The organism is Vineibacter terrae (assembly GCF_008039615.1).
In the GTDB taxonomy this organism is placed as follows: domain Bacteria; phylum Pseudomonadota; class Alphaproteobacteria; order Reyranellales; family Reyranellaceae; genus Vineibacter; species Vineibacter terrae.
In genome coordinates this window covers 1-52,742 of sequence record NZ_VDUZ01000061.1, presented here as the reverse complement: position 1 = coordinate 52,742, position 52,742 = coordinate 1, and the positions used below count along the sequence as shown (strand labels likewise).

The following is a 52,742-nucleotide window of genomic DNA, read 5'->3' as shown; positions in this document are numbered from 1 at the left end:
AGCGGATGTTCACCCTCGCACACGCCTGACGGGGAAAGTACCACCAAAAATCGCGACCCATGACCTCGGTGCTTTCAAAATCACTCAATCAACTACCCAATAACCTCAGTCCGACAGGCTGCTAGCCTGCCGGGAATCCACGCCTTCACGCCAGCACCACGCTGCGGCTGGCGTGGATGGGATCCCGCATGAGCTCGTCCAGGGGGACGCCGATGCCGTAGGCGGCCACCCGGCGTCCGGGGGTGATCCGCAGGAAGCAGATGCCCGGTTCTGCCAGCGCGTCGTGGCCGATGATCGCGTCGAGCCGTCCCGCCTGCATCAGCGCGGCCAGTCGCGGATCCTGGACCGAACAGATTTCCGCCGTGCCCTGGAACTGCACGCATAGCGGCGGCAGTCCAGGGTGCTGGGCCACGGGGATGCAGACAGCCACACGCCGGTTCTGTGCGATGTTGCGCGCCTTCGTGCTCTGCCGGGTGGTGCCGACATACAGGATGCCATCCACGGCCACGTAGAGCACGCCGACCACATGCGGCCGGTTCTCGGCCGACGACGTCGCCAGCGTGCAGAACGAGCCCTCCGCGATCGCTCTCTGCACCGCGTGGCGAAGCTGTTCCGGTTCCGTCATGTCGCCTCTCCATGCTTGGCATGCTATTATGCAGGCTGCCTGCCCATATAGGCAGGAAACCTGCGCAAATCAAGGCCGCCGATGACACCGCCGCAACGGATCGTGACGCTGATTTCATTGCTGCGACGCACATCGCAGCTGATGGTCGATGAGATCACCGAGCGCCTGGAGGCGGCCGGCTTCGCGGATCTTCCTCCGGCCTACCATCCCATCTTCGAGAACATCGACCCGGAGGGCACGCGGCTGACGGTGCTGGCAGCCCGGGCTCGCCTCACTCACCAGTCGATGGGTGAGATCGTGGCCGAGCTGCAGCGGCGCGGCTATGTCGAGCGTGTCGCCGACCCGACCGACGGCAGGGCACGCCTGGTGTGTCTGACGGCGGCAGGGCGTGACGTTGTCCGCACCGCCATCCGCGAGATCGCCGCGATCGAGGCGAAATGGCAGCAGCGCTGGCGGCGCGCGGGCCTGAAAGGCGAGCTGCGCGGCCCGTTCGAGGCGGCGCTGCGGCAGGAGGATGTCGGCGATCCCGCTACTGCACAGCCGTCGCCGGCCACAGCGCGCGCCAAGCGCTGATGCCCGCGCCTTGTTCATCTGCCCCGCCGGCCGGCCCGATGTCGGTGGACCCGACGGCGCGGCAAGGCCGTCGGCCCGCCCGTCAGGGCACGGCAACCATGCGATAGATGGCGCCCAGCAACAGGAAGCCGGCCGTGGCGATGACCATCAGGGCGGCAGCGATCGTCGTCAGGCGGCCGATGGTGTCTGACGCACGTTCCCCGATCAGCAGGCGGTGCGCGGCCATCGACGCGAGCCCGACCACCGCCAAGGTACCAGCCATGCCCACGGCGATGGCAAGCACGCCCAGCAGCCCGGCCCACAGGACGCCGAAGATCGAGGCGATCAGCACCATGACGACGGCACCGGCGCAGGGCGCCACGCCGGCCGCCGTCAGCAGCCCCAGCCCGGCGTCGAGCCGGAAGAACCGGCGCCAGCTCGATACCGGCGCCGCCTTGTGCGCATCAGCATGGTCGCCGTGATGATGGTGGTGGTCGTGACCGCAGGAGGCATGGCCATGATCGTGCCTATGACCATGGTCGTGGTCGTGCCCATGGTCGTGATCGTGCAGGCGGCCCGTCAGCCCGGCATGAAGCCGCCACAGGCCGATGGCCACGATCAGGCCGTACGACACCAGCTCGACCACGCGCACCTGGCCCTGCGCCGTCAGCGGGCGCACGCGGCCCATTGCGGCCAGCACGCCGGCCAGCACCAGGGCGGCAGCGGTATGGGTGACGGCGATCCAAGTGCCGGCGAGGATCCCGTCGATCCAGCCGCGCTTGCGGGTGCCGTCGAGGAAATAAGCGACCACGACGGCCTTGCCATGCCCTGGCCCCAGGGTATGCACGATGCCGTAGAGGAAGCCGGTCACCAGCAATGCCCACAAAGCCGTGGTGGTGCTCTCGTCGCCGAGCGAGCGCAGCTGCTGGGTCACCTCGCGGTTCAGGCGGGCCTGCCATTCGGCCGCGATGCGGCCGACATGGGCGCTGAGATCGCCAAACGCCAGGGCGAGCAGGCTCAGCACGACGAGGGTGGCACCAATCCAGAGCCATGCGGCACGGCCGGACAGGCGTTTGGACATGACTGTCATCATGGACGACCCCAGCTGCTACTCAACGCCCAATGTATCGCGGCAAGCGCACGCCTCATGGCAGCTTGCACGTCACCCGGTCGGCAAAGAACGGATTGCCCGGCCAATATTCGGATTTCGCCGCGTTGTTCTTGTCGACGGCGCAGGTGGCATCGCCGCCGATGATCTCCCACGGTGCCTTCTTGTCCAGCTCGATGCGGACGAAATCCTCGGGGTCGATCACGCTCACGGCCACAGTCTTGGCCGGTTGGGGCAAGGCGTAGCGCAGCGTATAGACCAGGTTGCGCGGTCCCTGGCGCGGCTTGGCGTGCTTGTCCTTGGGCGCTGCCCCCTTCGCCCCGGCACCGGACGGCATGGGGCCGCCGGGCATGTCGGCCGTCGGCGCCCAGTCCTCGGGCATGAAGATGGCGGGATTGGCGATGCGCGCATTGAATACCGGCGCCTTGGGGCGGAAATCCTTGTCGCCGGTATTGATCCAGGTCAGGTAGCCCAGCTCCTTCAGCTCGCCCACCGCCAGCTCGGCCAAAGCCTTGACCTCCTTGGGTGAGAGCTGGCCGTCGCGGTTGTCATCAGCGGCCGCGATCTCCAGCTCGCTCGCCATCGGATCGAAGCGCCATTCGACCTCGACGTGGGTAAAGGCGCCGTCGCTCGCCACGAAGCGCACGACCTGCGAAATGAGGACATGCGGATGCGCCAGCGCCGGTGCCGAGAGCAAGGCCGCCGCCAATCCGCCCAGCAGCGCCGCAGCCCTCATTTCGGCACCGGACGCGGCTTGCCGGCGTCGTCGATGGCGACGTAGACGAAGGTCCCTTCGGTGACCCGGATCGGGGTCGGATCGAGCCGGCGCTGCACGACCGTCTCCATCTTCACCGTGATCGAGGTGGTGCCGACCCGCGTGACCTCGCCATACACGCTCACCAGGTCACCAACCTTGATCGGCTGCACGAACGCCATCGCCGTGATCGCCACCGTCGCGGTGCGCCCCTGGGCGGTGCGGGAGGCCAGCACGCCGCCGGCGATATCCATCTGGGCCAGCACCCAGCCGCCGAAGATATCGCCGTTGCCGTTCATGTCGGCCGGCTGCGGGGCCGTACGCAGGATGGGCTCGCGGGTGAAATCCGGCGAGCGGAAGGGTGCGGATGGGACCTTTTCGGTGTCTGCCATGGAGGGGAAGCCTGACCCGATGTGGTTGCTTTTATCGGGGTTTCCTACCATACCAATGACGACGCGGCCACCCGGGTCCCCTCCTCGGCGGCCGCGCGGCGATGAATCGGACAAGAACATGGCAAAGAACGACGATCTGTTCGACCGGGCGGGCAATCGCAACGGCAAGAGCAACGGGTATTCGGCCAAGGACATCGAGATCCTGGAAGGCCTTGAGCCCGTCCGCAAGCGCCCCGGCATGTATATCGGCGGCACCGACGAGCGGGCGATGCACCATCTGGTGGCCGAGGTGCTGGACAATGCCATGGACGAAGCCGTGGACGGCCATGCCGACACCATCACCATCGAGCTGATGGCCGGCAACCGCATCCTGATCCGCGACAACGGGCGCGGCATTCCCGTCGATCCGCATCCCCGGTTTCCCAAGCTGTCGGCGCTGGAGGTTATCCTCACGACGTTGCATTCGGGTGGCAAGTTCAGCGGCAAGAACTACGCCACGTCGGGTGGCCTGCACGGGGTCGGCGCCTCGGTCGTGAACGCGCTGTCGGACGAGTTGATCGTCGAGGTCGCACGCGACCGCGAAGCCTGGAGCCAGAGCTATTCGCGCGGCAAGCCGACCAGCAAGCTGAAGTCGCTGGGCGCAGCGCCCAACCGCCGCGGCACCACCATCACCTTCCACCCCGACCCGCAGATCTTCGGCAACGCCAGGTTCTCGGCCGAGCGGCTGTACCGGGCGGCGCGCTCGAAGTCGTACCTGTATGGCGGCGTCGAGATCCGGTGGAAGTGCGACCCCACGATCCTGCCCAAGGACGGCTCGGTGCCGGCCGAGGACACGTTCCATTTCGCCGGCGGCCTGCGCGAGTACCTGGAGTCGGAGATCGGCCAGCGCGCGACCCTGACGCCGGCGCCGTTTGCCGGCTCGGCCAAAACCGACCTCAACGGCAGGGAATCGCGCGTCGAGTGGGCGATGTGGTGGCCGCAGGACGAGGACGGCTTCCTGCGATCCTACTGCAACACCGTGCCTACGCCGGAGGGCGGCACCCACGAGAACGGCTTCCGCACCGCCCTGGTGCGCTCGCTCAAGCGCTATGGCGAGCTGGTGAGCAACCGCAAGGCGGCACAGATCACGGCAGATGACGTCATGGACGGGTCCGCCGGCCTGGTGTCGATCTTCATCCCCGAGCCGCAGTTCCAGGGCCAGACCAAGGAGAAGCTGGTCAGCGTCGAGGCGACACGCTTCGTCGAGTCGCTGGTCGGTGACAACTTCGACCACTGGCTGACCGGCGACAAGGAGTCGGCCAACGTCCTGCTCGAGCATTTCATCACACGCGCCGAGGAGCGCGCCCGCCGCAAGCAGGACAAGGAGCAGCAGCGCAAGACAGCCACCCGCAAGCTGCGCCTGCCCGGCAAGCTGGCGGACTGCGCCTCGGCCAAGCGCGACGACACCGAGATATTCCTCGTCGAGGGCGATTCGGCCGGCGGCTCGGCCAAGTCGGCGCGCAACCGCGAGACACAGGCGATCCTGCCGCTGCGCGGCAAGATCCTGAACGTCGCCAGCGCCTCAGCCGCCCAGATGCGCGAGAATCAGGAGATCTCCGATCTGATCCAGGCGCTGGGCTGCGGCACCAACAGCCACTACAACGAGGAACGGCTACGCTACGACCGGGTCATCATCATGACCGACGCCGACGTCGACGGCGCCCATATCGCGTCCTTGCTGATGACCTTCTTCTACAAGGAGATGCCGCAGCTCATCGAGAACGGCCACCTCTTCCTGGCGCAGCCGCCGCTGTACCGCCTGGCTCGCGGCGGCCGCATCGAGTACGCGCGCGACGACGCCCATCGCGACGAGCTCATGAAGACCGCATTCGCCGGCAACGCGAAGGTCGAGATCAGCCGCTTCAAGGGCCTGGGCGAGATGCCGGCCACGCAGCTGCGCGACACCACCATGGACCCCAGGCGGCGCACCCTCATGCGCGTGACGGTGCCCATGGCCGCCAGCGAAGAGGAGCGCCGGGAGGCCATGCGCACGTCGACCCTGGTCGACGACCTGATGGGGCGCAAGCCGGAGAAGCGCTTTGCCTTCATCCAGGAGAACGCCAAGTTCGCTCACGACCTGGATGTGTAGGACATCGTCGGGCCACCACTGCCTCTGACTGCGCGCTGACCGCGGACACACAGAACTGTGTCCGCTACGGTCAGTGCGGCATCAGCGTCCGGGCACTTTGTAGCGGTTGCCGACGCAGCAGGCGTCGCTCTGTCCCGCATCGAGCTCAGGAGGCCCCCATGAGGCCCGCCACCATCGTCGCCTTGTCCGCGATCGCGCTTGCTGCCGGCTTCACGCCGGTCCGCGCCGCCATCATTGTGGGTGATACCGTGGAGAGCGGCTATGACCACAGCGACTTTGTCGCCGCGGCCGACGGCAAGCAATTCAAGGTTGTCGTCATGATCCCCGACCCGAACCTCAGGCACGGCCGCGAAACCGAGCAGCTCATCCTATCGAGCCTGCAAGCTGCCGACCCTGCCGACGTGCGGACGACGTTCGTCGCCGGTCAGGCAAGCTTTGTTCCCAACGTCACCGATTATCACTTCGTCGTCGCCATCAATCTCGGCGGCAATGTCACCGGCGAGGACCTGTGCGCCCCCAACCCGAAGATGACGCCGGCGGCGACCGGCCCAGGGAGATTGCGCATCACGTTGTCGTTCTGCCGCACCGACGAGCTGCTCAGCACGGCGACGGCGATCACCAACGCCTCCCTGGATGACCCGGTCGCGCTGCGGTCAGCCATGTCGGAGCTGATGACAGTGATGCTGCCGGCTCACACGAATCATCGGACCACGAATGCTACCGGCAATGTGAAGTGATCGGTCACTCAATTATTGACTTGCGGCGAGAGACCCATCAGGATAAGGCGGAACTTGTCATGCGCTGTCCGCTCGTTGGCAGCGCTGCAAAAGGAGGTCCGCCGCCATGCGTCGTGTCATCGCCGCGTTGGCCATTGGCTTGGCCATTGGCGCTGTCACGGGGTGCGGCCCGCAGACCACCGTCATCACGTCCGAGGGAGCCGAGTCACCGTACAGCTACCAGGAGTACCTCGCCGCCGCCGACGGCCGCGACTTCCTGGTCGAGGTGCGCGGCATGCCCTTCCCCGGCATGACCCAGGACGCCTTCAACCAGGCGCTGATGGGCGTCCTGCAGGCCGCGCGGCCGGCCCGGCCGGCGGCCACCTTCACGACGCGCCCCGGTGGTCCCACCATGGTGCCCGCCTATCGGCTGGTGCTGGTGTTCAACCCGGCGGTCAACCTCGCGCACGAGACTCAGTGCCGCGCGCTCGACTCGATACGGCCTGGCCAACCAACGGCAGGACAGGTTCGCGTGTCGGTGGCGTTCTGCCGCAAGGACGACCTGATGAGCAAGGCCGTCGCCCACAATGGTGCCACCGGCGTCGATGACCCGGTGTTCCGGCAGATGTTCACGGAGTTGTTCCCCGTGATGTTCCCGCCCCGCAACCCCTTCATCGAAAGCCCAACGCCCAACTTCGAGTAACGCCATGCTTTGGCCTTCGATTTGTGGTCAAGCTACGCAGTCCATGAGCGCCGGTGCGGAATATCACTGGCAGTAGCGTGTACGTGCCGTTGATGCCGCCTCCGGTAAGGAGAGAAGGATGAAACGCACCACAATTGCCCTCGCGCTGGCTCTGTCCGCCGTGTCGGCGGCACCTGCCGCAGCCGCCGTGATCACGTCGGAAGGTGTCGAGGGGCCCTACTACCGCAGCGAATACATGACCGCCGCTGACGGGCGGGAGTTCCTGATCGAGGTGCGCGGCGTGCCGTTCGCCGGCATGAGCCAGGAGGCCTTCGACCAGGCGCTCATCAGGGTGATGATGTCGGCCCGGCCATCGAGCCCGGCGACGCAATTCACGACCCGGCCGATCAGCGGCAATGCCGATCCTGCCTATCGCCTAGTGCTGGTCTTCGGCCCGGCCCGAAACCTGGCCTTCGAGACCCAGTGCCGCGCTCTGGACCGGGCGCGCTTCGAGCCGGTGGCCGCGGGCGAGGTCAAGGTATCGGCCGCGTTCTGCCGTGGGGACGACCTGATGAGCCGCGCCGTCGCACGCACCGGCGCGACGGACATCAACGACCCTGCCTTCCGCCAGATGTTCGTCGAGCTGTTCCCGGTGCTGTTCCCGCCGCGCAATCCGTTCCAGGACGGCGACGACCACAGGCGCTTCATGCGCCGCCGGCATTGATCCGCCGCCCAGCCGCGCCGCAGGCCGGGGCGCGACTCTGGGGGTGACGCGTGCACAACCTGTCTGCTAACCAGCCGTGATGACCGGCTGGTATCGTCTCGTCGCCCCTCTACTTGCGCGCATCGATGCGGAAACCGCACATCGGATGGCGATCAATGCCCTGCGCGCGGGATTGGTGCCGGCCGACCGTGGCGGCGACGACCCGATCCTGGCGACCACAGCCTGGGGCCGGCCGTTCCCCAACCCGATCGGACTGGCCGCCGGCTTCGACAAGAATGCCGAGGTGCCCGATGCCATGCTGCGCAGCGGCTTCGGTTTTGTCGAGATCGGCACGGTCACCCCTCGCCCGCAGATCGGCAATGATCGGCCGCGCCTGTTCCGGCTGGCCGAGGACCATGGCGTGGTGAACCGCATGGGCTTCCCCGGTGAAGGGCTGGAAGCCGTGGTGCGGCGGCTGAAGGCGCGGCCGCGGGTCGGCCTGGTCGGGGTCAATGTCGGCGCCAACAAGGACAGCGCCGACCGCGCCGCGGACTATGCCGCCTGCGTCGCGGCCGCGGCACCGTGGGCTGACTATCTGGTATGCAATGTCTCCTCGCCCAACACGCCGGGACTGCGCGATCTGCAGGGCCGTGGCGATCTGCTGCGGCTGCTGACCGGCGCACGAGCGGCGCGGGGCCAGCATGACGACGTGCCGCTGCTGGTGAAGATCGCACCCGACCTCTCCGAGGGTGACGTCGAGGATGTCGCCGGCGCGGCGGTGGAGGCCGGCATCGACGGCATGATCGTGGGCAACACCACGGTGTCCCGTCCTGCCAGCCTGCGCAGCCCGCGCCGCACGGAAAGCGGTGGGCTGAGCGGCGCCCCTCTGCTCGACCTCTCGACCGCTGTCCTGAAGCGCGCCGCCCGCGCCGTTCAGGGCCGCCTGAAGCTGGTCGGCTGCGGCGGTGTCGCGACCGGCGCTGACGCCTATGCCAAGATCCGCGCCGGCGCGACGCTGGTGCAGCTCTACACGGCGCTCGTGTTCGAGGGACCAGGTCTGGTCCGGACGATCAAGGCTGAGCTTGCCGCCCTCTTGAAACAGGACGGGTTTTCGTCGCTTTCGCAAGCCGTCGGAGCGGATCTCTAGCCTCTGGCGCCGGCTCGATCCGTTTCATCATGAACCATCGGGCATGCCCCGTCGGGTAGTCGGGCAGGCTGCCGAACACGCTGTAGCCCTGCTTCTCGTAGAACGGGCGCGCCTGCCAGGCGAAGGTGTCCAGCCAGACGCCGTGGCATCCCAGGCTTTGGGCATGGCGCTCGGCTTCGGCAATCAGCTGCGCCCCGACGCCGCCGCGGCGGATCTTCTCCGACAGGAAGAAGTTCGCGATGAAGAGCCATTGGTAGTAGATGACGCCCTGCAGGCCGCCGATCAGCGCCCCACGCGGCGAGCGCGCCTCGACGAGGAAGTGTGCGTTGGGCAGGTCGCCCACCACGCGGCGGTTGAAGCTGCGCAATCCCCGCCAGACGAACTGCAGGTCCTTGCGTGCCGGCTTGCGCCGGATGCAGACCGACACAGCGGGCGCTTGGGCCCTGGGCTTGGGCATTGTCCTCCCCCTCCCCATTGTCATCCCGAGCGCAGCGCGGAATTTTCGCGGCGGCGCACACTGCGCCCGGCGGAAGATCCCGCGCTGCGCTCGGGATGACAATGGGGCCGCGGCGCCCCCCGGCGCTACATCCGGAAGACACCGAAGCGGGTCGGGCCGATCGGTTGGTTCAGGGTGGCGGACATCGCCAGCGCCAGCGTGGCACGGGTGTCTAGGGGGTCGATGATGCCATCGTCCCACAGCCGCGCCGTCGCGAAATAAGGGCGGCTCTGGTCGTCGAACTGATCGCGGATCGGCTTCTTGAAAGCCTCCTCCTCCTCGGCCGGCCAGGTGCCGCCCTTGGCCTCGATGTTGTCGCGGCGCACCGTGGCCAGCACGCTGGCCGCCTGCTCGCTGCCCATTAGCGCCACCTTGCCGGTCGGCCACATCCACAGGAACCGCGGGCTGTAGGCGCGGCCGCACATGCCATAGTTGCCGGCGCCGTAGCTGCCGCCGATCACCACCGTGAATTTCGGCACCTGCACCGTGGCCACGGCCGTGACCATCTTGGCGCCGTCCTTGGCGATGCCACCGGCCTCGTATTTGCGCCCGACCATGAACCCGGTGATGTTCTGCAGGAACAGCAAAGGGATGCCGCGCTGGCCGCAAAGCTCGATGAAGTGCGCCGCCTTCATCGCCGATTCGCTGAACAGGATGCCGTTGTTGGCCACGATCCCGACGGGGTAGCCGTGGATATGGGCGAAGCCGGTCACCAGCGTGGTGCCATAGAGCTGCTTGAACTCGTCCAGCTCGCTGCCGTCGACCAAGCGGGCGATGACCTCACGCACGTCGTAAGGAGTGCGCGGGTCGGTCGGAATGATGCCGTAGAGCTCGTCCGCCGCATACAGCGGGTCGCGTGGCGCCTGCATCAGCAGGGTCGGCTGCTTGCGCCAGTTGAGGTTGGCAACGATGCGCCGCGCAGTGCCCAACGCGTGGGTGTCGTTCAGCGCGTAGTGGTCGGCCACCCCCGAGGTGCGGGCATGAACATCGGCGCCGCCCAGGTCCTCGGCGCTCACCACCTCGCCCGTGGCAGCCTTCACGAGCGGCGGGCCGCCGAGGAAGATCGTGCCCTGGCGCCGGACGATCACGGTCTCGTCGCTCATGGCCGGCACATAGGCGCCGCCGGCGGTGCAGCTGCCCATCACCACCGCGATCTGCGGGATGCCCTGGGCGCTGAGATTGGCTTGGTTGTAGAAGATGCGGCCGAAATGATCCCGGTCCGGAAACACGTCGGGCCATTCCGGCAGATTGGCGCCGCCCGAGTCGACGAGATAGATGCAGGGCAAGCGGTTCTGAAGGGCGATCTCCTGCGCCCTCAGATGCTTCTTGACCGTCATCGCGTAGTAGGTGCCGCCCTTCACCGTGGCGTCGTTGCACACGATGACGCATTCGACACCCGATACCCGCCCGACGCCGGTGATCACGCCGGCCGAGGGCGCGGCGTTGTCGTACATGTCGTAGGCAGCAAGCTGCGACAGCTCGAGGAAGGGCGAACCCGGGTCGAGCAGGGTGCGGACCCGTTCGCGCGGCAACAGCTTGCCGCGCTTGATGTGCCGTTCGCGGGCCTCCGGGCCGCCGCCCAGCCGGACCTGCTCGACCTTGTCGCGCAGCTCATCGACGCGCGCCTGCATGGCGGCGACGTTTTCCTTGAAGGCGGAGGAACGGGTGTCGAGGGCAGACCGGAGGACGGACATGGTGACTACGGCAGTTGAAACTGCTGCACCGTACCCATCTGGGGTCTCAAGGCAAGGGGCTTGCTGAGCTACGCTCCACACCGGCGCTGAGGCCGACTACAAACGCAGACATCACCTTCCCAAGCAGACTGTTCTGAGCCGGGGAGCCACGCCTCGCGCAAGGTGCCCCCCGACGCCCTGGCACCCTACTGCTTCTTCTTGGCCGCCTTCTTCTTGGCCGCCTTCTTCTTGGCAACCTTCTCCTTGCCAGCCTTCTTGGCCGCATTCTTCACGGCCTTCTTGGCGGCCTTCTTCGGTGCCTTCTTGGCTACCTTCTTCGGTGCCTTCTTCGCAGCCTTCTTGACCGCTTTCTTTGGTGCCTTCTCGGCTACCTTCTTCGCGGCTTTCCTGATCGCCTTCTTCGCTGCCTTCCTGGCGGCCTTCTTCACCGCAGGCTTCCTGGCCGCCGCCCGCTTGGCACGGGGCGCGGCTGGCGCTGCGGCAGCGCCTGGCAGCTCCATCGGTGCATCGGCGATTCCGCCAACGGTCGGTGTATAGGGGTTGGGACCACCACTGCTGTCATGGCTGCCGATTTCCACGATCATCCACTCCTCCCTTATAGGAGAGCTGAAGCCGTCACCGTTGCGCCGAGAGTCGGGCCGGCGCCCTGCCCGATCCGGTCACGGCACCGATGCCAACCATCGCGTAAGCCGGTCCGGGGTCCAGCCACACCGGTGACATCGCTGACCACCGGCGCCCTGGCACGAGAAACCTAAGCAAGTCCAGGCCGCCGTGCCGTACGACGACCACTGCCATCACCGGGAAAGCGCGCGGTGCCGGGCACGTTCTGGCGGCTGGATGGCCGGGCTTGCCGATGCCGGCATCCGGACAACAGCCACGTGCTTCATCACCGAACTCCCCGCTCGCATTTCGTTCTCGTTTGAACGGAGAGTATCGTGCCTTGTCGGGAAGTCAACTCGCGCGCGCATTCGATGACGCGGATGAATCAAAAATGCTGCGTACAACTTCCAATGCCGCGCAGTGCGATGACGCGGTTGGCGCGCGCATGATGCACCGCTGTCTCGAGACGCACCCCACAAAGAGATCGTTGTTGCTCGCAGAGCTGCACCAAGGACTGGCGCCGTCATGCCGCGCATTGCGCCTTCAGCGCCTGCGCCACCTTGGAGGCCGGCTCACGCCCCAGGGCAGCGCAGATGAAGCGGCCGGTCTCGGCGATGGCGTCGAGGTCGACGCCGTGGGCGATGCCCAGACCGTTGAGCATGTAGATCACGTCCTCGGTCCCGACATTGCCCGAAGCGCCCTTGGCATACGGGCAACCGCCCAACCCGGCCACGGCAGTGTCGAAAACCGTGATGCCGCGCCCCATCACCGCCAGGATGTTGGCGAGGGACTGGCCGTAGGTATCGTGGAAATGCGCCGCCAGCTTCTCGCGCGGCACGTGCTGGGCTACGGCATCGACCATGGCGACGCACTTGGCCGGCGTGCCGACACCGATGGTGTCGCCCAGGGAGATCTCGTAGCAGCCCATGCGGAACAAGCGGTCGGCGAGGATCGCAACAGCCTCGGGCGCCACATCGCCGCTATAGGGGCAGGCGACCACGGTCGAGATATAGCCGCGCACCCGCATGCCGTGCTTCTGCGCCGCCTCGATCACCGGCGCGAACCGCTCGAAGCTTTCATCGATCGAGCAATTGGTGTTCTTGCGGCAGAACGCCTCCGAGGCGGCGGTGAACACCGCCACCTCCTCGCATCGGGCCTCGACGGCGCCGTTCATGCCCTGCTTGTTGGGCACCAGCACCGGGTAGGACACGCCCGGCTTGCGGTTGATGCGGGCCATCACCTCGTCCGTGCTGGCCATCTGCGGCACCCATCTGGGCGAGACGAAGCTGCCTGATTCGACGGTGGTGTGGCCAGCCGCCGTCAGCCGGTCGATCAGCTCGACCTTGACGTCGACGGGTACCGGCTTGGCCTCGTTCTGCAGGCCGTCGCGCGGCCCGACCTCGACCAGGCGCACGCGCTTGGGCAGATCCATGATCCTTGCACTCCACAATGGCTGGGCTAGCTTGGCGCAGGAAACGCCGACTGTCATCCCGGAGCCCAGCATGAGCGCCCTGTCGAATACCCGCGTCGCCTGGTTCAACGGCCAGTTCATGCCCGAGGGGCAGGTGATGATCCCGTTCCGCGACCGGAGCTGGAAGTATGGCGACGGCGCCTTCGACATGACCCGCACGTTCGAGGGCCAGCCTTTCCGGCTGAAGGAGCATATCGACCGCTTCTACCGCTCGCTGCGCTATCTGCGCATCGATCCCGGCGTGTCGCCGAAGGAGATGGTCGCGATCAGCGAGGAGATCGTCGCGCGCAACGAGCACCTGCGGGCGGCGCATGGCGACTGGTGGGTCGGGCAGCGGGTCAGCCGCGGCGTCGATGCCGTAGGCGACGAAGGCTGGGAGCACACCGGTCCCAACGTCGTGGTCGAGGTGCTGCCCCTGCCGCTCAAGGCCCGGGCCCGCCATTTCCGGGACGGTGCCGATGTGGTCGTGCCGCCGCAGCGCCGCACGGCGCCCGACATGCTCAGCCCGCGCGCCAAGACCCACAACTACCTGAACATGATCGTGGCCGAGCAGCCCGTCAAGGCGGCCGATCCCGAGGCCTGGGCCGTGCTGCTCGACGTCAACGGCAATCTGGCCGAGGGCCTGGGCAGCAACATCTTCATCGTGCGCGATGGCGCGCTGCAGACGCCGCGCGAGAAGTTCGTGCTGCCCGGCGTCAGCCGGCAGATGACCATGGACCTTGCCGGGCAGCTGGGCATCGCCTGCGCCGAGCGCGACATCGACCTGTTCGATGCCGCCAACGCCGAAGAGATGTTCCTGACCTCGACCAGCCTGTGCATCCTGCCGGTGCGCAGCTTCAACGGACAGGCGGTCGGCAACGGCAAGGTTCCCGGACCGATCACCAAGCGCCTGACGGACGCCTACATCGCGACGGTCGGCTGCGATTTCGTGAAGCAGTACCTGGACCGCCTGTAGCTCCAGCGTGGGACCGGGCTAGACGACCCGCCGGAACAGGTCCGGGTAGGTCACGACCAAGCCGTCCGCATCGACCTCGACCTCACGGACGAAATCGCTGTCGAGCGATTCGTAGCGATAGCGCCGCATCGGCTCGAGGCAGGTGTAGCGCTGCGGGTCGACGCTGACCGTGAACGCCGGCAGGATGACGTAGACCACACGCAGGTCCGCGGACTGTCCGGCGCGCAGGTCCAGCCGCCGTATCGGCAGCGTGTTGGTGAAGGGCGTCAGCGGCAGATCGACATCGATGGCGCCGGCCAGGCCAGACAGCGTCCTGCCGTCCGCGTCATGCCAGGTGCCCTCGCCGTCGCCAACCAGGTCGATGCGGCGCTCGTCGCCCAGGACGCTGGCCTGCAGCCGCCGGGTGCGCCAGGCACCGTCGCATTGGATGCGAAAGCTCGCAGCGACGCGCTCGCCCTCCTCGGCCCCTATCACGCTGACCTCCGCGACGATCTGCGCCGGCGCCTCCGTCAGGACGAGCTGCTGCAGCCCCTCGCCGGCCCAGTCCTGCCAGCGCGCCACGATAGTCCTGATCATGCCGCGATCCTCCACTGACGCCGTGCCCCAACGTCCGGATCCTGCCGCCGCCGCAGGCGCCTGCGAAGAGGTAAATCGCGACTTTCGGACCTGATGGTCGACCGTTCTATGCCAGCTCGTGGCTGCCGCTGGCGATGATCGCAAAACGGTCCGCCAGCTCCGCCAGCGCCACCTCATGCAGGGTCTGGGCGGTCACGACGCTGCCGCCGAGGCCCGGCAGGTCGCGGGTCGCGCAAGCGCTGGCATCGATCGTCACGCGATAGCCGAGGTCGGTGGCGGCCCGCGCCGTCGAGCTGACGCACATATGGGTCATGAAGCCCGCGAGGATCAGGTTCTTGCGGCCCGTCGCGGCCAGCAGCTCATGCAGGTTGGTGCCGGCGAAGCTGTTGGGCAGCGGCTTCTCGACGACCGCCTCGCCTATCGCCGGGGCGAGGACGCTGACGATCTGCCCACGCTCGGCGTCGCGGTCGAACAGGCCGCCGGCCCGCCCGCGATGGGCGATGTGGAAGATCGGCGCCTGCGCTCGCCGGGCGGCGTCCAGCAGACGCTGCGCCGCCGCTACCGCCGGCTTCGCGTCGGGCAACGCGATCGGTCCCGCGAGGTACTCGTTCTGGATATCGATCAGCACAAGCGCTGCCTCGCTCACCTTGGCGGGGGCGAGGTCGGCATTGGCGAGCTGCAAAAGCGTCTTGGGCATGGGTGGCTCCTGGTCCCTCATCAGCGACCCGGCCAGCCATGCGCGACGCCGGGCCTGCAATCACGCCGAGACTTCGCGGCCCCGGGCTGCATTCTTGCAGGTCGGACGGCGGCCCGCCTACGATCGCGCCATGAACTGGGACGACCTGCGGATCATCCTGGCGGTTCGCGACGGCGGCACCTATGCCGCTGCCGCAGCGAGCCTGCGCGTCGACGAGACCACCGTGGCGCGGCGCATCGCGCGAGTGCAGAAGGCGCTGGGCGTGACGCTGTTCGATGCCGTCGACGGAAGGCGCCGGCCGACATCGGCCGGTGTCGAGGTCGTGAGCCGCATCGAGGCCGTCGCGCGGCAGGTGGGTGCGATCCGCCACGTCGGCCAGACCCGGGACACGCTGACCGGCAGCTTCCGAATCGCTTCCACGGCGTCGCTGGCCGAGGAGATCCTCGCGCCGCAGGCCGTCGCGTTCCTGCAGCAGAATGCCGGCATCAGCCTCCGCCTCGTGACGGCGAGCGAGAACGTGAACTTCTCGCGGTGGGAAGCCGACTTCGCGCTGCGGCTGCGGCGCCCCGAGCGCGGCGACTTCACCATCTCCAAGCTGGGCGACTACAGCCTGTGGCTGCTCATGCCGCGCCACCATGCCGGTGACGACCGCCCCGTCATCTGCAGCTACCCGGAAGATCTCGCCTTCACGCCCGAAAGCCGGCATCTCAAGGCAGCGGGACTGCAGGCAGCCTCCCGTCTGGTGACCGACCAGGCACGCATCATCCGCGAAGCGGTGGCCTCGGGCGGCGCTGCGGGCATCCTGCCCGAGTACCTGTGCCGGGACCTGCGCGAGCACCCCGGCCTGATCGCGACGCGGCTGCGGGACACGCGCCCGATCTGGCTGCTGATGCAGAGCCACCTGAAGCGCGATGCGGCGGCGCAGGCGGTGCTTGCCTGGCTGCGCCGCTGCTTTGCACCATTCCGTTGAGCTGTGACAGGGTGAGGGCCATGAGCGATCCATCGGCAGACCGGGAGATCATGTGGCGGCGGGTCATGGATGACCTCAGCTTCGAGCTGGCGCGCCTCTCGCGACCAGCTGCCGGCCCGGCGCTGTCGGGCGTCGTGCTGGTCGCCGAGGGCGGCGCGCCGCTGCGGATGGACTACCGCGTGCACTGCGATGAGGCCTGGCGCACCCGCTCGGTGGACGTGGCGCAGACCTACCAGGGCCGTCGCCGGGCGCTGGGGCTGACGCACGACGGCGACGGCACATGGCTGGTGGATGGCAAGCCGGTGCCGACGCTGGCAGGCTGCACCGATGTGGATCTCGGCATCAGCCCCTCCACCAATGCCCTGCCCGTGAACCGGCTGCGGCTCGGAGTCGGCGAGTCGCAGGTCATTCGCGCCGCCTGGGTGCGCTTCCCCTGCCTCGAGATCGTGGCGGCAGAGCAATCCTACGAGCGGGTGGCGGCGATGCAGTACCGCTACCGCAGCCTGACCAGCGGCTTCGAGGCCCTGATCGATGTCGATGATGACGGACTGCCGACCGACTACGCCGGCATCTGGCGGCGCCTGGCGGAGGGCATGGCCAGCGGCTGACCGATGGCCGGCTCAGTCGATGGCCAGCACCGTCTTGGCGACACCCTCGCCGCTATAGGCAAAGGCCAAGGCGGCGCGGAACTCGTCGAAGGGAAAGACCCGCCCCACCGGCGGCTCGAGCTTGCCCTGCCCGACCCAGCCGAGCAGCTCGTCGAGCTGCGCCTGGGCCTTGTCGGCCTCGAAGACCTGGGCGAACTGGCGGACATCGACGCCGACCAGCGCCGCGCCCTTCATCAGCGGCAGGTTGGCGGGCAGCGCCGGGATGGCGCCGCCGGCGAAGCCGATCACGAGGTGGCGCCCGCCCCAGTTCAGGGACCGGAACGCCGGCTGGAACAACGGACCACAGACCGGATCGAACACCACGTCGATGCCGCAGCCGACCGCCGCCTTCAGGCGGTCGCGCCAGCCGTCGACCTCGCGATCGAGCGTGATCTCGGCGCCGTGCCGGGCGGCCAGCGCCCGCTTCTCGGCGGTTGAGGCGACGGCGATCACCTTGGCGCCCAGCAGCCGGCCGATCTGGACAGCCGCCAGGCCGACACCGCCGGCCGCGCCGATCACCAGCAGGCGCTCGCCCGGCGCCAGATGGGCACGGTCGCGCAGCCCATGCAATGCGGTGAGGTAGTTGGTGCGGAACCCGGCCGCCTGCTCGAAGCGCATGACGTCGGGGATGCGCGCCACGGCCACGGCCGGCACGACGGCGTATTCCGCGAAGCCGCCGCGCGCCTGGCCGATCACACGATCGCCGACCGACAGGCCGCTGACGGACGCGCCGAGCGCGTCGACCACGCCTGCAACCTCGCTGCCCGGGATGTGCGGCAGCGGCGGCTTGACCTGATAGCGGCCCAGCGCCACGAGGGCATCGACGAAGCCGATACCGCAGGCGGCCACCTTGATGCGCACCTCGGTCGCGGCCGGCGCCGGCTTCGGCAGCTCGACGGCGGCATAGGCGTCCAGCGAGTCCAGCGTATCCGATTGAACTGCGCGCATCGTCACATCACCCCGTCCCAGGCCAGGCTCGGACTCCTGTATACGCAGCCATGACACGGCCGGGACAGGGTTGGTTCAGGCGACGTCGCGCTGTGCGAGATGGTCCGGCTGCTTCGGAAAGAAGCGGTTCTCGGGCCGTGGCAGGCCGAGATTCTCGCGCAAGGTCCGGCCTTCGTACTCGCGCCGCAGCAGGCCGCGACGCTGCAGCTCGGGCACGACGCGGTCCACGAAATCGTCAAGCCCCTCGGGCAGGTAGGGGAACATCACGTTGAAGCCGTCGCTGCCGTTGGAGAACAGCCATTCCTCCATCTGGTCGGCGATCATCGCCGGCGTGCCGACCATCGCGGTGCCGGAGAAGCCGCCCAGGCGCTGCGCCAGCTGGCGCACGGTCAGGTTCTCGCGCCGGGCGAGCGCGATCGCCCGCTCGCGGCCGCTCTTGCTGGCATTGGTCTCGGGGATCTCGGGCAGCGGCCCATCCGGATCGAACTTCGACGCATCGGTGCCCAGCGCGATCGACAGCGAGGCGATGGCGCTGTCGTAGTGCACGAGGCTGTCGAGATGCAGCCGCTTGCGGCGCGCCTCCTCGGCGCTGTCGCCGACCACCACGAAGCAGCCGGGCAGGATCTTCAGATGGTCGGGATCGCGCCCCAGCTTGCGCATGCGCCCCTTGATGTCGGCATAGAGGCGCTGTCCGTCGGCCAGGCTGCCGGTGCCGGCGAAGACCACCTCGGCGGTCTCGGCCGCGAGCTGCTTGCCGGCCTCCGATGCCCCGGCCTGCACGATCACGGGCCAGCCCTGGACCGGGCGGGCAACGTTGAGCGGGCCGCGCACCGAGTAGTTCGGCCCCTTGTGGTTCAGCACATGCATCTTCTCGGGGTCGAAATAGATGCCGCTCTCGACATCACGGATGAAGGCATCGTCGGCCCAGCTGTCCCACAGGCCGGTGACGACATCGAAGAACTCGCGCGCCCGCGTGTAGCGCTCGTCGTGCTCGACATGCTCCTCGAGGCCGAAATTCAAGGCCGCGTCGGGGTTCGACGTGGTCACGATGTTCCAGCCGGCACGGCCGCCGCTCAGGTGATCGAGCGACGCGAAGCGGCGCGCCAGATGATAGGGCACGTCGAAGGTGGTGGAGCCGGTGGCGATCAGCCCGAGATGCTCGGTCACCACCGCCAGGGCCGGCAGCAGGGTCGCGGGATCGAACGACGTCACGGTCGCGCTGCGCTTGAGCGCGTCCATGGGCATGTTCAGCACGGCCAGGTGGTCGGCCATGAAGAAGGCGTCGAAGCGGCCGCGCTCCAGGGTCTGCGCGAACCGCTTGAGGTGGGCGAAATTGAAGTTGGCATCGGGGAAAGCGCCGGGGTAGCGCCAGGCCGCGGTATGGATGCTGACGGGCCGCATGAAGGCACCCAGACGCAATTGACGAGAGCTGGCCATGGTCACCTCGTGCCTCTCTGCCGCAAGTCGTCCCCCTGATGTCGGCCCTGGCCGCGCGCCGCGCCACCGAGAATAACTTAAGCGGCAATAAGATTTTGTTTAGCGCGCCGGGCTACTTGCGCCGCTCGCGGTAGTCGCCGAAGGCGGCGTCGCGCTCGCTCAGCAGCTTGGACACGCTCTCGCCGTCGCGCCGGAACCGGCTCATATAGGCCCGGCTCGACTCGGTGTTGAAGCACAGCGCCTGCAGCTCGGTGCCGGCCCGGATCGCCGCCCGCATGCCCATAATCTCCATGGCGCGGTGCACGCTGCGCTTGTTGATCTGCTGGATGTCGCTGGGGACCTTGGCCACCCGCTCGGCGAGCTTCAGCACCTCGGCCTCGAGCTGCGCGGCGGGCCAGGCGCGGTTGGCCCAGCCCCGCGCCGCCGCCTCGGCGCCGCTGAGCGAATCACCGGTCAGCATCGACTCCATGGCCTGGCGCATGCCCATCAGCCAGGGATGGAACTGCATGTCGGGCGGGCTCATCAGCCGCACCGGCGGATAGCCGATCTGGGCGTCCTCGGCGACGTAGACCAGATCGCACGAGGTCGCGAGCTCGGTGCCGCCGGCCAGGCAGTAGCCATGCACCTGCGCGATCACCGGCTTGGCGAGGTCCCAGACATGGAACCAGCCATCGACCACGTGCCGCGGCCATTGCCCCAGCCCGCCGGCGGTATGGTACGGCTGCTCGACACGGTTGTCCGCCGACAGGTCATAGCCGGCGCAGAACGCCGGCCCCGCCCCGCGGATCACGGTGACCTTCACTGCCGAGTCGCGATCGTTGGCTTCGAGCGTCTGGAACACCTCGCCGCGCAGCTGGTTGTTGAGCGCGTTGCGCTTCTCGGGCCGGTTCAAGGTGATGCGGCTGACGCCGGGCAGCGGCGTGTCGACAAGGATATGGGCTGGTGTCGTCATCAGGTCCTCGTTTGGGCTATCCGCGCAGGTGGCAGGCCACCAGATGTCCGTCCGGGCCGCCCTTGAGCGTCGGCACCTCGGTGCTGCACAGCGGCAGCTTGCGGATCGGACAGCGCGTGTGGAAGTGGCAGCCCGACGGCGGCCGCAGCGGGCTGGGCGGGTCGCCCTGCAGCATGATCCGCTGGCGCTTGACCGACGGATCGGGGATCGGCACCGCCGACAGCAGCGCCTCGGTGTAGGGATGCAGCGGCCGGGTGTAGAGATCGCGCGCCGAGGCGATCTCCACGATGCGGCCCAGATACATCACGGCGACGCGCGTGCTGATGTGCTCGACCACCGACAGGTCGTGGGCGATGAACAGGTAGGTGAGGCTGAACTGCTGCTGCAGGTCTTCCAGCAGGTTGATGACCTGCGCCTGGATCGAGACATCGAGGGCCGACACAGGCTCGTCGCAGACGATCAGCTTGGGCGACACGGCCAGCGCCCGCGCGATCCCGATCCGCTGGCGCTGGCCGCCCGAGAACTCGTGCGGGTAGCGCCGCATGTGGTCGGCGTTCAGGCCGACCGTCTCGAGCAGCTCGACGATGCGGTCCTCGAAGGCGCGCCGGCTCTTCGCCAGGCCGTGGATGGTCAGCGCCTCGCCGATGATCGCGCCCACCGTCATGCGCGGGTTGAGTGAGGCGTACGGGTCCTGGAAGATGATCTGCATGTCGCGGCAGAGCGCGCGCAGGGCGCCCTTGCCGAGCGCCGGCACGTCCTTGCCCTCGAACCACACCTCACCGGACGTGGGCTCGAGCAGCCGCAGGATGCAGCGCCCGGTGGTCGACTTGCCGCAGCCCGACTCGCCCACCAGGCCCAGCGTCTCGCCGGCGCCCAGCTCGAAGCTCACGCCGTCGACGGCGTGGACGTGGTCGACCACGCGCGACAGCAGGCCGCCCTTGACCGGGAAGCGCTTCACCAGGTCCTTGACGCGCAGCAACGGCTCGGCCATCGGCGGTTCCCTCTTCGACGCTTACAGGATGCAGGCAACCTTGTGGCCCGGACCGACCTCGCGCAGCGCCGGCATGGCCTCCAGGCAGGCGGCCCGGGCGTGGCGGCATCGCGGCGCGAAGCGGCAGCCGGCCGGCGGGTCGAGCAGGCTCGGCACCACGCCGGCGATCGCCTCCAGGCGCGTCTTCTTCACCGACGCGGTGTCGATGCGCGGGATCGAGCGGATCAGGCCCTGGGTGTAGGGATGCCGCGGCGCGCGGAACAGCTCGCCCACCGGCGCCTCCTCGACGACCTTGCCGGCATACATCACCACCACCCGCTGCGCCGTCTCGGCCACCACGCCCATGGCATGGGTGATCAGCATCACCGCCATGCCGAACGTCGACTTCATCTCGGCCAGCAGCTCCAGGATCTGGGCCTGGATGGTGACGTCGAGCGCCGTCGTGGGCTCATCGGCGATCAGCAGCTTGGGCTTGCACGACAGCGCCATCGCGATCATCACCCGCTGGCGCATGCCGCCGGAGAACTGGTGCGGATAGTCGTGCACACGCCGCTGCGGGTTGGGGATGTTCACCACGCGCAGCATCTCGGCAGCGCGGTCCAGGGCCGCCTTGCGCCCCAGGCCCTCGTGCAGGCGGATCACCTCGGCGATCTGGTCGCCCACGGTATAGACCGGGTTGAGCGAGGTCATCGGCTCCTGGAAGACGATCGCGATCTCCTTGGCGCGGATCTTGCGCATCTCGTCGGCGCCGAGCGGCACCAGGTCGCGCCCCTGCCACAGGATCTGGCCGGCGACGATGCGGCCCGGCGGCATCGCGATCAGCTTCAGCACCGACAGCGCCGTGACCGTCTTGCCGCAGCCCGACTCGCCCACGACGCCCACCGTCTCGCCGCGGTCGATGCTGAGGTCGACGCCGTCGACCGACCGCACCATGCCGTCGTCGGTGGCGAAGTGCGTCTTCAGCCCCTTTATCTCGAGCAAGCGCTCGGCCATGCAGCCACCCTGATCGTCATCGCTTATTGATGAACGGCCTCGAGCTTGTAGCCATCGAGGTCGATCACGAACGCAGCATAGTACTGCGCGCCATAATGCGGCCGCAGCCTCGGGCCGCCGGCATCCTGCCCGCCGCCGGCGATCGCGGCGGCATGGAAGGCGTCCACGGCAGCGCGGCTGGGCGCATCGAAGGCGAGATGGAAGCCCGCCCCCGGCGCCACCACCTGCCCCGGCCGCGCAAAGAGCGCCAGCTTGTCGCCGCGCCCCTTCTCGCCGAAGCCGACGCCGCGCTCGTTGCTCCAGACGCGCTCGAAGCCCAGCGGCGCCAGGATGCGATCGTAGAAGCGCGCGGCCCGGTCAAGGTCCTCGACGCCAAAGGACAGATGGCCGAGCATATTCGTCACTCCCTTCCCCAACGCAGTTCGGGGAGGTGGCCGAAGGCCGGAGGGGGAGCCCACGCGGTCTCAGCTACCAAAACCACGTCGGCTCCCCTCCGCCCCTTCGGGGCACCTCCCCAGCAGAGCTGGGGAGGATGGCGGCACGTGTGCAGAGCGACTCCATTCCTACATCACCTTGCGCGGGTCGAGGGCGTCGCGCAGACCATCGCCGATGAAGTTGATGGTGAGCACGGCCAGGAAGATCGCGACCCCGGGCGCCAGCACCCAGTGCGGCGCGAAGTCGATGTTGTCCTTGGCGTCGAACAGGATGCGCCCCCAGGTCGGGATGTCGGGCGGAAAGCCCAGCCCGAGGAAGGACAGGGTCGATTCGGCGATGATGGCAGCCGCCACGTCGATGGTGCCGGCCACGATCACCGGCCCCAGCGCGTTGGGCAGGATGTGGCGTATCACCAGGCGCGGCGTGGAGGCGCCCAGCGCCCGCGCCGCCTCGACGAACTCCTTCTCGCGCAGCGAGAAGAACTGTGCCCGCACCAGCCGCGCCACCGGCATCCAGCGGAAGCCGCCGATCACGATCACGATCAGGATGAACATCCCGATCTCCGGCCCCGCCACGTCCTTCAGCTGGTCGCGGAACAGGTAGATGATCAGCAGCAGCAAGGGCAGCTGTGGCAGCGACAGGAACAGGTCGGTCAGCCACATCAGCGCCGCATCGACGCTGCCGCGCGAGATGCCGGCGACGGCACCGACCACGACGCCGACCACGATCGCCACCAGCATCGCCGCCAGCCCGACGGCCAGCGAGATGCGCCCGCCATAGAGCATGCGGGCCAGCAGGTCCTGGCCCAGATCGTCGGTGCCCAGCGGGTGCTGCCAGGACGGCCCCTGCAGCTTGGCGGAGAAGTCGATCTCGTTGATCGGCACCTGCCAGACCAGCGGCCCGATGACGACCAGGAGCACCATCAGCCCCAGGATCACGACGCTGGCGACGGCCAGCCGGTGGCGGCGGAACCGGCGCCACGCCTCGCGCCAGGGCGATACGTGCTTGCGCTGGGCGGCACGCACCTGGGGGCTAGCGATAGGCGATGCGAGGGTCGAGCCAGCCATAGAGCACGTCGGCGATCAGGTTGAACAGGATGACCAGGCAGGCGAACACGAAGGTCACCGCCATGATCACGGGCGTGTCGTTGGCCAGGATCGCGCTGATCAGCAACGAGCCGATGCCGGGGATGCGGAAGATCTGCTCGGTGACGATCGCGCCGCCGAAGACGATCGGCATCTGCAGGGCCACCAGCGTCACCACCGGGATCATGGCGTTGCGCACGACGTGCTTGACCACCACCGTGCCCTCGGCCAGCCCCTTGGAGCGCGCCGTCGTGACGTGGTCCAGGCGGATCATGTCGAGCACCGACGAGCGCACGTAGCGCGTCATCGACGCCCCCTGGAACAGGCCGAGCACGGCGATCGGCATCAGCGCCTGGCGGATATGCTCCCAGTACCAGCGCCAGCCGGTGGCGGTGACGTCGCTGTACACGAACGGCAGCCAGTCGAGATAGATGCTGAACACCAGGATGAACAGCAGGCCGGTGAAGAAGGTCGGCAGCGAGAAGCCGACAAAGGCCAGGGTGTTGGCGATCTGATCGAACACCGAATACGGCCGGGTCGCAGCGTAGACCCCGACCGGCAGGGCGATGATCAGCGCCAGCACCTGGGCCGAGCCGATCACGAACAGCGTCGTCGGCAGGCGCTGCAGGATCAGGGTGTCGGTGTTCACCCGGCTGGCGAAGGAGAAGCCCCAGTCGCCCTGCAGCATCGCCAGCAGCCAGTGCAGGTAGCGCGCATAGATCGGATCGTCGAGGCCGAACTGGGCGCGCAGCGAGGCGCGCACCTCAGGCGGCACCGCCGGGTTGGAGGCCAGCTCCTCGAACGGATCGCCGGGCGCCAGCGCCAGCACGGTGAACAGCACGATGCTGATTCCGAGCAGGCTCGGAATCGCGATGATCAGTCGCCGGGCCAGATAATGGGCCACGAGCCCGGCCCTAAGCTTCCCGGTACCAGTCCTTCAGGGCCCAGAGGTCGTTGTCCCAGCCGCTCATCCGCGCCCGCAGCCGGCTGGAGATCGCCGCCACGCGCGGCCGGTACACCACCGGGATGACGGCCCAGTCGTTGCACACCATGTCGTTCATCTTGATGAACAGGGCGGCGCGCTTGACCGGGTCGAGCTCGCCCTGCGCCGCCTGGAATGCCTTGTCGTATTCCGGGTTGCGCCAGCGCGTGATGTTGCGGCCCTGCCACTTGTTCTCCTTGGTCGCGACCTCCACCGTCAGGAACTGCAGCATGAACTGCTCCGGATCGGGCTGCACCATGGTCGTGGTGTACATCTCGATGTCGCAGTAGAACTTGGTGTAGGTGTCCGGGTTGGCGACGTCGGACGAGAAGAACACCGAGGCGGTGATCGACTTCAGCTCCAGATCGATGCCCGCCTTCTGGCAGGCCTGCTTGATGATCTGCTGCGTCTTCTGGCGCGGCGCATTGATCGAGGTCTGGAACACGAACTTCAGCTTCTTGCCGTCCTTGGCGCGGATGCCGTCCGATCCCTTCAGCCAGCCGGCGGCTTCAAGAACCTGGTTCGCCTTGTCGATGCTGAACTCCCATTTGGTGTTCTTGGACTTGAAGCGCTCCGGATTGTTCACGAAGTTGCCGGTGGCCACGCCGGTGCGGCCATAGACGTGGTCCTGCACCGACTTGCGGTCGACCAGCAGGGCCAGCGCCTGGCGCACGGCGGGATCGGACAGCAGCGGATGCTTGGTCTTGAGGCTGGAACGCTCGCCGTCGACCTCGGTCCAGGGATCGGTGAAGTTGACCGCGATGTACTCGATGTTGCCGCCCTGGGTGATCACGGCGTGTCCCTTGCCGCCCTTCTCCAGGCGCTGCAGGATCTCGTCCTCGACCTGCATGTTCCAGGCGTAGTCGTACTCGCCGGTCTGGATCACGGCACGCGCCGCCGACACCGCGTCGCCGCCGCCCTTCATCTCGATCGAGTCGAAATAAGGCTTGTTGGGCTCGTGATAGTTGGGGTTGATCTCGCCGCGGACCATGTCGCCGGGCTTGAAGTCCGCGAACTTGTAGGGGCCGGTGCCGACCGGCTTCAGGTTGGTCGGCGCATCGCGCGACGCGGCGCCCTTGTAGGCCTCGAACAGGTGCTTGGGGATGATCATGCCGCGCGTGCCGACAAAGGCGTCGGCCCAGAACGGCGTCGGCTTCTTGAACTTCACGCGGACGGTGTGGGAATCGACCTTCTCGACGTCGACATCGCCATAGGTGGAGACGGTGTAGGTCGCGGTCGCCGGGTCGCGCGCGTATTCCCACGTGAAGACACAGTCGTCGGCCGTGAACGGCTTGCCGTCGTGCCACGTGACGTCCTTCTTGAGCTTCCACGTCACCGACATGCCGTCCTTGGCCAGCGTGCCGTCCTCGACGCTGGGGATCTCGGCGGCCAGGACCGGCACCAGGTTGCCCTCCCCGTCCCACCCGGCCAGCGGTTCGTAGAAGATGCGTGAGCCTTCCTGGTCCTTGGTGCCCACGGCGAAGTGCGGGTTGAGCAGGGTCGCGCCCTGCCACCACAACAGCTTCAGCGCGCCGCCGCCGCCGCGCTTGGTCGGCTTGTAGTCGAATTTCGTCTGCGCCAGCGCCACCCCGGCATGGGCCAGCATCTGCCCAGCCAACGGGACAGCCAGCCCCAGCCCCACCATCCGGTTGATGAAACCGCGCCGCGACAAGCGCCCGACCTGCACGTCCTCGATCAGGCCGCGCAATTCTTGTTCGTTCATGAGAGCCCCCTTAAGCGAAACCTCCATCGCCGAGTATACGTCAACGCAAATTGGATGCCAGCCATGCCGCGCACGCGAAGCGGCCGCTCACGTTGACGCCGGCTACGCTGCGCGGCGGTCCCACCAATCGCGAAAACGGTACCAGGCGCCGACGACCGGCAATGCCCAGGACGGATCGCCGTTGTAGAAGCGCCGGGTCGGGAAATCGTCGGTGTCGAAGGCGTTGGCCGGCGCGTTCGAGCCGCCGCGGATCTTGCGCGCGGTCTCGCGGCCGAGATAGGTCATCATGGCCACGCCGTTGCCGTTGCACGCCATCAGGTAGCGCAAGCCGTCCGGCGTGCGGCCCATGTGCGGCAGCCAGTCGAAGGCGAACGCGACATTGCCGGTCCAGGCATGGGTGATCTTCACGCCCTTGAGCTGCGGGAACCGGTCGGTCATGTAGCGATGCAGCACCGGCGCGCTGACCTGCGGCGGCGCCTGGGTGAAGCGCGCCCGGCCGCCGAAGATCAGGCGCTTGCCGTCGGGCGACAGCCGGTAATAGGTCAGCACGCGCTTGGTGTCGGCCACTGCCCGGCTGTTGGGGATCAGCGTCTCGGGCAAGCCGTCCGGCAGCTCCTCGGTGGCGATGATATGGCTGGCCACCGGCACCAGCCGGCGCCTCAGGTAGGGCGTGACGTCACCGGTATAGCCGTTCGTGGCGACGACGACCTCGGTGGCCTCGATGGCGCCCTTGCTGGTCCTGACCACGTAGCCGCCGCCCGGCTTGCGCTCGTAGGCCAGCGCTTCGGTCTGGGCGCAGAGCACCGCCCCGGCCTTGTGGGCCGCCGCCAGCAGGCTGCCGTAGTAGCAGGCGGGATGGAGATGGCCTGCGCGCTCGACCAGCATGCCGCCGCAATAGTAGTCCGACCCGATCGCCTCGCGCTGGCGCTCCCGTGGCAGCATCTCGGCGCCGGCCTGGGCCAGGGCATTGAAATCGTCGACCTTGCCGGCGAGGTCGGCATAGTGCGCCGGGGTGAAGGCGCCCATGAAGCGGCCATGCCGGATGTAGTGCGCCTGCAGGCCTTCGCGGGCGATGATGTCCTCGATCGCGGTCATCGATTCGACGCCGCTGGCCAGCAGGGCCTTCTTGCGCGCCTGCCAGCCGTCGGCGTCGCGGCTCTTGCCCGAGATCCCCTTGCCCAGGTTCACCCCGCCGCTCACCATGCCGCCGTTGCGCGAGCTGGCGCCGACGCCGAAATCGCCCTTCTCCAGCACCACGGCGTCGATGCCGCCGCGCCGCAGTTCCAGCGCCGTCGACAGCCCGCCGTAGCCGGCGCCGACGATCAGGACGTCGGTCTTGCGCGGTGGATCCTGCGACAGCGCGTTGGACGGGTGCCACCACTCCCACCACCAGGGCGCCGCCTTGAAGTCGCGATGGAAGATGTCAGCGGCCACGGCGCGTCCTCCCACTCATACGCAACTGCCCGGTCCTACTCCGCCGCCGTCGGCAGCCTGGGCACGTAGGGCTTCGAGGCGAAGTGCTCCTGGTCGCTGCGCGAGAACGCCAGTCCGGCACGCAGGATGGCGGCGTCATCGACCTTGTCGAGGGGCACGTAGTAGCGGTCGTCGTCCCGGGTGATGGTGTCGTTGTCGACCCGGTTGTAGCAGATCAGCAGGGTCCACCGGCGCTTGTCGGAGCGGTTGGCATCGCTGCGGTGGATGGCGTTGCAGTGGAAGATCAGGACGTCGCCCGCTTCCAGCTCGCAGTAGGCGATCGGGTGGCGCGCCAAGATATGCGTCATCCGCTTGGGGTCGACCTCGTTCTGGCCCTGGGTCAGCGGCGTATGGTCGATGCGGCCCAGCCGGTGGCTGCCCTCCACGATCTGCAGGCAGCCGTTCTCCCGGGTCGTGCGGTCGAGCGCGATCATGCAGGACAGCATGTCCGGCCGCAGGCAGCCATTGTAGTACCAGTAGCCATAGTCCTGGTGCCATTCCCAGGCGCCGCCGACCGCCGGCTCCTTGGCCGTCAGCTTGGACTGGTAGTGGTACACCGCGCCGCCCAGCAGCGTCTCGCTGGTGTCGACCATGCGCGCGCATCGCGCCGCCAGCCCATAGACGCTGTCGCCGGCCCGGTTCCACAGCGAGATCCGGGTCGAGCGCCCCTCGCCGTCGAGCCGGTCCAGCACGTGGCCGCGCACCGCCGGGTCTTCCTCCATCGCCCGCGTCAGCAGATCCATCTCCGCCGGCGAGAACATGCCGCGCGCGATGACGAAGCCGCGCTCGTTGTACTCGGCGATCTGAGCCGGGCTCAGAACGGATGGCATGGCGCTTCTCCCGCATAGGCCTTGTTGTGTTGGATCGACTATTGCAACACCATAACGGGCTGGCAACCGCGCCGTCACCAGCGGCCCCTCGGTCGCGGCAAATGCGGACAGATCGGTCAGGATTGTCTGCGCCATTTGCGCTGACCGCGCCATGCGCGGTTCCCTGTGTCATCCCGCGCGAAGCGAAGATCTTTTAGACGTCGTTTTGCACGAACGGCGTTGGCGCAGAGCGTCATCGTTGGCTCCCGTGCAGTCCGATGGCCAGAGGATCCGTCGCCTCACCCAGGATGACAGCCGACCTCCAGCACGATGTGTCACCCACAGTGCCTCGCGGGGGAAGGCGATTTCTTCCGACAGAAACGACAGAAACTCATTTTGGACGCGCTTCCAATGAGTTGAGCGGCTTTTTCGGGGCCGACAGAAACTGACGGAAACCGACAGAAACCCCGCAACGCCGAACTGGAATCCGATCACGCCGGCACGGAATACCAGTGCCATCACACTATTTGTACTCGATCGGCGGCCAAATATCAAGAACAAATCGGCAACCAATCGCCTCCCAACAGTTTGACGTGTTGCAGGATCACCGGCCGCCACACGTGATCGTCCTGTCCTCCGGAGAAGGAATGGATCACACGCCCGGAGCGTTCCGTTTTGACCGCCCCTTTGCGGTCAAGCGGCGTGGACGGAAATGCACGTCGATCGCGCGTCGCATCGCTCGCACGAAGCGCGACTCGTCGCGCTGGACGTCCTCGACCCAGCCGGAAATGCCGATCGCCAGCGGCCGCATCCGCGTGCCGTCGAGATCCGGCAGCCGCATCGAGATGTGGCCGCCCCCGGGCGTCACGAGCTCCCTGGAAAAAAAGTAGCCCTGCCGGCGAAATGTCCGGACATGCTCCTGGACCGCGGCGGCATTGATCTTCCGCCGCCCGGCCACCACCTCGCTGCGGGTGCGATGGACCATCGACTTGATCCAGGAATCGTCCATGTCGCTGATCAGCGCGAAGCCGGCTGCCGACCATACGAGCAGCCGGTTCGTGCCTGTGGGCGTGTGAAGCCGCAGCGTGCTGGTCGCCTGGATGACGTGGATGTACTGGGCATAGATGCCGTTGCGCGACGACAGCGTGATGGTCATGCCCGTTTCCTGGCTGAGCTCCTCCATCAGCTCCATCACCGGCGCGATGCTGCCTTCTGCATTCGATAGCCAGGCACCAAGCAGCGCCACGCGCGCGGACGGAAGATACGTCCGGCCGGCGGGATCGAATTCGAGATACCCGATCTGAGCAAGGCTTTTCAGCAACACCGAGGTCGACGACTGCGGGAAGCCAAGCCGCTCGGCGATCTCGCCCGCCCGCGCGGCACGCTGGATGTCGCCGAACAGCTCGAAGACACGCAGGACGCGGGCGGCCGACTTGACGACCGCCTGCTCGTCCGTTGCGGGCTCGATGCTGGCGACTGACTGGCTGCGACGTTCCACGCTTCCCCCGGTGCGACGCAAGGTTATCGCTCCTACACCCCTCCCCGCGAGAGCGCCATGGCGTGGACACATCCCGGAGGTCAACGCCGCTGTCATCCTGAGCGCAGCGAAGGATCTTTTGGGCCGTGGGACCGCACGGGAAGCACCCTCGATATCCGTGCGCCGATACGTTCCGCTCGTGCGAAACGACGGTCCAAAAGATCCTTCGCTGCGCTCAGGATGACAGATGAGTGCTTCGCGCAAGTCCGACATCAGCAGGCTGATATTCGCATATCACCAACATGATGGCGTTGCCATCGCTCCATCCCTGCTCCTACACTCTCCCGCGACCGATCAGCCGATGGCGGCGAGGAGTGGTGGCGATGCATGACCTGGTGATTCGCAATGCGTTGATCGTGGACGGCACGGGTGGCGAGCCATACCACGGCGACCTCGCGGTGAACGGCGATCGCATCGCCGCGATCGGCATCGGGCTCGGGCACGGCCGCGAGACCGTCGACGCCGACGGCCTCGCCCTCATGCCCGGCATCATCGATGGCCATACGCACTATGACGCGCAGGTCACGTGGGATCCGTTCGTCGATCCCTCCCCTGCGCTCGGTGTCACGACCGTCGTGATGGGCAATTGCGGGTTCACCATCGCCCCCTGCCGTCCCGAGGACCGCGACCTCACGATGCGCAACCTCACGCACGTGGAAGGCATGTCCCTCGACGCGCTGCGGACCGGCATCGCGTGGGATTTCGAGACCTTTCCGGAATACCTAGCGATGATCGAGGCCCGCGGCGTGGGCCCCAACGTCGCGGCCTTCGTCGGCCACTCCTCGGTCCGCACCTATGTCCTTCGCGAGGACGCCTCCCGTCGTGCCGCCAGCGATGCCGAGATCGCGCGCATGGCCACGATCGTGAAGGAGGCTGTCGAGGCCGGCGCGGCCGGGTTCTCCTCCACGACCAATGAGCCGCACAACGGCGAGAATGGCATCCCGATGCCGTCGCGGCTGGCCGACAGGCGGGAGATGGAAGCCCTGACGGGCGCGCTCGGCGAGGCCGGGCGTGGCGTGTTCATGACCACCAAAGGGGCCTGCACGAGCATTGCCGAGATCGAGTCGCTGGCCGCGCGATGCGGCCGCCCGGCCCTGATCTCCGGCTTCCTTCACAACCCCGCCAACCCCGGTCGTGCGCAAGGCTTCCTTGATGAGATCGCGGCGGGACGCGCCCGCGGTGTCCGCATGTGGGGTGAGGTGTCCTGCTGCCCGCTCACCATGGATTTCACCATGAAGAGCGCCTACATCTTCGAAGGCCTGCCGGCATGGAAGCCCGCCATGGAGGCGAAAGGTGCCGCGCTCAGCCGCCTTTACGCCGACCCTACGTTCCGTGACTCGGTCAAACAGGACCTCGTCAAGTTCCGCGGCCTGCGCGCCTTCAACAGCGAGTGGCACAAGCTGCATGTCGTCGAGACGACGCAGTCCGGCAACGCCGCGCTTGAAGGCCTGTCGATCGAAGAGCTGGCCGGCTCGCGGCATGCCGCCCATCCCCTCGATGCGCTGCTCGACCTGGCGCTGCAGGAGAACCTCGACACGCTGTTCACGGCCGTGCTCCTGAACGCCGACGAGGAGGCGGTGGCGTCCCTCGTCAATCATCCCGACAACTATGTCACGCTCTCCGACGCGGGCGCGCACCTGACCTTCCTGTGCGACGCCGGGTTCGGCCTGCACTTGCTGGGCCGCTGGAGCCGGGAGCTCCAGGTGATGAGCCTGGCGGAGGCGGTCCGCAAGCTGACGACCCAGCCAGCCGACATCTTCGGTATCCAGGACCGCGGTCGCCTGGCAGCCGGCCTGGCGGCCGACCTTTTCCTGTTCGATCCGGCCACCGTCGCGCGCGGCCCCAAGCGGCGCCAGCGCGACCTGCCCGGCGGCGCCGCACGACTCGTCACACCGGGGCTCGGGGTGCACGGCGTATGGGTGAATGGCCGCCCGGTCGCCGATGAGCGCGGTGTCGTGCCGACGCCGGTGCGGCCCGGTCGCGTGCTGCGCGACTTTGTTTGACGCGAGCGTCAAAAACAAACGCCGCCGGCGTGAGGTTCGCGGTCGTCCTGCATTCGGCTGCGCTCCACATACATAATATCGAAATATCACATGGCTGAACGAATTGCCCCGCGGCGCGATCCGGACTATCGGTGAACGACGATTCATTCGGCGTGCCGGGGCAACCCGCGCCTCAGACAAGACCAAGAAAAGCCCACACAAGGAGGAGACACATGTTCCGATCGCTTGCCCTCGGCCTCGCTACGGCCCTGGCCCTTTTCGCGGCGACGCCTGTCGCCGCGCAGACGACAACCTTGACGGTGAGCACGTGGGTGCCGCCGGGTCACCCGATCAACACCACGATGCTGCCGGCCTGGTTCAAGCAGGTCGAGGAAGCGACCCAGGGCCGGGTGAAGTTCCGCGTCCTGCCTAAGACCGCCGGTGCCGTCGGTGGACAGGTCGACGCCGTGCGCGACGGGTTGGCGGACGTCGGCTACACGGCGCATGGCTACAATCCGGGCCGCTTCGTGCTGCAGGAGCTGGCCGAGCTGCCGCTGCTGGGCGAGACGTCGCTGGAGAGCAGCATCGCCTACTGGCGCATCTTCCAGAAGCACCTGGCGAAGTTCAACGAGCACGAAGGCATCGTCGTGCTGAGCACGATGGTGAGCGAAGGCCGCCTGCACAATGCACGGCACGAGATCACCTCCGTCGGGGATCTCAAGGGCCTCAAGATCCGGGTCGCCGGCGGCAACACCATCGAAACCGCCAAGCTTCTTGGAATCGTCCCGGTCCAGAAGCCGATCAACGAGATCTACGAGATGCTGTCGGCGGGGATCGTCGACGGCGCCATGATGCCCATGCTGACGGTGCAGAGCTTCGGCCTGCTCGACAAGCTCACGCATACGCTTGTGGTTCCCGGCGCGCTCTACAACTCCAGCTACTCGCTGTTCATCAATCCCGCGAAGTTCGCGAAGCTGTCGCCGCAGGACCAGGAGGCGTTGCGCAAGACAGCGGGCGAGAATTTCGCCCGCATCTGGGGCGGCACGGCCCGTGACGGCGACATCAAGGCCGAGGCCGAGGCCAGGCGAGTCGGCAACAAGGTGACGAAGATCAGCCCGGCGTTCGAGGCGGAGCTGCGCAAGGCCCTCGAGCCGATCGACCGGCATTGGATCGAGCGGGCCAAGGCCAAGGGCCTGAGCAACGCCGAAGAAATCCTCAAGGAATTCCGCGCGGAAGCCAAACAGGCATCCGCCAGCCACTGACCTTGGGCGGCGCGACGATGTCCGAGCTGCCGACCGACGCCGAGGTCGAAGAACGCGTCGGCATGACCAGGATCGAGCGCTTGATCTCGCGCTCGTGCCTGGTGCTTGCCGGAGCCGCCCTGGTCCTCATGTCGCTCCTGACCACCGCCGACGTCGTGGGCCGGGCCTTCGGCCATCCGGTGGGGGCGGCGACAGAGCTGACCGAGCTCCTGATGGTCGTCACCATCTTCTGCGCCCTGCCGATCGTCACGCGTCGGCACGAGCATATCTCGATCGAGATCCTCGACAGCGTCATGCCCCGGATGGCGCAGCGGCTGGCGGCCATAGGGACCGGCCTGCTGGGCACCGTCTGCCTCGGCGTGGCGGCATGGCGGGTCTGGGAGCTGGCAAAGCGCGCTTTCGCCGGCGGTGACGTCACCGCCTACCTGAAGATACCGCTGGCGCCGATCGTCACCTTCATCGCCATCATGTGCGTGGTGCTGGCCGGCGCCTTCCTGCTGACGGCCTTGCGGCCCCCGAGGCACGGCCGATGACCGTGACGCTCATCGGCTTCGCCGCCCTCTTCTCGCTGATCTTCCTTCGCGTGCCGATCGGATTGGCGCTGGGCTTCGTCGGCTTCCTCGGCTACGCGACGATCGTCGATGTCGGACCCGCAGCCTCGCTGGTCGCCCAGACCATCCGCGACGCCGGCCACTCCTACACCCTGTCCGTCATCCCGATGTTCGTGCTGATGGGCAACCTGGTCGCCCGGTCCGGGCTCGCCGACGACCTCTATGCCGCGGCGAACGCTTTTATCGGTCACCGCAAAGGTGGGCTGGCGATGGCGACCGTGATCGCCTGCGGCGGCTTCGCATCGGTGTCGGGCTCGTCCGTCGCCACGGCGGCGACGATGTCCAAGGTGTCGTTCCCGGCCATGCGGCGGTTCGGCTACAACGATCGCCTCGCCACGGGCGCCATCGCCGCCGGCGGCACGCTCGGCATCCTGATCCCGCCCAGTGTCATCATGGTGATCTACGGCGTGATGACGGAAACCCATATCGGCAAGCTGTTCGCCGCCGGCCTGCTGCCCGGCCTGGTGGGCATCGCCGGCTACATCGCTGCAGTGCGCTGGACGGTGTGGCGTGACCCTGCCTCCGGCCCGGCCGGCCCGCGCATGCCGTGGCGCGAGCGCTGGCGGGTGCTGCGCGGTGTCGTCGGCGTGCTGACGCTGTTCCTGATCGTCATGGGCGGCATCTACGGCGGCCTCTTCACGCCGACCGAAGCCTCGGGCATCGGTGCTTTCGGCGCCACGGTCTTCGCCGCGTTCCGCAAGCGCCTCACCACGGCCGTCACCTACGACGTGCTCTCGGAGACGGCACGCACGACCGCCATGATCTTCTTCGTCCTGATGGGCGCCCTGATCTTCGCCGAGTTCGTCAGCTTCGCCGGCATGCCCGAGGCGCTGGTCGAGCTGATCCGCTTCATGGCGCTCTCGCCCCTTGCCGTCATTGCCGTGATGATGGGCATCTACCTCGTCCTGGGCTGCGTGCTCGACTCGCTGGCCATGATCCTGCTGACAGTGCCCATCTTCTTCCCGATCGTGATGGCCCTGGGATACGACCCGGTCTGGTTCGGCGTCCTGATCGTTGTGGTGATCGAGATCGGCCTGATCACGCCGCCGATCGGCATGAACGTGTTCGTGCTCAACGCCATGCTCGCGGACGTGCCGGTGACATCGATCTTCCGCGGCATCGTGCCGTTCCTCGGCGCCGACATCGTTCGACTCGCCATCCTCGTCGCGCTGCCCGGCATCAGCCTGTTCCTGCCGAAGCTGTTCTTTGGTTAGGGGCGCCGTCGCGATTGTGAGATGAGCATGCCCGATCCCCGAATGCCGCCGCGCGAATCGGTCGTCACGCGCGAGCTGATCGACGGCTATGCACGGCGCATCCCGGACAAGGTCTATGTGCGCTTCGAGGACGGCTCGACCTGGACTTACGCCGAGCTCCGCGAGCGCGTCATCCAGGCGGCGGTCGGCTTTCAGGCGCTGGGCGTCAGGCAGGACGACTTCGTCCTGTCCTGGCTACCCAACGGGCCGTGGGCGCTCGCGACCTGGTTCGGGCTGAACTATATCGGCGCGGTCTACGTGCCGGTGAATACCGCCTACCGCGGCTCGCTGCTGCAGCATGTCATCGCCGACTCGCGCGCCCGGCTGATGATCGCCGACAGCCGGCTTGCCCCTCGCCTCGCCGAGATCGACCGCGCCGGCCTGCGCCAGGTGGTGTGCGTCGGCGCCGACCTGCCGGCGATCGCCGGCCTCGACATCCTGCCGCAGGATGTGCTCGTGCCGCCGGATGGCGCGCTGGCCGATCTCGAGCGACCGATACAGCCCTGGGACACCCAGGCCGTCATCTACACCTCGGGCACGACCGGGCCGTCCAAGGGCGTGCTGTCCTCGTACATGCACATCTGCAGCACCGGGCGGGCCTATCCGATCGACGGCGAGGACCGCACCCTCGTCAACATCCCGCTGTTCCACGCCAGCGGCACGGGCGCCGTCTACCGCATGCTCATGCATGGCGGGTCGATCGCGATGGTCGAGGCGTTCAACACCTACACGTTCTGGGATACGGTCCGCGCCACAGGCACGACGACGCTGACATTGCTCGGCGCGATGACGCCCTTCCTGATGAAGCAACCGCCCGGCGACCGCGACCGCGACCACCCGCTGCGAAAGGTGACGATGGTCCCCCTCGGCGAGGACTCGGCGGCGTTCACCGAACGCTTCGGCGTCGACGTCTACACCGCCTTCAACATGACCGAAACGTCGTGCCCGATCTTCTCGGACCGCAATCCGCAGAGGCGCGGGACCTGCGGCCGCCCGCGCCCTGGCGTTCAGGTCCGCGTCGTCGACGGGAACGACTGCGAGGTGCCGGTCGGCGAGATCGGCGAGCTCGTGATCCGTACGGACATGCCCTGGGCGATGAACCACGGCTACCACAACAATCCCGAAGCCACGGCGCGCGCCTGGCGCAACGGCTGGTTCCACAGCGGCGACGCCTTCCGCTGCGATGCAGAGGGCAACTACTACTTCGTCGACCGGATGAAGGATGCGATCCGCCGGCGTGGCGAAAATATCTCCTCGTTCGAGGTCGAGGCCGAGATCTGCATGCATCCCGACGTCCGCGAGGCCGCCGTCGTCGCTGCCGCCAGCGAATACAACGAGGACGAGGTGCTCGCCGTCGTGGCCCCGGTCGCGGGCCACACGATCGACCCGATGACGCTGATCGACTTCCTCGCCAACCGGCTGCCGCACTTCATGATCCCGCGATATCTGCGGATCCTGCCCGAGCTGCCCAAGACGCCGACGCACAAGGTGCAGAAGCACATCCTGCGCCACGACGGCGTGACGCAGGACACGTGGGATCGGGAAAAAGCCGGAATCGTCTTCAAGCGCCAGGCGCTGCGCTAGAGCATGTCCCGATCGAATGGCATCACCCCTGGAAGTTTCGATCGATCATGCCGATCTGAGCCGCCCCTGGACCGGCGAACCACCGGAAGAGAGCCATGACATACGAGACGATCAAGATGTCCATCGACACGCGCGGCGTGGCGACGTTGATGCTGGCGCGGCCGCAGGTCCACAACGCCATGAACGGCGTGATGTGGCGTGAGCTGCTGGACGCCGTCCAGGCGCTGGAGGCGGACGGCAGTGTGCGAGTGGTCGTCCTGACCGGGGAGGGCCAGACCTTCTGCGCCGGTGGCGATCTTGGCTACCAGCAGGCGCAAGGGGGCGCCAGCCTCGACGACAGGCTCGACGAAGCGCGGCGATTCTCGGCCTTGCTCCACGCGCTCGATTCGCTGTCGAAGCCGCTGATCGGCCGCATCAACGGCGCGGCGTATGCCGGCGGCTTCTCGCTGATCTCCGTCACCGACGTGGCGATCGGCATCGATACGGCCAGCTTTGCGATCACCGAAGCGCGGCTGGGGCTGGTCCCGGCCGTCATGCTGCCCTTCGTGGTCCGTCGGCTGGGCATGGTGAACGCCCGCCGCCTCTTCCTGACCGCCCGGCGCTTTCCCGCTGCCGAAGCTGTCTCCTATGGATTGCTGCACGCCAGCGTCCCGCCCGGTGCCCTGGATGCCGCGGTCGAGGACGAGGTCGCCCACGTCCTGCGCTGCGGGCCGCAGGCGTTGCGGACGATCAAGCACCTGATCGCACAGGCGTCACGGCACGGCATCGACGTGCCGCATGAGCATACGATCGGCCAGGTTGCCGCGATGTGGGATTCGGCCGAGGGCCGGGAGGGTATCCTCAGCTACTTCGAGAAGCGCAAGCCGGCCTGGACCACGCCCGCCTGAGATCTGCCTCTTCGCCTTTCAGGTTTGACAGCCGCCGCGCCGGCGCCACAGACTTGCGCCCCCTTCCCAAAGCACCCCTCAATCCGTGTCCGCGGAGGCCATCCATATGAAGACTGTATTGCTGACCGGCGCGGCGGGATCCATCGGATCGGCTCTGCGCCGCGAGCTGAAGGGCGTCTATGGCGAGCTGCGGCTGGCCGACATCAAGGCCATCAACGATGTCGGCCCGGGCGAGACGTTCCACCGCGTCGATGTCGCCGACATGGGCGCGCTGAGCGCTGCGATGGAGGGGGTCGACGGCGTGATCCACATGGCCGGCCAGTCTGTCGAGGCCGACTGGGACACCGTCCATCGCCAGAACATCGTCGGTCTCTACAACCTCTATGAAGCTGCCCGCAATGCCGGGGTGAGGCGCGTGATCTACCCCAGCAGCAACCATGCTGTCGGCTTCTACCCGCGCAACCGGCGCGTGGGCGCCCGCGCCGTCTTCCGGCCCGATGGCCGCTACGGCGTCAGCAAGGCGTTCGGCGAGCTGGTGGCGGCGCTGTATGCCGACAAATACGACATCGGCTCCCTGTGCATCCGCATCGGCAACGCCAACGACAAGCCCATCGACAAGAGGCGGCTCAGCATCTGGGTGAGCTGGCGCGACCTGGCGCAGCTCGTGCGCATCGGGCTCGAGCACCCCGACATCCATTTCGAGATCGTCTATGGCGTTTCGGACAATGAGCGGTCCTGGTTCGACAATGCCACTGCCTACCAGCTCGGCTACCGGCCGCAGGACAGGGCGGAGGACTACGCCGCGGAGGTCCTCGCCCGCGAGCAGCCCGAGGACCCGGCCAAGGTCGGGCCGCGCGTGATCGGCGGCACCTTCGCCGACGAAGAGTATGTCGGCGACCCCGACCGGATCGAGAAGTTCAGGTACTGATCCGGGGTCGTCCGAATCCCAACCGTCGTCCCGAGCGCAGCGAGGGATCACCTGCGAAAGACGCGCGGTACGCCATGCGCGGGAGATCCCTCGCTGCGCTCGGGATGACAGTGATGGCTGCTTCCGGATCAGCCGGGGTGACGCTTGAGGAACGCCTCGAGCACGCGTCGCGTGAGGCGCTGGTTGCTGCGATTCCAATCGTCATCGGTCGCGAACACCGGTTCCGACGGATCCCATCCGCTGCATGTAAAATCGGACTGGCGCGCGAAGAAGCCCACGAACGGCTCCTGCTGCCGCCATGATGCGATCGGCTGGCTGTCAAAGGCGGCGCCGTCCTGGATCTCGCACAGCATCACGCCGTCCTTGGTCCGGATCAGCCCGTGGCCGCAGTAGTCGCGGTGATATTCGACGATCACGCCATCGCCGGGCGGCATCCGCATGAGGGCCTGCCACAGCGCATTCGCCAGCTCGGCGCCGAACGGCTGCCGGTCGAGCCGGTCACGCAGCGCCTCGCCTACCCGCCGCCTCTCCTCGAGATAGCGCTTTTCCTGCGGATCGCCCGCGCCGTCCGGGATCGCCTTGGCCTTTTCACGCCGCATCGCCAGCAGGCCGATTGCTGCGAGCAGCAATCCTGCCGCGATCAGCCATCCAGGCATCGCCGCGCGCGCGATGGCGGACGTTGCTGCTCTATTGCCACGTTGCCTTTCACGCCACCAGGCGGATGCCTTCCTGCTCGACCGTCGGGGCCACGTCGGCGACCGTGGTGCGCTGCACGCTGCGCTTGTGGGCCAGGTCGTCGAACGGCCGGCCGCGATGCATGGTGCAGCGGTCGTCCCACATCACCAGGTCGCCGACGCGGTAGCGATGCGTGTAGACGAACTGCCGCTGCGTGGCATGCGCGATCAGGTCGGCCAGCAGCGTTTTGCCCTCCGCATCGTCCATGCCGAGGATCCGGCCGGCATGCGAGGCCAGATACAGCGTCTTGCGCTTGGAGCCGGGATGCGTGCGCACCACGACCTGCGGCACCGGCGGCAGCTGGTCCCGCTCCTCCTGGCTGAAATTGCTGTATCCGGTCTTGGCGCGCGACGTGAAGATCGAGTGCTCCGCCACCAGCCCCTCGAGCCGGCGCTTCATCTCGTCGGGCAGCGCATCATGGGCGGCACGCAGGTCGGCGAACTCGGTGAAGCCGCCGAGCGGCGGAATCGCCTTGGCGTAGAGCAGCGAGCACTTGGCCGGCACCCGCTTGAACGAGCTGTCGGTGTGCCATAGCTGGTTGCCCAGGTTGAACATGCGCCGCCGGTCATCCGGCTTCAGCAGCTCGTTGTTCTCGTCGAGGTTCGAGACATCGGCCAGGTCCGAACGCAGGCGCTGCCTGGTGTCCGTGCGGATGTTGCCCATCGAGGTCTCGAGCGGCCCGAAGCTCAGGCTGAAATCGACCTGCTGCTGGTCGCTCAGGTCCTGCTCGACGAAGATCAGCACCGAGAAGCGATTGAAGGCGTCCTCGATGACCCTCAGATCCCCCCGCTCGACCGGCCGCCGCAGATCCAGGCCGCCGATCTCGGCGGCGAAGCTGTCGGTGATCGGGTTGACGACTACAGGCATGGCTTCCTCCGGCACGCTTTGCCCGCAAGAGTACGCCCGCCTGCCCCGCCCGACAATCGCCGGGCGCCGAGCAACGCACCGACGCCGTCTCCTCTCCCCGCGAGCGGGGAGAGGAAGGGGCCCATGCCGAAGGCATGGGAAGGTGAGGGGTAGGAACGATCAAGCCATGCAGCAAAAATGGGGACTGATCGCTTGTACCCCTCACCCTCCCATCGCTTTCGCGATGGGCCCCTCCCTCTCCCCGCTCACGCGGGGCGAGGGGTCAACGACAGCGCAGCATCACGTTTGCGCGTACAATGGGGGCCATCCGCAGCCTGCACGACGGTGGCTCGCATGAGGGTCCTGGTCTTTGGCGGCGCCGGCTTTGTCGGCCTCGGCATTGCCGAGGCGCTGCTGGCGCGTGGTGATGACGTGACGCTGCTCGATCGGCGGCCGCCGCCGCAAGCGGCCCGCACCGCCTTCGGCAGCCTGCCCGGGCGCCTGTCGGTGGTCGCCGGCAATGTGCGCGACGAGAACGATGTCCGCTACGCCGTGGCCGACATGCCGGATGTCGTGATCTACGGCGCCGCGCTGACGGCCGATGCCGCGCGGGAAGCGGCGGAGCCCGATCGGATCCTCGACATCAATGTCGGCGGGCTGGTGCGGGTGCTGCAGGCGGTGGCGGCCGGTGCCGTTCGCCGGACCATCCTGCTGAGCTCCGCCTCCGCCTATGGCGAGAGCGCCTACCAGGACGGCCCCATCGACGAGACGGCGGCTGCAGCGCCGCGGTCGCTCTATGCCGTCAGCAAGCTGGCCGGCGAGCAGTTCGCACGACGCCTGGCCGAATTGGGCGGGCTCGACGTGCGCATGGTGCGGCTATCGAGCGTCTTCGGCCCGTGGGAGCACGAGACAGGCGTGCGCGACACGCTCAGCCCGCCATACCAAGTGGCGCTGGCGGCGCTGGAAGGCCGGCCCGCCCTGCTGCCGCGGCCCTGCATGCGCGACTTCGTCTATGTCCGCGACGTGGCCGAGGCTGTCGTGGCGCTGATCGATGCGCCCTCGCCGCGATACGACCTCTACAATATCGGCCCGGGAGCGAGCTGGAGCCTGCTGGACTGGGGCGTGCAGCTGCGCGACATCGCCCGGCCCGGCTTCGAGTGCCGCGTGCGTGCGGCCGGCGAAACGGCAACGATCAACCTGCACGGTGATCGCGACCGTTCGCCGCTCGCCATCGGGCGCCTCACGGACGACCTGCTGTACAAGCCCCGCTACGGATGGGCGCGATCGGCGCAGGACTATGGCGCATGGCTGGGCCGGCACGGCGTCAGCCTCATGCTGCCCTGATCCGATCACACCACCGGTGACATGCCGCCGTCGACATTGATGGCGACACCGTTGATGTAGGAGCCCGAATCGGAGGCCAGGAAGCAGGCGGCGTTGGCGAATTCCTCGGCCTCGCCCAGCCGGCCGATCGGCAGGTTGCGCGCCTTGGCGAACTCGTCGAGGTATTCGCGGTAGCTCTTGTTGGTGCCCGGGTTCTGCTTGTAGCGGCGCATCCACTGGTCGCTGTCGATGAGGCCGACCAGCAGGGCGTTGACCAGCACGTTGTGCGGCGCGCCCTCGCCGGCCAGCACCTTGGTGAGCGCCATGCCGGCGGCGCGCGACACGCTGGTGGGCGCGGTGTTGGCGCCCGGCGTCTTGGCGTAGGTGTTCAGCACGTTGATGATGCGGCCCCAGTGCCGCTGCTTCATGCCGGGAAACGCCAGCCGGCAAAGGCGGATCGCCGGCCATAGCTTGATCGCGAAATCAGTTTCCCACTCGGCGTCGGTCACCGACTCGAACGGCTTGGCGGCCGAGGCGCCGGCATTGTTGACCAGGACATCGACCTGACCGAAATCGGCCACCACCTTGGCCCACGTGGCCTCCAGCGCCGCCTTGTCGGACACATCGCAGCTATAGGCTTCGACCTTGGCGCCTGACTTGGCGACCTCGGCCTTGGCCTCGGCCAGGACATCGGGCCGGCGCGCCAGCAGCGCGACCTTGGCGCCAGCGCCGGCGAACTTCAGCGCCATCGCCTTGCCCAGGCCCATGCTGGCGCCCGTGATCAGGGCGACCCGCCCGTCCATGCGACTTTCCATGCCGATATCTCCTGTTGTCCGGCGCCACGATGCCACAGTCGGCAGCAAGGCAGGAAGCCGGGCAGGTGCTCTCGGCGGTCATGGATGCGTTGCGCCGGCCCTCAGGCGCGGCGACGCCAGAGCAGCCCGATCAGGCTGAGCGCGCCCGTCAGCAGCGCTGCGGCACCAAGGAGCCAGACATTGCTGCCGTAGCCGGGCTCGAGCGACCCGGCTAGCCGGACATGGCCGGGATCGGACGGGTCGTAGACCACGCGCATCACCTGCCCAACCCGGATCTCGCCACGGTCGAGGGAGTCGAGCGTGGTGCCCTGGACCACCCTGCCATCCCCGATACGGTAGCTGAAGGTGGGATGATAGGTGGTGGCGAGGTAGTCGCCGCGCCGGCCGGTGTGGCGGACCTCCTTGTGGCCGATCATGGTGCCGTCGGCCGGCAGGCCAACGGCGATCATGTGCAGACGATCCGCGGCGAGCGTCCACGCGCCGTACGCGAAGCTCAGCGCCAGCAGCAGACCGATCATGCAGGCGGCCAGGACGCCCCCGCGCGATATCTTCGCCGCGCCCCGTGGCGCGGCCGCCTTGCTCGCTACAGCCATGCGAGGGAAACACGCGCCAACCGGCGATCTTCCCTCGCAGCGGAAATATCACCGGTCGTCAGTGGCCAGCGAGCGGCAGCGCGACCAGCGGCACAAATCCACACGTTCCGCAGCCTGCTTCGGCGCCGCGACGAGGATGAAAGGTGCGTCGAACGGCCAGTGCCGGGATGACAGGGTGTGTATCAGGGAGAAGCGAGGATCTGCGGGCGATTGTCGCTAACGGTGCCGCCACACGGGCTTGGTGTACCAGATCCCAGGGACCTTCTCGCTGACACGCCCTGCCGTGACGGCGACCCACATGTCCTCGTTCCATTTCATGGGGGCCTTGCCGCGTAGCGTCGGGCGTGCGCTGCGCATGGCTTTTTCCACCTTCTTGGCGTTCGCGGCGTCAACGTTGTTCAGCAGCTGGATCGGGCGCATGCCGTTGATGTAGAGGCTCTTCACGGCCAGCAGCGTTGCCTGCTGGTTCTTCGACATGCCCTCTCCGGACCAGTTGTCGAAGGCCTCGCCTGGATCATCGCCGTCCTCCCGGTAATCGCCGCCCGGCCCTTCGACGATGTTCCACCCTTGCCACGTGAGCTGGGTCAGGAGCGCGTCGCGGTCCACGGTCAGGGCGCCGGCCTTCAAGCCCTGGATGACCACCGGGACGCTGGGCGCACCGATCAGCCCGAGATACTCCGCGACGGCATCCCAGTGCCTGCCCTCAACCAGGCCGTTCCACACAGCCCGCAGGCAGTTCCAGGGAATCGTATGGTGCCATGTGAACGTGATCGACGGCGTCATAGCCGAGTGCTTCCATTCGTGAGGCTCGTTGCCGCGGTGCTCTGTGACAATGCCGTTCAACGCCATGGGCATGAGGACTCCTCCAACCAACTAACCAATCAACCAAGGCGATACAGTGCCAGCGACGCTGGTGCTGGCAACCGGAACGGGCGCACGATATGGTCGCATGTGGATCAATCCCTGCTACCAGAAGCAAAGGGCGCCACGATCCGGACATATCACGCGGGAAGCACGCACTGTCATCCTGAGTCCTTCGCTTCGCGAAGGATGACTGTGGGCTTCAGGATGACAGGGGGTTCAGAATGCGGCGCAGACCGGCGTTTCGACCTTCAGCACCGACTGCTGCCGGAAGCGGTGCTTGTAGGCATCGATCACAGCGTCGAAGCGCGAGCGTGCCGCTGCAGCATCATCGACCACGATAGTGAGGCGCTTGCTGCGCTCGCGGCTGATCCTGCCGCTGGCGGTGTCCCGGTACTGGCCATGAGCATCGAGGACCGTGAGGCCATCGGGAAAGCGCGGCGTCACCTCCTGGTCGACGAACAGTGACCATTGAGCGTCCGACACCCCGGCCGTGCCGCCGATGTCGCGGCCGAAATAGAGGTCGACTTGCGTCGCGGGCTTCGCCGGCGCCCGACAGATTGGCGCGGCGGCGCAGGCGGTGAGCAGCAGCACGAGGGCAACGGGTGCAGCGAGCGATCGCGTCGTCCCTCGTTGTCCCGAGCGAAGCGAAGGACCTTTCGGTGGTGGGGCCCGACCTGCGGCGGTTCCGGTGACGGGTCGGACCGCGTCGCTCCAGCGACGCTCTTCTTCATGCATCATGAGCGCCGCTGGAGCGGCGCGGTCCCAGCCGTCACCAGCGCCGTCAGTGTCGCACGCACCACCGCAAGATCCTTCGCTTCGCTCAGGATGACAAATGGTGGGCGGCCAGCCGAACGCCTCCAACAGCCTACCGCAGCGAGGCGTTGATCTTGTCGAGCGTCGCCTTGCCGGGGCACAGCTCGGCGGCGTTGAGCTTGTTGAGCGGCGCGTCGACGGTGTTGAGGTTGGCGTGCAGGTCCTTGGGCATCGCCTCGACGTAGAGCAGGCCGGTGGCCACCTCGCCCGCCGCCTCGGCCGCCTGGATGTACTGCATGGCCGCGATCTTGTCGCAGGGATCGTAATCCGGCGCCAGCTTGCGCAGGCGCAGCAGCGAGCCGTCGTGCTGCTGCACCTCCTGCACCGTGCCGGGATCGTACTGCGTGGTGATCTCCTCGCGGGTCTCGATGAAGTCCAGCCGGTTCACCGCCTCGTTGTGCTCGCGCACGTACTCGTAGCTCTTGGTCGAGCCGGCGTGGTTGTTGAACGCCACGCAGGGGCTGATCACGTCGAGGAACGCCGCGCCCTTGTGGTCGATGGCGGCCTTGATCAGCGGCACGAGCTGCTGCTTGTCGCCGGAGAAGCTGCGGGCCACGAAGGTGGCGCCCATCAGGATCGCCATCGACACCATGTCGATCGACGAATCGGAGTTCGCGACGCCCTTCTTGCTCACCGAGCCACGGTCGGCGGTGGCCGAGAACTGCCCCTTGGTCAGGCCGTACACGCCATTGTTCATGACGATGTACACCATGTTCACGCCGCGACGCATGATATGCGCGAACTGGCCCAGGCCGATCGACGCCGAATCGCCGTCGCCCGACACGCCCATGTAGACGAGGTCGCGATTGGCGAGGTTGGCGCCGGTCATCACCGACGGCATGCGGCCATGCACGGTGTTGAAGCCGTGGCTATGGCCCAGGAAGTAGGTCGGCGTCTTGGACGAGCAGCCGATGCCCGACAGCTTGGCGACGTGGTGCGGCTGGATATCGAGCTCGTAGCAGGCCTGGATGATGGCGGCGCTGATCGAGTCGTGGCCACAGCCGGCGCACAGGGTCGACACCGACCCTTCGTAGTCGCGCCGCGTGTAGCCGGCCTTGTTGCGCTGCAGCGAGGGGTGGTGCAGCTTCGGCTTGGTGATGTAGGTCATCGCAGACTCCGGACCCTCATACCTTCAAGTGTCATGTCGAGCGCAGCCTTCCCCCGCCGGGCAGGGCTAGCGCATGTGGCGCCGGGAAAGAAAACCACAGAGGCACAGAGACACAGAGGCAACACAGAGAGAAAAGCGTTGCGCGCCTTCGGCGTGCGATAGTGCCTTGCTCTGTGTGATCTCTGTGCCTCTGTGCCTCTGTGGTTCGTCTTTCGACAGTTCGGCCGGCAACGCCACATGCGATCGCCCCGCCCCTGCGGAGGAAGGACAAAATGCGCGGGGTGGCGTGGGATGGGCATGATCACTCCGCCGCCAGGCGCTTGGGCGCGATGTGGCTCATGATGGCATCGGTGATGAAGCGCGCCGTGATGGGCGTGCCGTCGTAGTGCAGGATGGGCACGATCTTGCCCGGATCGGCGCCCAGATCGCTGAGCATCAGCATGCGCAGCTGGCCGTCGCGGTTCTGCTCGACCAGGAACACCGTGTCGTGACCAGCCACGAAGTCGGTCACCGCCTGGCTGAGCGGATAGGCGCGCAGGCGCAGCGCGTCCATGTGCACGCCCTGCTCGTCCAGCCGGTCCAGCGCTTCCGTCATCGCCGGGCTGGTCGAGCCGAAATAGATCACGCCTGTCCTGGTCGCCGACTTCGCCGGCCGCAGGACGGGCTGCGGCGCGATGGCCTTGGCCGTCTCGAGCTTGCGCACGAGACGCTCCATGTTGTCGACGTAGACCGGCCCCTCCTCGCTGTACTTGGCGTAGCGGTCCTTGGTGGTGCCGCGCGTGAAGAACGAGCCCTTGGTGGGATGCGTGCCCGGATAGGTCCGGAACGGGATGCCATCGCCGTCGACGTCGAGATAGCGGCCGAACTTGGCGGTCGCAGCCTGCAGGTCCTCGGCCGTCATCACCTTGCCGCGGTCATAGGCGCGGGCATCGTCCCATTCGAACGGCGCGCACAGACGCTGGTTCATGCCGATATCGAGATCGGTCATCACGAACACAGGCGTCTGCAGCCGGTCGGCGAGGTCGAGCGCCGTCGCCGCGAGGTCGAAGCACTCCTTCGGGTCCTCTGGGAACAGCAGCACGTGGCGCGTGTCGCCATTGGACGCCAGCGCGCAGGACAGGATGTCGGCCTGCTGGGTGCGCGTCGGCATGCCGGTCGACGGGCCGCCGCGCTGCACGTTGATGATCACCGCCGGGATCTCGGCGAAATAGGCCAGCCCGATGAACTCGGTCATCAGCGAGATGCCGGGGCCCGATGTCGACGTGAAGGCGCGGGCGCCGTTCCAGCCGGCACCGATTACCATGCCGATCGAGGCCAGCTCGTCCTCGGCCTGCACGATGGCGTATTTGGCCTTGCCGGTCTCCTTGTCGTGCCGGTGGCGGCGGCAATGGGCCTGGAACGCCTCGGCCAGCGACGAGCTGGGCGTGATCGGATACCAGGCGCAGACCGTGGCGCCGCCATAGACGCAGCCCAGGGCGGCAGCGTTGTTGCCCTCGACGAAGATGCGGTTGCCGACGGCATCGGCGCGCCGCACCTTCAGCTTCACCGCCGACGGATCGAGGTTCTTGGCGACCCAGTCGCGGCCGAGATGAAGCGCCTTGATGTTGCTGTCGAGCAGCTTCTCCTTGCCCTTGTACTGCTCGCCGAACAGCCGCTCGATCTCCTTGGGATCGATGTCGAGCAGCACGCTCAGCGCGCCGACATAGATGATGTTCTTGAACAGCTGGCGCTGGCGGGCGTCGGTGTAGGTGGCGTTGCAGATCGCCGTCAGCGGCACGCCCACGATGTTGATGTCCGGCCGGAACATCGACGGCGGCATCGGCTTGGTGGCGTCGTAGAACAGGTAGCCGCCGGGCTCGATCTCCTTGATGTCCTCGGCCCAGGTCTGCGGATTCATCGCCACCATCAGGTCGACGCCACCGCGCCGGCCGAGATAGCCCTTCTCCGTCACCCGCACCTCGTACCAGGTCGGCAGGCCTTGGATGTTGGACGGGAAAATGTTGCGCGGGCTGACCGGCACACCCATCCGCAGGATCGCGCGGGCGAACAGCTCGTTGGCCGACGCCGAGCCCGATCCGTTGACGTTGGCGAACTTGACGACGAAGTCGTTCACCGCCTCTAGCGCTTTTGGCATGTGTGCCCCGCGTGCGTCATCTCGATGTAGTACTTGCGCATGTCCCACGCGCCTGTCGGGCAGCGCTCGGCGCACAGACCACAGTGGAGACAGACGTCCTCGTCCTTGACCATGACGCGGCCTGTCTTCAGGCCGTCGCCGACATAGAGATCCTGCTCGGTGTTGAGCGCCGGCGCCATCAGCCGCCCGCGCAGCTCCTTCTCCTCGCCGTTCTCGGTGAAGGTGATGCAGTCCATCGGGCAGATGTCGACGCAGGCATCGCACTCGATGCAGAGATTGCCCGTGAACACCGTCTGCACGTCGCAGTTCAGGCAGCGCTGCGCTTCCTTCCAGGCGAGGTCGAGATCGAAGCCGAGCTCGACCTCGGCCTTGATGTCCTTCAGCGAGATTGCCTTGTCGCGATGCGGCACCTTGAAGCGCGACACGACCGAGACGTCGTTGTCGTAGCTCCACTCATGGATGCCCATCTTCTGGCTGACGATGTTCATCCCCGGCGCCGGGCGATCGCCGACGTCCTCGCCCCGCAAGGACTTGTCGATCGAGATCGCCGCGTCGTGGCCGTGCGCCGCCGCCCAGATGATGTTCTTGGGACCGAACGCGGCGTCGCCACCGAAGAACACCTTGGGGTGAGTCGAGGCCAGCGTGACGGTGTCGACCTTGGGCATGTGCCACTTGTCGAACTCGATGCCGATGTCGCCCTCGATCCAGGGGAAGGCGTTCTCCTGGCCGACGGCGACCAGCACGTCGTCGCACTCGAGATGCTGATCGGGCTCGCCCGACGGCACCAGGCTGCGGCGGCCCTTGTCGTCGTAGACCGCCTTGACCTTCTCGAACACGACGCCGGTCAGCTTGCCGTTCCTGTGCGTGAACTCCTTGGGCACGAGGAAGTTCAGGATCGGGATGTCCTCGTGCATGGCGTCCTCCTTCTCCCAGGGAGACGCCTTCATCTCATCGAAGCCCGAGCGCACGACCACCTTGACGTCGCTGCCGCCCAGGCGACGCGACGTGCGGCAGCAATCCATCGCCGTGTTGCCGCCGCCCAGCACGATCACGCGCTTGCCGATTTTCTCGATATGGCCGAACGAGACGTTGGACAGCCAGTCGATGCCGATATGGATGTTGGCGGCGGCTTCCTTGCGGCCGGGGATATCGAGGTCGCGGCCGCGCGGCGCGCCGGAGCCGACGAAGACCGCGTCGAAGCCTTCCTTCAGCAGCGCCTTCATCGACTCGACCCGGCGCTGACGGAACTCGATGTTGCCGATGCCGGTGATGAAGGCGACCTCCTCGTCGATCACCTGCTCGGGCAGACGGAAGCGCGGGATCTGGGTGCGGATCATGCCGCCCAGCTTGGGATCCTGATCGAAGATCACGATGTCGTAGCCGAGCACGGCGAGGTCGCGCGCGACCGTCAGCGAGGCCGGCCCGCCGCCGACGCAGGCGATCGTCTTGCCGAGCTTCTGCGGCGGCGCCTTGGGCATGCGCTCGATCACGCCGTTCTTGTTGTCCGCCGCGACGCGCTTGAGCCGGCAGATCGCCACCGGCTCCTTCTTGCCCTTGACCAGCGTCTCGTCCTCGACGCGGCCGCGCCGGCACGCAGGCTCGCACGGCCGGTCACAGGTGCGGCCCAGGATTCCCGGAAACACGTTGGACTTCCAGTTGATCATGTAGGCGTCGTCGAAGCGACCATGCGCAATCAACCGGATGTACTCGGGCACCGGCGTATGTGCCGGACACGCCCACTGGCAATCGACGACTTTATGAAAATAGTCGGGATTGCCGATATCCGTCGCTCTCAAACTGCTTCCTCCAGGGACGCCCGCCGGGGGCTGGGGGCTCCCGAATTCTCGTGGATTGAGAGTTATTTACCCGACTCTGACGACCTGAACCACCGCAATCAGGCAGTGCCGCCCCGCGTCCCGCGTATTCCCATAGCGGGGCTAGGGTTTTGATGCACTGCACCATCCACCGCTACCGTTCTTCATATGGGTAGTACGGCAAGCAGATGCACATCGTTCCCGACCGTATCCGGCCCTTCTGTCATCCCGAGCGCAAGCGAGGGATCTCCCGCGAACGGCGTGCCGTGCGTCATTCGCAGGAGATCCCTCGCTTGCGCTCGGGATGACAGTCCTGACCCGCGCTCAGTTGCCGCCGTAGAGGTAGTTGGGCAGCCACAGCGTCATGCCCGGCCACACGTACATGATCGCCATGCACAGCACGACGATCAGCATGTAGGGCATCATCCCGGCGAAGATCTGGTTGATGGTCACGTGCTTGGGCGCCACGCCTTTGAGATAGAACGCCGACATGGCCACCGGCGGCGACAGGAAGGCGGCCTGCAGGTTCACGAACACGATCGTGCCCCACAGGATCGGATCGATATCGAAGTGCTTCAGCAGCGGCAGGAAAATGGGCACGAAGATGATGATGATCTCGGTCCATTCCAGCGGCCAGCCGAGCAGGAAGATGATCAGCTGCGAGAGCAGCATGAACTCCAGCGGCGTCAGGTTCAGCAGCAGCACCCATTTCTCGATCAGCGCCTGGCCACCGAGGATGGCGAACACGGCCGAGAACAGGGCCGAGCCCACGAACAGCCAGCACACCATGGCCGTGGTCTTGGCGGTGAGGAACACCGCCTCCTTGGTGCGCTTCCAGTCCAGGGTGCGTGCCTGGAACGCCAGCAGGAAGGCCCCGGCGGCGCCGACCGCCGCCGACTCCGTGGCCGTGGTGATGCCCAGCAGGATCACGGCCAGCACCACGACGGTGAGGATGCCCAGCGGCATGACCGATGCCGTCAGCAGCTTCAGCACCTGGAAGCGCTCGGCGCCCATCTTCCAATAGTAGCGCAGGACCAGCAGCGCCAGCGCCGCGGTGATGCCCCAGTACCAGAGGAAGAAGGCCTGGCTGGGTCCGCTGGGCGCCGCCGAGGCAGCGCTGCTGCCGGCCGAGCCCAGCGGCTCCAGGCCGCCCGACGCGGCGGCCTCGGTGCCGGCCTGCTGGTAGATGGCGACATACCACCACACGCCGGCCATGGTGATGACCGCCAGCAGCAGCGGCACCAGGGCATAGCCCATGTTGCCCAGCAGCGCGCCATAGCCCATGCGCCCGCCCTTCTCGGCCTCGAGGCCCATGGCGCGGCCGGGCGCCAGCAGCGCCCGCAGCAGCGACACGAAGACGTTGTCCGAATAGGCCGCCTGCAGCCGGCGCACCCAATCGGGCACCGGCACGCGCATCTGCTCCTCCGGCAGCCTGGGAGCAATCCTGGGATTGATCATCGCCCAGCCGATCACATAGGCGACGTACAGCAGCGCCAGGAAGAAGCCGGGGAACATCGCCGCGGCATAGAGCTTCACCACCGACTGGCCGGCCACGGCGGCGTAGACGATGATCATGACCGAGGGCGGGATCAGGATGCCCAGCGTGCCGCCGGCGGTGATGACGCCGGATGCGAGCTTCACGTCGTAGCCGGCGCGCAGCATCGGGTTGAACGCGATCACGCCCATCAGCACCACGACCGCGCCCACCAGCCCGCTGGCGATGCCCCAGAACGTGCACACGACCAGCGTCGCCACCGCCAGCGGCGCGGCCACGCGCCGGAACGCGAGCTGGATGGCGTAGAACATCTTGTCGACGAGCGCGCCGCGCTCCATCACGTAGCCCATCAGCACGAAGAGCGGGATGGAGATCAGCACGTCGTTGGTCATGGCGCCGTAGGTGCGCTGGACCATCAGCTCGAACACGTGGTTGTCCGCCCACGGCTTGGACGGATCGTAATAGGCGATGAAGCCGAAGAAGATGCCCAGGCCCATCAGGGTGAAGGCCGTCGCGAAGCCCATCATGATCACGACGACGATGAGCCCCAGCATCAGGAGGCCGAGTGCCGGTTCGCTCATGTCATCAGGTCCCCGCCCCGCCCGCGCTGGCGCGCGGCCTCGTCAATATGCTGCGCCTGCGCGATCGCGCGTTGGCGCGATTCCTCGTCGACATACTCGCTGTGCGCCAGCTGCTCCTCGACCACGTCGATCTCGGCGACGTCCTTCAGGCGCGACGGCCAGACGCCCGTCCTGAGGCAGACGACGCAGCGCACCACCTCGGCGAAGCCCTGCAGCAGCAGCAGCGCGCCGGCGATCGGGATCACGGTCTTGAAGTGGTAGACCGGCGGGCCGTCGGCGGTGACGTTGGAGTGCTCGCGGATGCGCCAGGCGTCGGCGGCGTAGTCGACACCGGCATAGATCAGCGCCGCTATGCCCGGGAAGAAGAAGACGAAGTACAGGATCAGGTCCAGCGTCGCCTGCGTGCGCGGGCGCATGGAGCTGTAGAGGAAGTCGCCCCGGACATGGGCGTTCTGCGCCAGCCCGTAGGCGCCGCACAGCATGAAAAGCGACCCGTACAGCATGTTGTTGAGGTCGAATATCCATGCCGTCGGCATGTTCATGATGTAGCGCTTGAAGACCTCGGCGCAGACGACGAGCATCAGCCCGATGATCAGCCAGGCGGCAGCCTTGCCGACCCAGGTGCTGATGCCGTCGATGCCGTGCAGGAAGCGTTCGACGTTCATGGGGTATCGGTCCGCATTGAAGCCTCATCCTCCCCCACGCAGTGGCTAGGGCGTCTACACATCTTGGCGCGTTGGCGCGGCAGATTGACTCGGGCCGAGGATAGCGGCTTCCCGTGCGGGTGGGCGATGTGATTCTGTATGGCGCACTTTGGTTCAGCTGGAGTGCCGCCA

50 protein-coding genes are annotated in these 52,742 nt (G+C 67.2%); 17 read left to right on the top strand and 33 right to left on the bottom strand.

Features of this window, described 5'->3' with window-relative positions; genetic code table 11:
* Nucleotides 1-145: 145 nt before the first annotated feature.
* Nucleotides 146-625 carry a pyridoxamine 5'-phosphate oxidase family protein gene (locus FHP25_RS35215; RefSeq protein ID WP_147851680.1) on the bottom strand — a complete coding sequence of 160 codons (480 nt, stop codon included), beginning with the start codon at nucleotides 623-625 and terminating at the stop codon, nucleotides 146-148.
* Between the two features lie 81 nt (nucleotides 626-706).
* On the opposite strand from FHP25_RS35215, the gene FHP25_RS35210 reads away from it, so the two are divergent.
* Complete coding sequence (locus FHP25_RS35210) at nucleotides 707-1,198, top strand: MarR family winged helix-turn-helix transcriptional regulator (protein WP_147851679.1); 492 nt, start codon at nucleotides 707-709, stop codon at nucleotides 1,196-1,198.
* Nucleotides 1,199-1,280: 82 nt separating this feature from the next.
* On the opposite strand, the gene FHP25_RS35205 is transcribed toward FHP25_RS35210, so the two are convergent.
* From FHP25_RS35205 to FHP25_RS35195, 3 genes are all read right to left on the bottom strand, one after another.
* Complete coding sequence (locus FHP25_RS35205) at nucleotides 1,281-2,258, bottom strand: HoxN/HupN/NixA family nickel/cobalt transporter (RefSeq protein ID WP_178134031.1); 978 nt, start codon at nucleotides 2,256-2,258, stop codon at nucleotides 1,281-1,283.
* A gap of 64 nt (nucleotides 2,259-2,322) precedes the next feature.
* Nucleotides 2,323-3,021, bottom strand: coding sequence for a DUF1007 family protein (locus FHP25_RS35200; RefSeq protein WP_147851677.1), 699 nt, complete (start codon nucleotides 3,019-3,021; stop codon nucleotides 2,323-2,325).
* The gene (locus tag FHP25_RS35195; protein WP_147851676.1) at nucleotides 3,018-3,431 is read right to left on the bottom strand and encodes an acyl-CoA thioesterase; all 414 of its coding nucleotides are present in this window, start codon (nucleotides 3,429-3,431) and stop codon (nucleotides 3,018-3,020) included. The genes FHP25_RS35200 and FHP25_RS35195 overlap by 4 nt, the downstream gene beginning before the upstream one ends.
* A 19-nt stretch (nucleotides 3,432-3,450) precedes the next feature.
* Here FHP25_RS35195 and parE point away from each other — a divergent pair, with 19 nt between their 5' ends.
* The 5 genes from parE (at nucleotide 3,451) to FHP25_RS35170 (ending at nucleotide 8,807) form a co-directional block, all read left to right on the top strand.
* Entirely contained in the window at nucleotides 3,451-5,559 is a 2,109-nt protein-coding gene (gene parE, locus FHP25_RS35190; RefSeq protein ID WP_408068563.1) for a DNA topoisomerase IV subunit B, read from the top strand.
* Between the two features lie 158 nt (nucleotides 5,560-5,717).
* Entirely contained in the window at nucleotides 5,718-6,296 is a 579-nt protein-coding gene (locus FHP25_RS35185) for a hypothetical protein (protein WP_147851674.1), read from the top strand.
* 106 nt (nucleotides 6,297-6,402) lie between these two features.
* Complete coding sequence (locus FHP25_RS35180) at nucleotides 6,403-6,978, top strand: hypothetical protein (protein ID WP_147851673.1); 576 nt, start codon at nucleotides 6,403-6,405, stop codon at nucleotides 6,976-6,978.
* A 118-nt stretch (nucleotides 6,979-7,096) separates the two neighbouring features.
* Nucleotides 7,097-7,681, top strand: a complete 585-nt coding sequence (locus FHP25_RS35175; RefSeq protein ID WP_147851672.1) for a hypothetical protein — start codon at nucleotides 7,097-7,099, stop codon at nucleotides 7,679-7,681.
* Nucleotides 7,682-7,760: 79 nt separating this feature from the next.
* Complete coding sequence (locus FHP25_RS35170; protein ID WP_147851671.1) at nucleotides 7,761-8,807, top strand: quinone-dependent dihydroorotate dehydrogenase; 1,047 nt, start codon at nucleotides 7,761-7,763, stop codon at nucleotides 8,805-8,807.
* Here the strand turns inward: FHP25_RS35170 and FHP25_RS35165 are convergent.
* The 4 genes from FHP25_RS35165 to FHP25_RS35150 all read right to left on the bottom strand — a co-directional run bounded on the left by FHP25_RS35165 (nucleotide 8,731) and on the right by FHP25_RS35150 (nucleotide 13,029).
* Nucleotides 8,731-9,264, bottom strand: a complete 534-nt coding sequence (locus FHP25_RS35165) for a GNAT family N-acetyltransferase (RefSeq protein WP_178134030.1) — start codon at nucleotides 9,262-9,264, stop codon at nucleotides 8,731-8,733. The genes FHP25_RS35170 and FHP25_RS35165 overlap by 77 nt on opposite strands.
* A gap of 125 nt (nucleotides 9,265-9,389) precedes the next feature.
* Complete coding sequence (locus FHP25_RS35160) at nucleotides 9,390-10,997, bottom strand: carboxyl transferase domain-containing protein (protein WP_147851669.1); 1,608 nt, start codon at nucleotides 10,995-10,997, stop codon at nucleotides 9,390-9,392.
* 185 nt (nucleotides 10,998-11,182) lie between these two features.
* Entirely contained in the window at nucleotides 11,183-11,581 is a 399-nt protein-coding gene (locus FHP25_RS35155; RefSeq protein WP_178134029.1) for a hypothetical protein, read from the bottom strand.
* Nucleotides 11,582-12,120: 539 nt separating this feature from the next.
* The gene (locus FHP25_RS35150; protein WP_147851668.1) at nucleotides 12,121-13,029 is read right to left on the bottom strand and encodes a hydroxymethylglutaryl-CoA lyase; all 909 of its coding nucleotides are present in this window, start codon (nucleotides 13,027-13,029) and stop codon (nucleotides 12,121-12,123) included.
* Nucleotides 13,030-13,099: 70 nt separating this feature from the next.
* Here FHP25_RS35150 and FHP25_RS35145 point away from each other — a divergent pair, with 70 nt between their 5' ends.
* Entirely contained in the window at nucleotides 13,100-14,023 is a 924-nt protein-coding gene (locus FHP25_RS35145) for an aminotransferase class IV (RefSeq protein WP_178134028.1), read from the top strand.
* A gap of 18 nt (nucleotides 14,024-14,041) precedes the next feature.
* Here the strand turns inward: FHP25_RS35145 and FHP25_RS35140 are convergent, their stop codons facing one another.
* Together FHP25_RS35140 and FHP25_RS35135 are read right to left on the bottom strand one after the other, a co-directional pair.
* Nucleotides 14,042-14,599 carry a putative glycolipid-binding domain-containing protein gene (locus FHP25_RS35140; RefSeq protein ID WP_178134027.1) on the bottom strand — a complete coding sequence of 186 codons (558 nt, stop codon included), beginning with the start codon at nucleotides 14,597-14,599 and terminating at the stop codon, nucleotides 14,042-14,044.
* Nucleotides 14,600-14,705: 106 nt separating this feature from the next.
* The gene (locus FHP25_RS35135) at nucleotides 14,706-15,296 is read right to left on the bottom strand and encodes a cysteine hydrolase family protein (RefSeq protein WP_147851665.1); all 591 of its coding nucleotides are present in this window, start codon (nucleotides 15,294-15,296) and stop codon (nucleotides 14,706-14,708) included.
* Nucleotides 15,297-15,426: 130 nt separating this feature from the next.
* Between FHP25_RS35135 and FHP25_RS35130 the strand changes: the two genes are divergently transcribed.
* Together FHP25_RS35130 and FHP25_RS35125 are read left to right on the top strand one after the other, a co-directional pair.
* Nucleotides 15,427-16,266 carry a LysR family transcriptional regulator gene (locus FHP25_RS35130; protein WP_147851664.1) on the top strand — a complete coding sequence of 280 codons (840 nt, stop codon included), beginning with the start codon at nucleotides 15,427-15,429 and terminating at the stop codon, nucleotides 16,264-16,266.
* A gap of 20 nt (nucleotides 16,267-16,286) precedes the next feature.
* A complete protein-coding gene (locus tag FHP25_RS35125; RefSeq protein ID WP_147851663.1) occupies nucleotides 16,287-16,874 on the top strand; it encodes a putative glycolipid-binding domain-containing protein in 588 nt (195 codons plus the stop codon).
* 12 nt (nucleotides 16,875-16,886) lie between these two features.
* On the opposite strand, the gene FHP25_RS35120 is transcribed toward FHP25_RS35125, so the two are convergent.
* The 12 genes from FHP25_RS35120 to FHP25_RS35065 form a co-directional block, all read right to left on the bottom strand.
* The gene (locus FHP25_RS35120; RefSeq protein ID WP_147851662.1) at nucleotides 16,887-17,861 is read right to left on the bottom strand and encodes an NADPH:quinone oxidoreductase family protein; all 975 of its coding nucleotides are present in this window, start codon (nucleotides 17,859-17,861) and stop codon (nucleotides 16,887-16,889) included.
* Between the two features lie 75 nt (nucleotides 17,862-17,936).
* Entirely contained in the window at nucleotides 17,937-19,298 is a 1,362-nt protein-coding gene (locus FHP25_RS35115; RefSeq protein WP_147851661.1) for an LLM class flavin-dependent oxidoreductase, read from the bottom strand.
* Between the two features lie 112 nt (nucleotides 19,299-19,410).
* Nucleotides 19,411-20,250: an enoyl-CoA hydratase-related protein gene (locus FHP25_RS35110; protein ID WP_147851660.1), complete on the bottom strand. Its 840-nt coding sequence runs from the start codon at nucleotides 20,248-20,250 to the stop codon at nucleotides 19,411-19,413.
* A gap of 16 nt (nucleotides 20,251-20,266) precedes the next feature.
* Entirely contained in the window at nucleotides 20,267-21,241 is a 975-nt protein-coding gene (locus FHP25_RS35105; RefSeq protein ID WP_147851659.1) for an ABC transporter ATP-binding protein, read from the bottom strand.
* Nucleotides 21,242-21,262: 21 nt separating this feature from the next.
* Entirely contained in the window at nucleotides 21,263-22,234 is a 972-nt protein-coding gene (locus tag FHP25_RS35100; protein ID WP_147851658.1) for an ABC transporter ATP-binding protein, read from the bottom strand.
* Between the two features lie 23 nt (nucleotides 22,235-22,257).
* A complete protein-coding gene (locus FHP25_RS35095; RefSeq protein ID WP_147851657.1) occupies nucleotides 22,258-22,629 on the bottom strand; it encodes a VOC family protein in 372 nt (123 codons plus the stop codon).
* Between the two features lie 168 nt (nucleotides 22,630-22,797).
* Entirely contained in the window at nucleotides 22,798-23,736 is a 939-nt protein-coding gene (locus FHP25_RS35090) for an ABC transporter permease (protein ID WP_147851656.1), read from the bottom strand.
* Nucleotides 23,702-24,658 (bottom strand): ABC transporter permease, encoded by a 957-nt coding sequence (locus FHP25_RS35085; protein WP_147851655.1) that lies wholly within the window; start codon nucleotides 24,656-24,658, stop codon nucleotides 23,702-23,704. Before FHP25_RS35085 ends, FHP25_RS35090 begins: the two co-directional genes overlap by 35 nt.
* A 10-nt stretch (nucleotides 24,659-24,668) precedes the next feature.
* Entirely contained in the window at nucleotides 24,669-26,459 is a 1,791-nt protein-coding gene (locus FHP25_RS35080; protein WP_147851654.1) for a peptide ABC transporter substrate-binding protein, read from the bottom strand.
* Nucleotides 26,460-26,561: 102 nt separating this feature from the next.
* Nucleotides 26,562-27,893: an NAD(P)/FAD-dependent oxidoreductase gene (locus FHP25_RS35075; protein WP_147851653.1), complete on the bottom strand. Its 1,332-nt coding sequence runs from the start codon at nucleotides 27,891-27,893 to the stop codon at nucleotides 26,562-26,564.
* Between the two features lie 35 nt (nucleotides 27,894-27,928).
* On the bottom strand, nucleotides 27,929-28,762 hold the full coding sequence (locus FHP25_RS35070) for a phytanoyl-CoA dioxygenase family protein (RefSeq protein ID WP_178134026.1): 834 nt from the start codon (nucleotides 28,760-28,762) through the stop codon (nucleotides 27,929-27,931).
* Nucleotides 28,763-29,393: 631 nt separating this feature from the next.
* Nucleotides 29,394-30,239: an IclR family transcriptional regulator gene (locus FHP25_RS35065; RefSeq protein ID WP_178134025.1), complete on the bottom strand. Its 846-nt coding sequence runs from the start codon at nucleotides 30,237-30,239 to the stop codon at nucleotides 29,394-29,396.
* Nucleotides 30,240-30,601: 362 nt separating this feature from the next.
* Between FHP25_RS35065 and FHP25_RS35060 the strand changes: the two genes are divergently transcribed.
* The 7 genes from FHP25_RS35060 to FHP25_RS35030 all read left to right on the top strand — a co-directional run bounded on the left by FHP25_RS35060 (nucleotide 30,602) and on the right by FHP25_RS35030 (nucleotide 38,785).
* The gene (locus tag FHP25_RS35060) at nucleotides 30,602-32,281 is read left to right on the top strand and encodes an N-acyl-D-amino-acid deacylase family protein (RefSeq protein WP_178134024.1); all 1,680 of its coding nucleotides are present in this window, start codon (nucleotides 30,602-30,604) and stop codon (nucleotides 32,279-32,281) included.
* Between the two features lie 212 nt (nucleotides 32,282-32,493).
* Nucleotides 32,494-33,522 carry a TRAP transporter substrate-binding protein gene (locus FHP25_RS35055; protein ID WP_147851649.1) on the top strand — a complete coding sequence of 343 codons (1,029 nt, stop codon included), beginning with the start codon at nucleotides 32,494-32,496 and terminating at the stop codon, nucleotides 33,520-33,522.
* A gap of 17 nt (nucleotides 33,523-33,539) precedes the next feature.
* Nucleotides 33,540-34,055: a TRAP transporter small permease gene (locus FHP25_RS35050; RefSeq protein WP_147851648.1), complete on the top strand. Its 516-nt coding sequence runs from the start codon at nucleotides 33,540-33,542 to the stop codon at nucleotides 34,053-34,055.
* Complete coding sequence (locus FHP25_RS35045) at nucleotides 34,052-35,347, top strand: TRAP transporter large permease (protein ID WP_147851647.1); 1,296 nt, start codon at nucleotides 34,052-34,054, stop codon at nucleotides 35,345-35,347. The genes FHP25_RS35050 and FHP25_RS35045 overlap by 4 nt, the downstream gene beginning before the upstream one ends.
* A 27-nt stretch (nucleotides 35,348-35,374) precedes the next feature.
* Complete coding sequence (locus FHP25_RS35040) at nucleotides 35,375-36,970, top strand: AMP-binding protein (protein ID WP_231712590.1); 1,596 nt, start codon at nucleotides 35,375-35,377, stop codon at nucleotides 36,968-36,970.
* A gap of 95 nt (nucleotides 36,971-37,065) precedes the next feature.
* Nucleotides 37,066-37,857 carry an enoyl-CoA hydratase-related protein gene (locus FHP25_RS35035; RefSeq protein WP_147851646.1) on the top strand — a complete coding sequence of 264 codons (792 nt, stop codon included), beginning with the start codon at nucleotides 37,066-37,068 and terminating at the stop codon, nucleotides 37,855-37,857.
* Between the two features lie 106 nt (nucleotides 37,858-37,963).
* Nucleotides 37,964-38,785 (top strand): NAD-dependent epimerase/dehydratase family protein, encoded by an 822-nt coding sequence (locus FHP25_RS35030; RefSeq protein ID WP_147851645.1) that lies wholly within the window; start codon nucleotides 37,964-37,966, stop codon nucleotides 38,783-38,785.
* 128 nt (nucleotides 38,786-38,913) lie between these two features.
* Here FHP25_RS35030 and FHP25_RS35025 read toward each other — a convergent pair whose 3' ends face one another.
* On the bottom strand, nucleotides 38,914-39,441 hold the full coding sequence (locus FHP25_RS35025; protein WP_147851644.1) for a hypothetical protein: 528 nt from the start codon (nucleotides 39,439-39,441) through the stop codon (nucleotides 38,914-38,916).
* Nucleotides 39,442-39,490: 49 nt separating this feature from the next.
* Complete coding sequence (locus tag FHP25_RS35020) at nucleotides 39,491-40,387, bottom strand: TauD/TfdA dioxygenase family protein (RefSeq protein ID WP_147851643.1); 897 nt, start codon at nucleotides 40,385-40,387, stop codon at nucleotides 39,491-39,493.
* Between the two features lie 333 nt (nucleotides 40,388-40,720).
* Between FHP25_RS35020 and FHP25_RS35015 the strand changes: the two genes are divergently transcribed.
* On the top strand, nucleotides 40,721-41,710 hold the full coding sequence (locus tag FHP25_RS35015; protein WP_178134023.1) for an NAD-dependent epimerase/dehydratase family protein: 990 nt from the start codon (nucleotides 40,721-40,723) through the stop codon (nucleotides 41,708-41,710).
* Nucleotides 41,711-41,715: 5 nt separating this feature from the next.
* Here FHP25_RS35015 and FHP25_RS35010 read toward each other — a convergent pair whose 3' ends face one another.
* The 9 genes from FHP25_RS35010 to FHP25_RS34970 all read right to left on the bottom strand — a co-directional run bounded on the left by FHP25_RS35010 (nucleotide 41,716) and on the right by FHP25_RS34970 (nucleotide 52,571).
* Nucleotides 41,716-42,504: an SDR family NAD(P)-dependent oxidoreductase gene (locus FHP25_RS35010; protein ID WP_147851641.1), complete on the bottom strand. Its 789-nt coding sequence runs from the start codon at nucleotides 42,502-42,504 to the stop codon at nucleotides 41,716-41,718.
* A gap of 101 nt (nucleotides 42,505-42,605) precedes the next feature.
* On the bottom strand, nucleotides 42,606-43,022 hold the full coding sequence (locus FHP25_RS35005; protein WP_178134022.1) for a DUF3592 domain-containing protein: 417 nt from the start codon (nucleotides 43,020-43,022) through the stop codon (nucleotides 42,606-42,608).
* Nucleotides 43,023-43,313: 291 nt separating this feature from the next.
* Nucleotides 43,314-43,952, bottom strand: coding sequence for a hypothetical protein (locus tag FHP25_RS35000; protein ID WP_147851639.1), 639 nt, complete (start codon nucleotides 43,950-43,952; stop codon nucleotides 43,314-43,316).
* A 225-nt stretch (nucleotides 43,953-44,177) separates the two neighbouring features.
* Nucleotides 44,178-44,699: a DUF3574 domain-containing protein gene (locus tag FHP25_RS34995; protein WP_147851638.1), complete on the bottom strand. Its 522-nt coding sequence runs from the start codon at nucleotides 44,697-44,699 to the stop codon at nucleotides 44,178-44,180.
* 127 nt (nucleotides 44,700-44,826) lie between these two features.
* Nucleotides 44,827-45,882, bottom strand: a complete 1,056-nt coding sequence (locus FHP25_RS34990; RefSeq protein WP_147851637.1) for a 2-oxoacid:ferredoxin oxidoreductase subunit beta — start codon at nucleotides 45,880-45,882, stop codon at nucleotides 44,827-44,829.
* Between the two features lie 301 nt (nucleotides 45,883-46,183).
* The gene (locus FHP25_RS34985) at nucleotides 46,184-48,016 is read right to left on the bottom strand and encodes a 2-oxoacid:acceptor oxidoreductase subunit alpha (protein WP_147851636.1); all 1,833 of its coding nucleotides are present in this window, start codon (nucleotides 48,014-48,016) and stop codon (nucleotides 46,184-46,186) included.
* Nucleotides 48,001-49,812 (bottom strand): FAD-dependent oxidoreductase, encoded by a 1,812-nt coding sequence (locus tag FHP25_RS34980; protein ID WP_147851635.1) that lies wholly within the window; start codon nucleotides 49,810-49,812, stop codon nucleotides 48,001-48,003. Before FHP25_RS34980 ends, FHP25_RS34985 begins: the two co-directional genes overlap by 16 nt.
* A gap of 342 nt (nucleotides 49,813-50,154) precedes the next feature.
* Nucleotides 50,155-51,906, bottom strand: a complete 1,752-nt coding sequence (locus tag FHP25_RS34975; RefSeq protein ID WP_147851634.1) for a TRAP transporter large permease — start codon at nucleotides 51,904-51,906, stop codon at nucleotides 50,155-50,157.
* The gene (locus tag FHP25_RS34970) at nucleotides 51,903-52,571 is read right to left on the bottom strand and encodes a TRAP transporter small permease subunit (RefSeq protein WP_147851633.1); all 669 of its coding nucleotides are present in this window, start codon (nucleotides 52,569-52,571) and stop codon (nucleotides 51,903-51,905) included. Before FHP25_RS34970 ends, FHP25_RS34975 begins: the two co-directional genes overlap by 4 nt.
* Nucleotides 52,572-52,742 lie beyond the last annotated feature (171 nt).

Excerpts from the sequence above, each read along its gene's own strand:
- FHP25_RS35005 (WP_178134022.1), bottom strand. The coding sequence starts at position 43,022 with ATGATCGGTCTGCTGCTGGCGCTGAGCTTCGCGTACGGCGCGTGGACG.
- FHP25_RS35140 (WP_178134027.1), bottom strand. The coding sequence starts at position 14,599 with ATGATCAGGACTATCGTGGCGCGCTGGCAGGACTGGGCCGGCGAGGGG.
- FHP25_RS35040 (WP_231712590.1), top strand. The coding sequence starts at position 35,375 with ATGCCCGATCCCCGAATGCCGCCGCGCGAATCGGTCGTCACGCGCGAG.
- parE (WP_408068563.1), top strand. The coding sequence starts at position 3,451 with ATGTGGTTGCTTTTATCGGGGTTTCCTACCATACCAATGACGACGCGG.
- FHP25_RS34985 (WP_147851636.1), bottom strand. The coding sequence starts at position 48,016 with ATGCCAAAAGCGCTAGAGGCGGTGAACGACTTCGTCGTCAAGTTCGCC.
- FHP25_RS35165 (WP_178134030.1), bottom strand. The coding sequence starts at position 9,264 with ATGCCCAAGCCCAGGGCCCAAGCGCCCGCTGTGTCGGTCTGCATCCGG.
- FHP25_RS35050 (WP_147851648.1), top strand. The coding sequence starts at position 33,540 with ATGTCCGAGCTGCCGACCGACGCCGAGGTCGAAGAACGCGTCGGCATG.
- FHP25_RS35090 (WP_147851656.1), bottom strand. The coding sequence starts at position 23,736 with ATGGCTGGCTCGACCCTCGCATCGCCTATCGCTAGCCCCCAGGTGCGT.
- FHP25_RS35060 (WP_178134024.1), top strand. The coding sequence starts at position 30,602 with ATGCATGACCTGGTGATTCGCAATGCGTTGATCGTGGACGGCACGGGT.
- FHP25_RS35210 (WP_147851679.1), top strand. The coding sequence starts at position 707 with ATGACACCGCCGCAACGGATCGTGACGCTGATTTCATTGCTGCGACGC.
- FHP25_RS35150 (WP_147851668.1), bottom strand. The coding sequence starts at position 13,029 with ATGGATCTGCCCAAGCGCGTGCGCCTGGTCGAGGTCGGGCCGCGCGAC.
- FHP25_RS35155 (WP_178134029.1), bottom strand. The coding sequence starts at position 11,581 with ATGATCGTGGAAATCGGCAGCCATGACAGCAGTGGTGGTCCCAACCCC.
- FHP25_RS34990 (WP_147851637.1), bottom strand. The coding sequence starts at position 45,882 with ATGACCTACATCACCAAGCCGAAGCTGCACCACCCCTCGCTGCAGCGC.
- FHP25_RS35110 (WP_147851660.1), bottom strand. The coding sequence starts at position 20,250 with ATGACGACACCAGCCCATATCCTTGTCGACACGCCGCTGCCCGGCGTC.
- FHP25_RS35120 (WP_147851662.1), bottom strand. The coding sequence starts at position 17,861 with ATGCGCGCAGTTCAATCGGATACGCTGGACTCGCTGGACGCCTATGCC.
- FHP25_RS35170 (WP_147851671.1), top strand. The coding sequence starts at position 7,761 with ATGACCGGCTGGTATCGTCTCGTCGCCCCTCTACTTGCGCGCATCGAT.
- FHP25_RS34975 (WP_147851634.1), bottom strand. The coding sequence starts at position 51,906 with ATGAGCGAACCGGCACTCGGCCTCCTGATGCTGGGGCTCATCGTCGTC.
- FHP25_RS35035 (WP_147851646.1), top strand. The coding sequence starts at position 37,066 with ATGACATACGAGACGATCAAGATGTCCATCGACACGCGCGGCGTGGCG.
- FHP25_RS35105 (WP_147851659.1), bottom strand. The coding sequence starts at position 21,241 with ATGGCCGAGCCGTTGCTGCGCGTCAAGGACCTGGTGAAGCGCTTCCCG.
- FHP25_RS35000 (WP_147851639.1), bottom strand. The coding sequence starts at position 43,952 with ATGCCCATGGCGTTGAACGGCATTGTCACAGAGCACCGCGGCAACGAG.
- FHP25_RS35025 (WP_147851644.1), bottom strand. The coding sequence starts at position 39,441 with ATGCCTGGATGGCTGATCGCGGCAGGATTGCTGCTCGCAGCAATCGGC.
- FHP25_RS35055 (WP_147851649.1), top strand. The coding sequence starts at position 32,494 with ATGTTCCGATCGCTTGCCCTCGGCCTCGCTACGGCCCTGGCCCTTTTC.
- FHP25_RS35045 (WP_147851647.1), top strand. The coding sequence starts at position 34,052 with ATGACCGTGACGCTCATCGGCTTCGCCGCCCTCTTCTCGCTGATCTTC.
- FHP25_RS35015 (WP_178134023.1), top strand. The coding sequence starts at position 40,721 with ATGAGGGTCCTGGTCTTTGGCGGCGCCGGCTTTGTCGGCCTCGGCATT.
- FHP25_RS35080 (WP_147851654.1), bottom strand. The coding sequence starts at position 26,459 with ATGAACGAACAAGAATTGCGCGGCCTGATCGAGGACGTGCAGGTCGGG.
- FHP25_RS35125 (WP_147851663.1), top strand. The coding sequence starts at position 16,287 with ATGAGCGATCCATCGGCAGACCGGGAGATCATGTGGCGGCGGGTCATG.
- FHP25_RS35010 (WP_147851641.1), bottom strand. The coding sequence starts at position 42,504 with ATGGAAAGTCGCATGGACGGGCGGGTCGCCCTGATCACGGGCGCCAGC.
- FHP25_RS35175 (WP_147851672.1), top strand. The coding sequence starts at position 7,097 with ATGAAACGCACCACAATTGCCCTCGCGCTGGCTCTGTCCGCCGTGTCG.
- FHP25_RS35115 (WP_147851661.1), bottom strand. The coding sequence starts at position 19,298 with ATGGCCAGCTCTCGTCAATTGCGTCTGGGTGCCTTCATGCGGCCCGTC.
- FHP25_RS35200 (WP_147851677.1), bottom strand. The coding sequence starts at position 3,021 with ATGAGGGCTGCGGCGCTGCTGGGCGGATTGGCGGCGGCCTTGCTCTCG.
- FHP25_RS35160 (WP_147851669.1), bottom strand. The coding sequence starts at position 10,997 with ATGTCCGTCCTCCGGTCTGCCCTCGACACCCGTTCCTCCGCCTTCAAG.
- FHP25_RS35135 (WP_147851665.1), bottom strand. The coding sequence starts at position 15,296 with ATGCCCAAGACGCTTTTGCAGCTCGCCAATGCCGACCTCGCCCCCGCC.
- FHP25_RS35180 (WP_147851673.1), top strand. The coding sequence starts at position 6,403 with ATGCGTCGTGTCATCGCCGCGTTGGCCATTGGCTTGGCCATTGGCGCT.
- FHP25_RS35185 (WP_147851674.1), top strand. The coding sequence starts at position 5,718 with ATGAGGCCCGCCACCATCGTCGCCTTGTCCGCGATCGCGCTTGCTGCC.
- FHP25_RS35195 (WP_147851676.1), bottom strand. The coding sequence starts at position 3,431 with ATGGCAGACACCGAAAAGGTCCCATCCGCACCCTTCCGCTCGCCGGAT.
- FHP25_RS35130 (WP_147851664.1), top strand. The coding sequence starts at position 15,427 with ATGAACTGGGACGACCTGCGGATCATCCTGGCGGTTCGCGACGGCGGC.
- FHP25_RS35100 (WP_147851658.1), bottom strand. The coding sequence starts at position 22,234 with ATGGCCGAGCGCTTGCTCGAGATAAAGGGGCTGAAGACGCACTTCGCC.
- FHP25_RS35095 (WP_147851657.1), bottom strand. The coding sequence starts at position 22,629 with ATGCTCGGCCATCTGTCCTTTGGCGTCGAGGACCTTGACCGGGCCGCG.
- FHP25_RS35205 (WP_178134031.1), bottom strand. The coding sequence starts at position 2,258 with ATGTCCAAACGCCTGTCCGGCCGTGCCGCATGGCTCTGGATTGGTGCC.
- FHP25_RS35030 (WP_147851645.1), top strand. The coding sequence starts at position 37,964 with ATGAAGACTGTATTGCTGACCGGCGCGGCGGGATCCATCGGATCGGCT.
- FHP25_RS35070 (WP_178134026.1), bottom strand. The coding sequence starts at position 28,762 with ATGCCATCCGTTCTGAGCCCGGCTCAGATCGCCGAGTACAACGAGCGC.
- FHP25_RS34995 (WP_147851638.1), bottom strand. The coding sequence starts at position 44,699 with ATGATGCATGAAGAAGAGCGTCGCTGGAGCGACGCGGTCCGACCCGTC.
- FHP25_RS35215 (WP_147851680.1), bottom strand. The coding sequence starts at position 625 with ATGACGGAACCGGAACAGCTTCGCCACGCGGTGCAGAGAGCGATCGCG.
- FHP25_RS34970 (WP_147851633.1), bottom strand. The coding sequence starts at position 52,571 with ATGAACGTCGAACGCTTCCTGCACGGCATCGACGGCATCAGCACCTGG.
- FHP25_RS35020 (WP_147851643.1), bottom strand. The coding sequence starts at position 40,387 with ATGCCTGTAGTCGTCAACCCGATCACCGACAGCTTCGCCGCCGAGATC.
- FHP25_RS35145 (WP_178134028.1), top strand. The coding sequence starts at position 13,100 with ATGAGCGCCCTGTCGAATACCCGCGTCGCCTGGTTCAACGGCCAGTTC.